Raw genomic sequence first — 41,810 nt, 5'->3', positions numbered from 1 at the left:
AGCGGGACAACCGATCGGCATCGATACCGGTGCCTATTATAGCGGTCAGCTACCGCGCTGGGGCTGGAAGGAACACAACGCTGGACGCTTCAAAACCACGGAATAGATGGCCCGTCGAAGCTCCCATGCTGGCGGAAATACCGAGCGCCTATGAGGATGGCCGTCACGAAAATGGCCGATAATCGGGATGATCACGGCCATTCTAGTTATGATGAAGTATGAAGAAACGTCAGGCGACCTTGGCCTGCTCCTCCAGCACTTCATCCGGGTCGCGCAGCRCATAGTCACGGCCCCCAGACCGTCTCGATATAAWTGTCGCCGCTGCACGCCAGCGCCAGCTTCTTGCGCAGCTTGCAGATGAACACGTCGATGATCTTGAGTTCCGGCTCGTCCATCCCGCCATAGAGATGGTTCAGGAACATTTCCTTGGTGAGCGTGGTCCCCTTGCGGAGCGATAGCAGCTCCAGCATCGCATATTCCTTGCCCGTCAGATGGACGCGGTTGCCGTCCACTTCCACGGTCTTCGCGTCGAGATTGACCGACAGCTTGCCGGTGCGAATGACCGACTGCGAATGCCCCTTGGAGCGACGCACCACGGCATGAATGCGGGCGATGAGCTCTTCGCGATGGAAAGGCTTGGTCACATAATCATCGGCCCCAAAACCGAAGGAGCGAACCTTGCTGTCCATTTCGGCAACACCCGACAAGATCAGGACCGGAGTCTGAACCTTGGCAGCGCGCAACTTCTTCAGCACGTCGTAACCGTGCATGTCGGGCAGGTTCAGATCCAGACAGATGATGTCGTAATCATAGAGCTTGCCCAGATCGAGGCCTTCTTCGCCCAGATCCGTGGTATAGACGTTGAAGCCTTCGGTGGTGAGCATCAGCTCGATCGCCTTGGCCGTCGTCGGTTCGTCCTCAATCAGCAGCACGCGCATATGAAGCCCCTTTGCGTCGCAGGTCCGTTCACCCCACCAGAACGGCTTCTGTCCAAATTCATTAACCAAAAAACTTCTGAACGACAAAGGTTAATTTAGTGCTAACCCGCAGGAAAGCGCGAGTCGTATAAAAACGAATCCATTTACAAAGTGTTGAGGCCGTAACGATTCATTCGCCGTCAATATGCATCATATGCGTAACGGGCGTCAGCAGGCATGATGTTGCGTGATGAAATCCAGTAGGGCGTCGACCCGCGCAGGACGCAGCCGGGATGGCGGCGTGACGAGATGGAGCCCGAAGGGTGCTGGACGCCAGTCCACCAATATCTCTTCCAATTCTCCCGCTGCGATCGCTTCACCGACGATGAAGTCAGGCAGACGCGAAATGCCCACGCCAAGGCGCAGTGCGGGCAGCATCGCTTCACCGCTATTTACCGTGATACGCGAGCGCACCTGTACTACGACATTCTGCTGTCCAGGCCCGGCAAAGCGCCAGACGTCGGGCGTCGCTTCATTGGCGTAGCAAAGGCAGTCATGCGCGCCGAGGTCCGACGGGTGTTGGGGCGTGCCACGCTCCGCCAGATAAGCGGGGGATGCGACCAGATGCAATGTCACGTCCGCAAGCCGCCGGGCACGCAGTGAGCTGTCGGGCATGTCCGCAATGCGGATGGTGGCGTCCAGGCCCATTTCCACAATGTCGATATGGGCGTCCGACAAATGAAGATCGACATCGACCTGCGGGTTGATCTTCGTAAATTCGGCAATCAACGGCGCGATGCGGAGCAAGCCGAAGGTCATCGGCGCGCCCAGTCGCACGACCCCGGACAATTTCGACGTTTCGTCGCGCGCCGCTTCCTCGGCGGCATAGCCCTCCGCCATCAAGCGCTGGGCATGGTCCGCGAGCCGCTTGCCGCTCTCGGTCAGCGCCAGGCGACGGCTGGTGCGGTTGAACAAGCTGGTATCGAGATGCTCCTCCAGCCGCGTCACGGCCTTCGACACAGTAGCCTTGGAGACGCTCAGAGCTTTGGCGGCATCCGTGAAGCTGCGATGTTCGACCACGGCGGCAAACATCGCCCAAGCCTCAAAATCAGGTAGTCGCATAGGGAAACAATCCGTTTCGATGCTGCTTGTTTCAGAAACGATCCTGATGACTAGATTGGCGGAAAGCAAGTCGGAACGTCCGGCTATCAGTCGAAAGGCCCCGAACCTTCGGGTTCGAAAACCGAGAGGCAGAGCATATGAACACCACCACAGCGAGCCGCATCGAGCGCCGCCCCTTCGCATCGCTCGGTCATGCCAATCATGGCTGGTTGAACGCGCGCCATCATTTTTCCTTTGCCGATTATCATGACGAAGACCGCATGCACTGGGGTGCGATCCGGGTGTGGAACGACGATGAGATCGGGCCGCGTTCGGGCTTTCCGCCGCACCCCCATGCCGACATGGAAATCATTACCTATGTCCGCACCGGCGCGATTACCCATCAGGACAGCCTGGGCAACAAAGGCCGCACGGAAGCGGGCGATGTCCAGGTGATGTCGGCGGGCACCGGCATTCGTCACGCCGAATATAATCTGGAGGATGAGACGACCACCCTCTTCCAGATCTGGGTCATCCCCCGCGCTCGTGGTGGCAGCCCAAGCTGGGGTGCGAAGCCTTTCCCGCGCGGCGATCGGTCGGGCAAGCTGGTCGTCCTCGCGAGTGGCTATGACGAGGACAAGGAAGCCCTGCGCATCCGCGCCAATGCCCGCCTGCTCGGCGGGACGATCAAGGCCGGGACGAGTGTTACCTATGACAGCGCGGAAGGCCGTCACCTCTATCTCGTCCCGGCTACCGGTCGGATCGAGATCGATGGACAGACGTTCGAAGCACGGGACGGCGCGGCCATTATCGGCGGCCAGCCCATCACCATCACGGCCCATGAGGACGCGGAAATCGTCCTGGTGGACAGCCAATAGCTTAGTCGATCCGTCCGCTCCCTTCTGGACGGATCGGCTCGCCGCCCGCGCACTTCCCCTCCCCCCTCGCGCGGGCGGCACCCCTTTCAATCCCCTCATTAAGGAGACGCATCATGGCTAAGGTTCTGGTTCTTTATTATTCTTCCTATGGTCATATTGAAACAATGGCGAAGGCCATGGCCGAAGGTGCCGCCGCGGCCGGCGCGCAGGTCGATATCAAGCGCGTGCCCGAAACGGTGCCGCTGGAAGTTGCCAAAAGCGCGCATTTCAAGCTGGATCAGGACGCCCCCATCGCGACCGTTGCAGAACTGGCCGATTATGACGCGATCGTCATCGGCACCGGCACGCGCTTTGGCCGTATCTCCAGCCAGATGGCGGCGTTCCTGGACCAAGCAGGCGGCCTGTGGGCGCGCGGCGCGCTCAATGGCAAGGTCGGCGGTGCCTTCACCTCGACCGCCAGCCAGCATGGCGGGCAGGAAACGACGCTCTTTTCGATCATCACCAACCTGCTGCATTTCGGCATGACCATCGTCGGCCTCGACTATGGGTTCCAGGGTCAGATGGGCGTGGACAAGGTGCGCGGTGGATCCCCCTATGGCGCGACGACGCTGGCCGATGGCGACGGCAGCCGCCAGCCCAGCGAGGAAGAATTGGACGGCGCACGCTATCAGGGTCGCCGCATCGCGGAAACCGCGATCAAGCTGCACGGGTAATCGTTCGGCACGCCGTCTTACGGGCTCAGCCTGCCAAGCCTTCACGCCGCATGAAGGCAGAGGCAGGCCGCTGGGGTCGATGCGCAGGGACTGCGCGTCGACCTCTTTTGCGTCCCGCTACAGCAGCCAGCGGGTCGCGCGGGGGGACAGGCGGACAAGCCGGTCGAGCGCGAAGGGAGCGAGCAATGCCAGGACGAGCAATGCCCCTTTGCCCAGATAAGGCGACAGATAATGGATGATGGCGACGTGCAGATACATGATCGTCAGCGATGCTCGTCCGATGGTCGCCAGTGGCCCGGCGGCGGACGCGACATGCGCGCAGAGGCGAAACAGAAGCAGCGATGTGGCGATCGCCGCCCCGATCGACAGCAACGGCCAGCCATAATCGGCCGCCTTCATATTGAGTGTGGGGAACCGGCCAGCAAGGCCCGCCGCCGCCAGCAGCCCCAATGGCAGAACCATCCAGGGTCGCCAGCCGATGTGGGACCAGATCGATCCAACCCACAGCAAAATAAAGGCCATCGGCACGGTGAGCAGGCCGAGCGGCGAAGCCTGCGTCCATTGGCCTAAACCGTAGGCCAGCAACAGCACCGGGAGCAGCATTAACGCCCAGCGCCGATCGAACGGATCAGGCCAGAGCTGCAGCATGGCATTGAAGGCGATCCGCGCCACCATCAGGCAGGGCACGAACCAGAAGATGGTATAAGGCCCGCGCAACCAGCCGCCGCCAAGCAGGATCACGCCGATATCCTGCGGCCATTGGTGAAAGATCGGCCGGTTGCCCTTGAGCGGCTCGATGATCTGGTCAGCGAGGATCAGGAACAGCAGAAACAGGGCATAAGGCCGCATTTGACCGACGATCTGGCGCATCGTGAAGCGTCCGACCGGCTGCGGGCGCGATAGCAGGCCCGACAGCAGGAAGAAGAGCGGCATGTGAAAGCTGTACATAGCGTCGCGCACCGGCCCGCGCGTCCACACATGGCCGGTTACAACAGCGATAATGCCGATGCCGCGTGCGACATCGACCCAGTCCAGCCGCGCGGGCGTGGCACTGCCATACCGCCGCGATTTTCCCCTCTATGTTCCATTGGCTCCACCGCCTATAGGAAGCGACGCGCGCGCAATTCCATACCCCTTGCTGCCCCGATCGGATTCCCCTTTTGTCCCTGCTTACCGACCATGTATTGTTCATCGATGGCGAAGCCCTCATTCTCGACAAGCCCGCCGGGCTGCCGGTCGACGCACCGCGCGACGGGTCGATCGCGCTGGAAAATCACCTGCAGTCGCTGACCTTCGGCTTTCAGCGCTGGCCGCTGCCGGTCCACCGGCTCGACCGCGACACCAGCGGTTGCCTGCTGCTGGCGCGCAATCCCAAGGCGCACAAGCGCTTCGCCCAGGCGTTCGAGGCAGGCACCGTCGCCAAACGCTATGTCGCGGTGATCGAAGGTGTGCCAGTGGACGACACCGGCCTCATCGAATTGTCACTCAAGAAGGTCAGCACAGCAGAGGAAGGCTGGCGGATGGTGCCGGCCGATACCGGGAAGGTGGCCATCACCGAATGGCGCAAAATCGCGGAGAAGGACGGCCGTTGGTTGATCGCCTTCATGCCCCGCACGGGGCGCACCCACCAGATCCGCGTCCATGCGCTCCACGGGCTGGGCTTTCCCATCGTCGGCGACCCGGTCTATGGCGAGGGCGGCGTGCCGATGCTGCTGCACAGCCAGTTCCTCAGCATTGCGCGCGGCGAAAAGCCTGCGGCTGAGGCGACGGCGCCTCTGCCCGCGACCTTCGCTGCCGCCGGTTTCGGGCCGGAGTTACTGGACGATGCCGGGATTTGAGGTTCCCGATGATGCGCTGGAAGAGCGCTTCATCACCGGGGGCGGCCCTGGCGGGCAGAATGTCAACAAGGTCGCAACGACAGTGCAGTTGCGCGTCGACCTGTTCCGGCTCGGCCTGCCACCCCATGCCTATCGCAAGATCAGGGAACTGGCCGGGTCACGGCTGACATCGGCCAATGAGATCATCATTCAGGCCTCGCGCTTCCGCACCCAGGAGGCCAACCGCCAGGATGCGCGCGAACGGCTCGCCGAGATGATCGCCAAAGCGCACCATCGCGACGCCCGCCGCATCGCGACCAAGCCCGGTAAGGCCGCCAAGGCACGCCGGGTGGATTCGAAGAAGGCGCGCAGCACGGTAAAGCAGGGGCGTGGCAAGGTGTCGATGGATTGAGCCTGTCCTGCACACAGCGGCTCGCCCTTAACCAATTAACCATATTCGCCTGCCATCTAGCAGCGTGAGCGCAGCCGCGCTTTGCACGCAAATTGAGGATGCCATGCGCGAACCTGTGCCGACAACGCTGACCAATCCGCTCAAATGGTTGCTATGGATTGGCGCAATTACCGTTGGCGGCTTACTATTCTATTATGATTTCACGCAGCTCGACGGCATCCGACTTGCCGATGCGCGCCTGATCGTCGGTCGCGACTTTTTTCAACGTGTGGAGCGGCGGTAATCTGGCGATTTCCAGCCAGTTGGATACGCTTTATAACTACAAAGCCTATATGCAATGGCAGGAGAATCTGTTCGGCCCGCTGGACCCCTATAATTATAGCTATCCACCCCAGAGCCTTTTTCTTGCGATCCCCTTTGCGTCGCTGCCCTACATCATGGCGCTGACCGCCTGGACGTTCGCGGGCGCGGCCTTCTTCATATGGGCGGCCCGCCCCTATATGCCGGAAAACCTGTCGCCGCTGTTGGCCGCGGCCACGCCCGCCGCCATCGTAAATATCTGGGCGGGTCATTATGGGTTCGTGGTTGGCGGGCTATGGTTGTTATTTTTCAACGCGACGGTCCAAGCGCCCAAGCGGAGCGGCATTTTCGCTGGTTTGCTGACGATCAAACCGCATCTCGGGTTGCTCATCGCGCTCACCCTCCTCCACCGCAGGATGTTCGGTGCCATCCTGGTAGCTCTTGCGGTTACCGCTACATGTATCGTCCTGAGCGGATGGGTTTTTGGCTTCGACCTCTGGCATCAATGGATATTCGATACCTCCGCGCTGCAAACCCGCATCATGACCGCACCCGGCAAAAAATTCTATTATCTGATGATGCCATCGACCTTCATCACACTGCGCGATGCTCCCCAACTGGTGGCGATCGCCGGGCAAATATGCGTAGCGGGTCTCGCTTTGTTTCTGGTCTGGAAGGCGCGAAATGTCGATAATCGAAGCCTTGCCTTCATTACCGCAACCGCGACCGCAGTCATTTCGCCTTACATCTTCAACTATGATCTGACGGTAGCCAGCCTTGGTTTTGCCGTGTTGCTGTATGGACGTTGGGATGCGTTGGAAGGATGGGAGCGAATCATGGTGTGGGTTGCTTTCGCGTCACCTTTGCTTGTCATGATTTCCGCGCCCCTGGCGCCGCTATCCCTCCTGGTCGGATTGTTCGTGCAGGTGCGTCATGCCATTCAGGCAAAGGACTATTCTGTCTTAGGTCTTTCGCCCGCAGCCTGGGGTGGCGCGAAACGGGTGTTTTCCTGACGGATCGACTGGCGTTCGTCGTCAACCGCCCTATATCCGTGCCATGTACGATTTCGCCCCCACTGACACCGCCGACAAGGCAACCCTTTATGCCGACCTGATTTCCGCCGCCGATGCGTTGACTGGCGGCGAGCCGGACCCTGTGGCCAATATGGCCAATGTGGCGGCGCTGCTGTGGCAGTTTTTGCCCGACCTCAACTGGGCGGGTTTCTATCGGCTGGTTGGCGATGAACTGGTATTGGGACCATTTCAGGGCAAACCCGCCTGCATCCGCATCCCGTTAGGCCGGGGGGTGTGTGGAACGGCTGCGGCAACGCGTGAAACGCAGCTGGTCGAAGATGTCCACGCCTTTCCCGGACATATCGCCTGCGACGCGGCCAGCGCATCGGAGATCGTCTTGCCTGTCGTACAGGATGGCCGCTTGATAGGCGTGTTGGACCTCGACAGTCCCCGCGTCGCTCGGTTCGACTCGGACGATGCCGCAGGACTGGAAGCGCTTATCGCTGTGATCGGCCCTCGGATCAGTTGAAGAGGTAACCCTCTTTCCCTGAGGAGCGGCGCGTTCCGACCCGTTTCGGGACAGGATTTTGCCGTCCGGCACGTGGCTAGGCGCGGATCATCATGCTAAACAAGGCGTTAGCATTTTGACCTGCGCGTGTCCCTTCGCGTGCCGGAAAACAGGGAGCGTTAACCATGCGGATATCCCGCCTATTTCTTGTGGCCACGACCATCGCGCTGACGGGCGCAAGCAGCGCAGCGCTGGCCGGGACTGCACGCCAGCCTGGCACGCACACGGTTCGTACCGGCGGCACCCACTGGAATGGCGGTCAGCGCTGGGGTCAGCGCCACAATGGCCGCTGGCATGCGGGCTGGCGCGCGCCCGGCGGCTGGAACGGCTATCAACGGCCGGTCTATGGCTATGTCCTGCCCCGCTATTGGGTCAGCCCCAACTATTATATCGCCAATTACGGTGCCTATGGCCTGCCCGCCCCTGCCTATGGCTATGGCTGGTCGCGTTACTATGATGATGCGGTGATGACCGATCGCTATGGTCGTGTGTATGACAGCCGCAGTAATATCGACTGGGATCGGTATGAGGGGGGCTATGGTCCCGACGATGGCTATTATGACGATCGCCGCCGCGACAATGGCTTGGGTGGTGCCGCGATCGGCGCTGTGGTCGGCGGGGTCGCGGGCAACCGCATCGCTGGACGGGGCAATCGCACGGCTGGCACGTTGATCGGTGCTGGCGTCGGGGCCGTCGCAGGCATGGCGATCGACAAGGCAGAGGACACCCCCCGCCGCAACGTCCCGCCGCCGCGTCGTCCGGGCGCAAGCTATGACACTGGTTATGGCTATGCCGACGACAGCGTTACCGGTGGTAATGCCTATGAGGGCCGCTGGACCGGCACATGGACCACCGAGGATGGGCGACGCACAACTGGCACCTATGAAGGCCGCTTCGAAGGGGATGTTCGCGGTGCAGGCGTCGATTATGACGCGCCAGCCTATGCTGGCGCGCCGCATTGGTCGCAGGATCCGCCCCCGATGGGCGGACAGGGTGGCTATGTGTCCGGCGGCTATTATTATCCCGCGCCGGTCGTCACCACGGTGACGGTGCAGCCCGCGATGACCACCACAACGACGACCACCTACGTCACGGAAACGGTGCCTGTCCGCAAGTCAGCGCGGCGCACGCGCCGGACCTGCGCCTGCTGATGGGGTATGTCGGGGCGGTAGAGGCCGCCCGACCTATTCGGCGCGTAATGGCCGAATGTCCGCAAAGGGTTGCGGTCGACCGAGCAGAAACCCCTGGCCGATGAAGCAGCCATGGCCAAGCAGCAACTCGGCCTGTTCGGCAGTCTCGACCCCCTCGGCCACGACTTCCATGCCAAGGCTGCTGCCGAGTTTCACGACCGCATCGACAATGGCGGCGTCGCCTGCATCCTGCGTGATATTGCTGATGAAGCTACGGTCAATCTTGAGCACATCGACCGGATAATGTTTCAGGTGACTGAGCGAGGCATAGCCGGTGCCGAAATCATCAAGCGCGATCCGTACCCCCGCCTGCGCAAAACCGCGCAGAGCGCATGCCACATGATCCGCACCCCGGCCTAGAAATACCGTTTCCACGACCTCAATTTCGACATGGCATGGCGGTATGTCATAGCGGGAAAGTTGTTCGAGCACGCTATCGACGAAATCATCCTGCATGAAGTCGGCCGCCGACGCGTTAAGCGCAATCCGACCGGGATCAAAGCCGGTATCCAGCCAGCGGCGCATGTCACGCAACACGGCATCGAGCATCCGCCGGGTCAAGGCCGCCGCGAGTTCGCCATGATCGAAGGCGGCGACGATGCTGCCGGGCAATTGCACCCCCAATCGCGGATGCCGCCATCGCAGCAGCGCTTCGTGGCCCAACACCCGGCCGGACCGCATGTCGATCTTGGGCTGATAATAGGGAATGATCAGATTTTCCGCGACCACCTGTCGCGCCATCCGGATCATCGAACTGCGCTGTTGCGCTTCGGCGCGCAGTTCCGAATGAAACAGGGTCAAGCGTCCGCGTCCCACCGCCTTCGACGAATAGAGGGCGAGGTCGGCCGCCTTGAGCAATTCGGCGGCGACCTCACCATGGTCGCCGGATAGGGCCGCGCCCATGCTGACGCCGCAATCGAGCGAACGACCGCGGTGGACATGACGCTGCCGCAGGTTGGCCGTCAGTTTCGCGCTCCATGCTTCCATCGCCGCGCTATCGGCAAGCGACGGTGCGATCAGCCCGAATTCATCCCCACCCAGTCGACCCAGTAGCGCGTCAGGCGGCGCCATCGCAGCGAGGCGCTTGGCAAAGTCGCAGAGCAGCGCATCGCCAGCATCATGACCCAGGCTGTCATTGATCCGCTTGAGATCGTCGATATCCAGCAACATCAGGCCGAAATGCGCGCCCTGTTCCTTTGCGTCGCGCGCCATGTCTTCAAGCCGCGCCTGCCACAAGGCACGGTTGGGAAGCCGCGTCATGGGATCATGAGTCGCCGCCCAGCGGATCCGCTGTTCGACATCATGTTCCTCGGTTATATCCAGGAACGTTACGACGATGCGCAGCGGTCGTCCCTGTTCGGACAGCATCGTCCACCCCCTGCTCTTGATAACGCGCAATGCACCGTCGTCGGCGCGTTCAATGCGTAGCGTTGCCTCAAAATGGAGCGGCGCGGTGCCACTGGCGACGGCGGCCAGCATGCCACCTAATATATGCCGGTCTTCGGGATGAACGAGTGACAGCGCCAACTCGCTGGTCGCTGGTTGATCCTCGGCGAGGCCCAGCATCGCCCGCAACTCCGCCGACCAGGTCCGTGCGCCGGTAGCGACGTCGAAATCCCAGATTCCCAGTTTTGCCGATTGCACGGCTAGCCGCAAGCGCTCTTCACTGTTGTACAGGGCTTGCTGCGCCAGCTTTTGGGCATGGACATCCTCCAATGTTCCATACCAGCGAATGATCTTGCCCCCAATGCCAAGCCGAGCAGCGGCGCGGGACCGCATCCAACGGTAGCTGCCATCGCGCAAGCGGGCGCGATAATCGACATCGACGGGGTCGCCCGAAGTCAGATTGACTTCCCACACGGAAACCACGTGCGCCAAGTCATCGGGATGGACGGCGGTCGTCCATCCGCTGCCAAGTGTCTGTTCAAGGGTCAGGCCTGTGAGCGTCTCCCACAATGGTCCAACTTCCTCGATATTGCCGTCGGGCGATGCCGTCCACGGCACTTGCGGGCTAAGCTCGACCGACCAGCGATAATGTTCCCGGCTTTCCGCGAGCGCTGTCTCAAGCGCGCGCGCGTGGCGGTCGTGGCAGTCGTGGACATCCTCCACCATGCCATAATAGCGTGCCGCGCCATCCGTCGCTGCGGATTTCGTGATGCGGACGAGGCACCAGCGCCGTTGCCCGTCAACGCCCCGCAGGCGGATGGTCAAAGGGTCCGGCCGATCCTGCCTCGCCATAGCGATCAGTGCGCGCCGGTCCGCTGCGTTGAGCAATTTTCGCCATCCTCGGCCGACCGGATCGACCGCCATATCGATGGGAAACGGCACTGCGTCCTGTCCAACGGCGATGATATGGCCGCGACCATCGGCTACCCATCGGACTCTCGCGGGCAGGAGATCATTAAAAACAGGCGATACAAGAATATCATTACGGTTCGCGAACAAGTTGTTCGAAGCGGAGCTTTCATCCAGCAATTGCCGAAAGCCGTCAAATCGGCGATCAGCAAAGCGGTCCATTGCACGCTCCCCTTATTTTTATTCTTTTCCTACCCATGGGGAGCAGATTAGGGCGGAAAAGTTAAACAACTCTGCCATCACCCTCACTAAGCCGCCGTGTAAAGACGTCGATCATGGTCTGGGGCAGATTGCTCAGACATTCTTCGCCGTTATTTTCGGAAGATGGCCGCCAGTTCAACCGGCAGCGGCGGTTCGTCGCGAGCGACCACACCGCGAATCGCCTGCACCTGCTCTTCAGGATCGAAGCGGACCCAGCCGTTGCGGCTGAGCTTTTCTAGCGGGCGATAGCGGATCTTATATTGCATCCGCTGCGACCCTTCGACCCAATAGCCAAGATACACATAGGGCAAGCCTGCGGTGCCCGCCCGCAGGATATGATCGAGGATGATGAAATTGCCGAGGCCGGGTCGATAGTCGATTTCAGTATCGAAGAAGCTGTAGATCATCGACAGGCCGTCCCCCTGACGGTCCGTGAGACAAGCGCCGACCAACTTGCCAACGCGGCCGTCGATGCCTGGTTCGCGATATTCGATGATATGGCTGTCGACCGGAGTCTGTTCGACCATGTCGGCAAAGTCCATCTCGTCCATCTCGGTCATACCGCCGCCGGGGTGACGGGCGCTCAGATACCGTTGAAGCAGCGCATATTGTTCTTCAGTGGACCATGGCTTGCAGGCGGTGACGACCAGATCGCTGTTACGGCGAATGAGCTTGCGCTGGGTCGCATTGGGTTTGAATTCACTGGCGACCACCCGCACCGATACGCAGGCGGTACAATCCGCACAACTGGGGCGATAGGCGACATTCTGGCTGCGGCGAAAGCCGATGCGACCAAGCGCGTCGTTGAGTTCCGTGGCGTTATCACCGCTTAACTCCGTGAACACCTTCCGCTCGCTCCGCCCCGGAAGATAGGGACAGGGTGAGGGATTGGTCACGAAAAAGCGGGGAAAAACGGAAAGGGGCTGTCACGCGCCTGTCTCCGGTTGATCGCTATGGCATAAATAGGTCATGCGGAGACTATGCCGACCCCCCTGCCCCCGTGAAAAGGGCGTTTACCACGAAAGCTTAACAAAAGATTGCGGCGGGTCAGGCGACCTCGATCGGTGCGACTTCATAGCCCGCTTCGCCCAGCGCGGCGATCAGCCGCTGGAGGTGCGCACGATCGCGCGTCTCGCACTCGACGTCCAGGCTAAGCCCCTTGGCGGGCAGGTTGGTGAAGATGCGCTGATGCGCCAATTCCAGGATGTTGACCGCTTCCTGATCGAAGATCCGCGCGACGTGGAACAGGGCACCGGGCCGGTCCTGCAAGATGATACGCAGCCGTGCCAAACGGCCCGACCGGGCCAGGTCGCGCAACAGGACATTGGCGAGCAACCGCGTATCGATATTGCCGCCGGTCAGGACGAGCCCGACGTTACGACCGACAAATTGTTCTGGATAGGTCAGCAGCGCTGCGAGCCCTGCAGCCCCTGCCCCTTCGACCACGGTCTTTTCGATCTGCAGCAGCAGGCTAAGCGCTTCTTCCAGTCGTCGTTCGGTGACCAGCAACATGTCGTCCGCCAGCCGTTCGACCACAAGACGGGTGTTGTTGCCCGGCTGCTTGACCGCGATCCCCTCCGCCAGCGTGTCGCCGTCGCAGGGCAAATGCTCGCCCTTGATATAGTCATACATCGACGGATATAGTTCCGCCTGCACGCCGATGAGGCGGATGTCTGGCTTCATCGCACGCGCGGCGGTCGCCATGCCGGAAAACAGGCCACCGCCACCGATCGGGATGATCAGCGTGTCGATTTCCGGCGCATCCTCCAGCATTTCTAGCGCGACCGTCCCCTGCCCCGCCATGATGTCCGGTTCGTCGAACGGATGGATGAAGGTCAGCCCCTGCTCCACCTCCAGCAGACGGGCATGGGCATAGGCATCATCGAACTTCTCGCCATATTGCACGACCGTCGCGCCATGGCCGCGGGTCTGCGTCACCTTGATGATCGGAGTGGTCAGCGGCATGACGATGGTCACTGGCACACCCAGCCTCTTGGCATGATAGGCCAGCCCCTGCGCATGGTTGCCCGCCGACGCGGCGATCACGCCCTTGGCCTTGGATGCCTCGTCCAGTTGCAACAGGCGATTGAGCGCACCGCGTTCCTTATAGGCCGCGGTGAACTGGAGATTTTCGAATTTCAGATACACGTTGCAGCCCAGCATCTGCGAGAGCGTCTGGCTGATCAGCGTCGGCGTCTTGACGATCGCGCCGGCAATGCGGGTGCGCGCGGCAAGGACGTCATCGACGGTGATGGGCAGCGGCGGGGCGCTCTCGATCTTGGCAAGCGTGTTCATAGGGTCGCGCCCTAACGCAAAATTGCGGTGGAAGAAACTGGCACTGTCGGAAAACTGCCCCTATGGCTGGACGCCACGCACTTATCCTACGAGGCATATGGCTAACATCGCGTTTATCGGCCTGGGCGTCATGGGCGGCCCGGTTGCAGGACATCTGGCCAAGGCCGGACACGACCTGACCGTTTACAACCGCTCCATTGGCAAAGCCAAAAGCTGGGCCGAAGCCTATGGCGGGACCGTCGCGACCAGCCCTGCCAAAGCGGCGGAGGAGGCAGAGATCGTAATCAGTTGCGTTGGCACTGATGATGACCTGAGTCAGGTGACGCTGGGCCGCGAAGGCGCGTTCCGCACGATGAAGCCGGGATGTCTGTTCATCGATCATACCACCGTTTCCGCGCGGATCGCCCGGCAGTTGTTCGTGGAAGGCGAAAGCCGGGGCATCCATAGCGTGGATGCGCCGGTGTCCGGCGGACAGGCGGGGGCCGAGAATGGCAGATTATCGATCATGTGCGGTGGTACAGAGCCGGCCGTGGCCGCAGCGAAGATCGTGATGCAGGCCTATGCCGCGCGCATCGTCCATGTCGGCGGCGCGGGCGCGGGGCAAACGACCAAGATGGTGAACCAAATCTGCATCGCAGGCGTATTGCAGGGCCTGGCGGAAGCGATGCGCTTTGCACAGGCGGCCGAACTCGACCTCGACACCGTGTTCGATGCGATTTCGGGCGGCGCGGCGCAAAGCTGGCAGATGGATAATCGATGGAAGACGATGGCGCAGGACAGTTTCGATTTCGGCTTCGCGGTGGATTGGATGCGCAAGGATCTGGGCCTCGCGCTGGAGGAAGCGCGGGTGAATGGCGCGACGCTGCCGGTCACCGCGATGGTCGATCAATTCTATGCCGACGTGCAGGCGATGGGTGGCCATCGGCAGGATACGAGTGCGCTGGTGCGCCGGATCACCAAGGCGTGAATATTGCTCCAACACCCGTTCGGGCTAAGCTTGTCGAAGCCTCTTTTCTGTCTGCACCTAGCTCTAAGAAAGGAAGACCCTTCGACAGGCTCAAGGCGAACGGATTTGGGGTGTTGGGTTTGGGGCTGGTTGCCGCCCTGCCCTTCCCCGCTTTCGCATCCGGGGTGATCGACAATGTCAACGGCATCGCGGTCGATCCGAGTGGCAGGGTCGTGCGCTTTGGCGCGCTACTGATCAATGATGAGGGCAAGGTCGAGAAGCTGATTCCGGGCCGCTATCAGGAACCGGAATATAAAAAGCCCAAGAAGCCGAAGCGCGGCCAACCCTGGCCGCAACCGCCCAAGGGGCTGTCGTTCAAGTTGGATGCGGGCGGCAAGACGCTGATCCCCGGCCTGATCGACGCGCATGGCCATGTCATGAGCCTTGGCCTGTCGCTCATCACGCTGGACCTGTCGGACACACGATCGCTGGCAGAGGCGCAGGCGAAGATTCGCGCCTATGCGCAGGCCAGTCCGGGGCGCAAATGGATCATCGGGACAGGCTGGAACCAGGAACAATGGGGCTTGGGCCGCTTTCCGACGGCCGCCGAACTGGACGCAGCGGTCGGTGACATTCCGGTGTGGCTCTCGCGCGTCGATGGCCATGCGGGCTGGGCCAATAGCGCCGCGATCCGCGCGGCGGGCGTGACCGCCACGACCAAATCGCCCACAGGTGGCCGGATCGAGATGGCTGCGGGCAAGCCTGCGGGCGTGTTCGTGGATCAGGCGATGGCGCTGATCGAGAAGGTCGTACCTGCGCCTGCGCCCAAGGATCGCGATATTGCGCTGGAAAAGGCACAGCGCGCTTTGCTGGCTGTGGGCGTTACCGGCATTGCCGATATGGGCACCAGCATCGAGGATTGGCAGGCGTTCCGCCGTTCGGCCGATCGCGGCGCGTTGCGCGTGCGGATCATGGCCTATGCGGCGGGCCTCGACAATATGACGCTGATCGCCGGGCCGGAACCGACCCAATGGCTCTATGATGACCGGCTGCGGCTGGGCGGGATCAAGCTGGTGCTGGATGGTGCATTGGGGTCGCGCGGCGCGTGGCTGAAGGTTGACTATGCCGATGCGTCGGGCCAGCGTGGCTTGCCCATGATCTCGGCAACGCAATTGCGCAATGTGATGAGCCGCGCGGCGATGGACAATTTCCAAATCGCCACCCATGCGATCGGCGACGCGGCCAATAGCGAAGTTCTCGATGCAATCCAGGAATTGTCGGAAACCTACAAGGGCGACCGGCGGTGGCGGATCGAACATGCGCAGATCGTCAGTCCGGCCGATTTGCCGCGCTTTGGCCAGTTCGGCATCATTGCATCGATGCAGCCGGTGCATGAAGCATCCGACTGGCGCATGGCGACGACCCGCCTGGGCGAGGCGCGACTGGGCGGTGCCTATGCGTGGAAGGCGATGTTGGACAATCGGGTGCCTTTGGCGTTCGGATCGGACGTGCCGGTGGAAAGCCCCAATCCCTTTGCAGGGATCGCCGTCGCCATGAGCCGCGAGGATGCCAAGGGCGAACCTTTTGGCGGCTGGATGCCGACGCAGCGGGTTAGCTTTGACGCGGCGCTCGACGGCTTTACGCGCCAGGCCGCCTTTGCCGGTTTTGCCGAAAAGCGTTTCGGCAGTCTGGTGCCGGGACAGCGCGCCGACTTCCTGTTGATCGACCGGGATATCTCTACGGCGCGGCCTGCCGACATCCGCGCGACGCAGGTGCTGGAAACCTGGATTGGCGGCAAGCGGGTGCATGTGAAGGGGCAGTAAGCCCTTTCACATCGCATTATCGGCGGCGTTCAGCGCGTCCTCGAAGGTTTCGGGGAGCGGCGGCTGGACCGGCTTGTCGCAACCCTCTTCCTTCATATGCGCGCGCAGCGTGTCCATGCGGCTAAGGTTCCAGCGCGCGAGCGGGACGCCTAGCGGCCGGAATTCGGCACGGTCGAACAGTTCGACGACATAGGATTTGCAAAGTTCGTCCACTTGATCGAGCGTCAACAGCCCCAAGTTCATGACCATCGGTTTGCCGGGTACGCCGTCGCGGCCCCGGACCAAATCGGTGACATATAGCCCACCGCGCGGATCGACCAGCACGACGTCGGCCTGGCTCGAGTCGATCAGCCGATGGCTCGCCGCATAGGGGGCGACGAACGCATGGGTGCGCCAGACAAGGAAGACGCTGCCCAATGCGGTGATGCACAGCCCAATGACCAGCGGGCGCAGCGCATCTTGCGGGCGGAACCGCGCCCAGCCGAGGCCAGCGAGCAGGCAGAAAGGGCCGATGAAGCCATGGGCGTAGCGGAAGCCCCAGCCATAGCCCTGCGCCAGCGCCAGCATGCATCCCGCGAGGCAACCAAGCGCCAGCGGTAGCGCAATCTCCTGCCCCCGGATCATCGCACGCCAGCGCATCGCGGCTATACCCAGCACGGCGAGCGGCACCATCAATAGGTCGTTCCAGGCGATGTAGCGGCTAATATTCACCAATGGCTGCCAGCGGTCGCCCAGGCGCTGGAACAGGCTGCCGACCTTGTCGGCGACCCCCGCAGACGGGCGGATATCGGCTGGGGCACCCAGTGCGTGCTGCAGAAATTCGGGCCAGAGCTTGGCCCAGACAATGACGATCGCCACCAGCGTCAGCGCGTGGAAAGCCGCGACGGTCCAGCGCCGCGCGAGCAGCATCCAAAGGATGAAAGGCGCGATGAACAGCGGCGGGAAATGCCATTGGTGCAGTCCGGCGGCGACCAGCGCAACCACGCCCGCGCTGCCATGGCCGATCACCCCGCCGCGCAGTACCAGCGCCAGCCAGATCATGTTGAGCGCGAAATGCCCGGTCATGGCGTAGGGCGTCATCGCCGTGATCCAGAGCTGGCTGGACGAACAACCGAGCAACACGGTCACCCATACCGCGTCCGGGCGATCGGGCATCAGGCGCAGAGCCACGCGCCAGAGCGCAAGCAGCCCGGCCATCAGCAGCACTGGTCCTGCCAGATTGGGATCGCCCAATTGCCAGAACAAGGCCTGGATCGCGCTGTTCACCGGCAGATAGGCCGCCGTCCAATAATCCGCCGCGCCGAAGGGGGAGAAGAATTCGGGCATGATCGCCCGGCGATAGGGTTCCCATTCGACTGGGATCGGCCGGGCGAACAGCCCCTCGCGCATATAGGCGGCGGCGAAGCGTGCGACTTCTTCGTCACGGGAAATGGAATAGTTCTGGAACAGGGCATAGTGGCCAGCCCAGGCCGCCAGCCCCATGAGCAGGATCAAGGGCACGATGATCTGCGCGGTCGGGCGCGGCAGGCGGAAGCCCTTCCCTTCGGCAAAGGGCGCGGCCAGCGCGAGCAGCACCAGCGAGCCGAGCAGCAGCGGAAAATCCTGATCCAGGAACAGGATGACCGGCAGGCTGATCCCCTGCCGCCAGGTGACATGCCAGACGAAGGTCGCGCCGAGCCAGAGCGTCAAGCCGATCGCGCCGGCCAGGAACAGGCGGCGCGCGCTGACGAAACTGGACGCCCCGCCCCCGGTCACGCCGCGACCAGCGTCCGGTTGACGAAGATGCCGTCCATTTCGACCAGCAGCGGGAAATGGCCTTTATTATTGGCGAAGAAAGCAGACGGCACGAAGGCGCGGGCTTCGAGCCAATCGATCATCGCGCGATAGCCGGTGCCGCCTTCATAAATGGGGCGAACGCCGAGTTCGGTCTGGATGCCCAGCATCTGCGCCAGCGCGTCCCCCGCGCCTTCGCACACCGACAGGTCGTGGCCCTGGGTGTCCATTTTCAGGAACGGGCGGGCAAATCCATGCTGCGTCTGCAGATCAGGCAGCACAGAGTCGAGGCGGCAACATTGCATCTCGACCGTCTTGGTTACCTTATTGCGGTCGGCGAAGATCGCATCCTGCTCGCCCGATGGAGCCTTGAGCGACGAGAATTGATCGGCGGCCATGATGTTGAAACTGGCCGTGCCGTCAAAATCGGAGAGCGCCATGTTGAAGACGTGCCAGCGGCGGTCGGACGCGGCGTGGCGCTGCAGTTCGGCGAACACATCGGGGTTCGGCTCGAAGGACAGGATCAGTCCCTTATAGCCCGCATCCTTGCGCAGCATCGTCGCATATTGGCCGCGATTGGCACCGACGTCGAACAGGCAATCGACTGCGAAGGTCGCCAGGAAGCGCTTGAGCGCCTGGATTTCGGGATATTGATGCACCCGCCCGGCGAGTGCCAGGCGCGCGGCCAGCCTGCGGTCGGACAATTCGCGCCAATAGCGGTTCATGCGCTCGCGGCCAGCACGGTTTTATAGATATCCATCGTTGCCACCGCCATGTCCTTCCAGCTTCCCATATCGTCCCCATAAGCGCGCGACGCCTCGCCCTGTGCCTGCCTGATGGCGGCGCTTTGCAACAACGGCAAGAGCGCTGCGGCCAAAGCGGGGGCATTGCCCGCAGGTGCCTTGACTGCCACGCCGTCGGGCAATTGCCCGAACATGCCCGCGTCCGACGTCACCATCGCCTTGCCATGATGGAGCGCCGAGAGGAAGGCACCGCTTGAATCGATATCGCGATAGGGGAAGACCATGATGTCGGCGCGGGCCATATGCGCGTCGAGACGGCCTTCGGTCAGGAAGCCGAAATCGGTCAGCAACTGGTCGGCAAAACCCGCCTGCGCGACCTGCGCCGGGAGCGGCGCGACGTCCATGAAGGGCTTGCCCGCGAGCATGAGGTCGAAATCATGGCCGTCGCGCCAGAGCGAGAGGCAGGCCTCTATCGCGAGATCGACGCCCTTATAGGGGCGGATCGTGCCGAAGAAGAGCAGGCGGGGTTTCGTGGAGGCGGGGACGGCGGCGAGGTCGGTGGCGCTGGCAACTGCCAGTCGCATCGGCGGGTGCGGAGTGAGGTGGATGCGGGTGGCGTCGACGCCTTGTGCGATCAGGGCCGCGCGGGTCGTGTCGCCATGGACGATCAGCGCATCCATTTCGTCGAGCAAGGCGCGATAGCCCCGCCCCTGCAGTCCGGCATCGGCATGATAGGCGTCGGCATTGTGGACGGTGTGGACCAAGGCGGTGCGCCCTTTGAGGCGTTTCAGCATGAGGCGGTCTGCGGGGGCAAGTGGGAGCCATTGAATATGGACGACATCCGCGGCGATGAATGGTGTGAGGTCGCCCAATGCGCAGGCCAGCCCATATTCAGCCGCCTTGGCCAGACGAAAGGCACGCCCCTCGCCCAGGCGATCGCGCAATGTTTCGCTGCCGCGGAAGAAATGCGGGCTATAGGCATAGCCATGCGGCACGATGGCATCGGTGGTACGCATGGGGCGACCATAGAGCGTGACGTCCGCACCCTGCCCCGCCAGCGCCGCGCACAGGCTATCGTCATAGCGCCCGGTGAAGAGCGAAGGATCAAGCATCGCGACCTTCATGCGCGCGCCAGCCTTTGGAGCGAAAGCAGGTGCAGAATGGCCGCGCCTGTAAGGGTCAGCGTGTAGAGACCGAGGAAGGCGAGGTCGAAGCGTTGGGGTGCCAGGGACAGGGCCAAGGGGGCGCTGGCGAGCGATCCGGCGAGGAAGGGCAAGGAGCGATGCAGCAGGATTGAGAAACGGCCGAGCGCGCCCTGCACGTAGACGGATACGCAGATGATCGTGAGTGCGGCCAAGGCGGCGACGATGAGCGCCAGTTCCGTCCGGTCGATCGTGGCGCGACCGTCGAACAGCTTGGTGAAGAGCCAGTCGCCGACGCTCAGCAACAGGGCGGACAGCAGGAGCGCGAAGACCAGTCCCGCGCCGAGCGAGCGGGCGAGCAACTGACGCAGCCTTGCGCGGTCGCCGGCATGATAGGCGCGGGTTATGCGGGGCAAGGCAGCTTCCACGACGGCGCGGACCAGCATTGAGAGGGCGCGCGACATTTTGAAGAAGAAGTCGAAGATCAGCATCGGGCGGGCGTCGGACGTCGCCATCGCGATGGTGAAATAGGGCGCATTATAGGCGATGATGTCGGACGCGGTGAAAGCCGCCGATGCGCCGATATCGCGCAGATAATGGGCGCGGACATGCCCCCCGCCAACCCGGAAGGCGAGCCAGTGCCGGGCGGTCATCCCCAGCCGCCGGTGGACATGGGTGATGGCCCAGCCGATGACGAGGAGGCTGACCGCCAGTTGCAACGCGATCGACAGGCGCGGGTCCATGCCCAAGAGGATCGCCAACAGCAGCGCGATCGTCAGCACTCGCCGTCCGCAATCGAGCGCTTCCCACAGGAAGTTGCCATCTACGGCGGCCAAGGCGCGCTTGGCCAGCAAGGCGGGCAGGTTGACGCAGGCCGACAGGAAGAAGAGCAGGAACAGCAGCGGCATCGCGGTGTCGAACCAGCCCAGCGCCAGCGCCGCGATCAGGATCACCGTTCCGCCAAGAACGATGAGGCCAAGGAACAGGAAGAGTACCCCCATTTCCTCCAGCCGGAAGCCGCTATCCGCCTGATCGCCACCCAGCCAGTGCCGCCGCAGCCGGGCGTAAATGATGGAGGTCAGGCCGAATTCAGCGGAAATGGTGAAGTTGCCGAACGCGACCAGCAGCAGGAACGCCTGAAACTCGGCCAGCGGCAATATGCGGACAAAGACGAAGGTGACGGCAAAGCCCCAGATCAGCACGAGGCCGACATTGGCGAGCTTGACCAGCGCGAGGATGCGGGCGGATGCCTCCATCCGCGCGAGGATGGTCACTGCTGCGCGACTCCGCCGGGCTTGCGGGCACGGAAGAGCCGGTCGTCCAGGGCGTAGAAATGGCGCGCCGCATTATCGATTCCGCTGGCGTCAATCTCTTCCAAGTCGAAGCCCGCGGCGCGGATGCGGTCAGCGAAATCCGGGCCATATTGGCGCACATGATCCCATTGGCCAAAGCGGCGTTCGCGTTCGCGCGGGGGGATGTCGAAACTGCCATCCTCGGTCGGCTTGGTCCAGAGCGGCACGATCAGCCAGGCTTCGCCGCCCGGCTTCAAGGCGCGGTAGATATTACGCAGCACGGCCATGTCGTCGGGCACATGCTCCATCACATGGCTGGCGTAGAACAGGTCGTAGCGGTCAGTGACGGCCAGTTCCATGAGATCCACCCGCGCCATGTTGGGGACGGTGTAGCGCGACGGATCAAGATCGGCGGGCATATAGTAAGCGGCGGCGGCGAAGCGCCGGACGAGGCTGGCTTCATTGGGGGCCATATGCAGAATTGCGCCATCGGTCGGCACGGTCAGGCGGCCATTGGCGATCAGCCAGTTCATCAGACGCTCGCGCGGCGATGCGCCGCATTCCGGGCAGCCCCATTCGCCATTATCGCCATAGCGGAAAAATCCCACGACGGTCGCGCCACAGGCCGGACAGCCCCGTTTGCGCCGCGCTCCCAGCGCCTTGCGCGCCTGGAGCGAGGTTCGGGTCAGATGCTTGCCGACAGCCTTGGCCACCCGCTGGACAGTAATCACGTCATTCTCCGCTTGGGAACAGGGGATGGGCTATACAATATCGTGACGCTTTGACGAGGGGGTCAGCGCGACTTGGCCGGATTCCAGATGGTGACGGTGCGGCCAGTCATGGCCTTGATCACGCCCTGCAGGGTTGCGGCATAAGCGATGAATATATCGACCAGCGCCGCGAACGGCCCGCTTTTCGCGCGCACCCCGGCCCAGATCGTCAGAGCAACGGAGAGCGCGCCGACCATATAGAGCATGGGTGAAATCCGCATCGCCAGCGTCCCCGCCGCAATCGCGCCGGTCAGGATGAAGACGCCGCCGAACCAGCGCACGATCTTGCGCGAGGCATATTTGAACCGGTCGATCGCGGCCATCCGGCGCAACTGCGGGCGCAGATGGACATGGGTGTGCCAGGCGCGGGCAGCGATCCGCACTTTGCGGCGATATTCGTCCTTGCGCCCGGTCACCAGCCGTTCGCGGGCGATGACATCCTTGGCCTTCACCAGGCGCTTGCCCGCGAACACCACCGCCATTGAGACGGTCAGGTCATCGAGCACGCTGTCAGGGAAATCGGGATAGAGGCTGCGGCGGATGGAGAAGATGGAACCGTCTGCGCCCAGCACATTGCCGGTGCGCGACTCCTCGTCCTTCAACCCTTCCTCGATCCGCCAGTAGAGCGAGCCGACCGAGGCGGTCGCGCTTTCATCCGCGCCGATATAGTGGAGCGACCCTAGCACGCCGCCAATCGCGGGGTCGGCATAGCGGGCGAGCAGATTGTCGATGGCTTGCGGGTCGAGGAGGACATTGGCGTCAGTGAAGATCAGCACGTCACCTGTGGCACGGGCGGCGAGTTGCTTCATGCCATGCGCCTTGCCCGTGCGGCCGGGGCCACGGATCAGGGTGACGAGATCGCCCTGGGCGGCGATCAGGTCGCCGGTGCCGTCGGACGAGCCATCGTCGAAGGCCAGGCATTCCAGCCCCGGATGGCGGACCTTGAGCATGGCGATATTGGCCAGCTTTTCCGGCATCGCATGGGCTTCATTATAGGCGCAGAAGAGCAGCGAGGCGCTGGGTGGTGTGTTCGCTGTCGGGGCTTCGGGACGCGTCGGTAAAGCGCGCAGAATCAAGGGGTAGAAGAGGAAGGGCCACAGCAAAGCGAACAGCGAAGCGGACAGTAGAACGCCTATTAGCAAATCGGTCATGCTCAATAGGCCTTGTGGTGGACGAGGACGCCCAAGGTCGCGACGATGATGCGCAGGTCGCGCCAGACCGACCAGTCGCTGACATATTCCAGGTCGGATTGGAGCCGGTCGATCAGATCCTGATGATGGTCGGTCGAGCCGCGATGGCCGCGCACCTGGGCGAGGCCGGTCATGCCGGGCTTGATGCAATGGCGCGCCCAATAGCGGGGGTCGACTTCCCAATAGAGGCTGTCCCCGGCCCGCGCGGCGGCGGCATGGGGGCGTGGGCGACGATACTCATATAACCTTCTAATACATTGAAAAGTTGAGGTAATTCGTCAATGCTAGTCCGGCGCAAGAAGGCACCGATCGGGGTCACGCGACCATCGTCGCGCTTGGTCAGGGTCACGGCGTGCGTGTCGCTGGCCTCTGTCCGCATCGAACGGAATTTGTAAATGGAGAAGGAACGGCCATCCTTGCCGATGCGCGGCTGGCGGAAGAGGATGGGACCGGGACTGGTCAGTTTCACCGCCAGCGCCGCGCCAATCAGGATCGGCGAGAAGAGGATGGTGGCGACGGTGGCAACGATCAGGTCGAACAGCCGCTTGATCAGCCGGTCGCGGAACTGCAGCGGGCCGCCTGCGACGATGATGGTCGGCTGGCCGTCAAATTCGGCGACCCGTGCAGGCGCGAAGCGAAGCAGTTCGGGCACGACGATCTCGCCCCGGGCCGACAGTGATTTGAGCGCCGCCGACCAGTCGGCCATCCGGTTGAGCGGACAGGCGACGATTACGCGTTCCGCCATGCCCACCGCGCTCGCCAGCCGCGCGGCCATGTCGGCATCGTGGCGTTCGGGGCGCAGGTCGATGGCGGCGGCTTCGATGACGGTCATATGCGGCCCGGTCGCGATCATCACGCCATCCATGATGACGACGGTGAGGTCAGGCACGTCGCCCAGCACCTGCCCAGCCAGCCGCGCGATCGCCAGCCGCACCAGCGCGACGCAAGGCCGCCCAAGCCAAGGCCGGTCACGAAGGTCAGGCGCGACAATTGTTCGGCCATCTTGCCGAGATAGACGATCAACAGCATCAGCAGCGCCGCCTGCACCAACGCCAGCAGCGCACGCACGATGCCACGCCGGACATTGTTGAGGCTTTGAATGCCATAGCCGCCACCCTGCACCGCCAGCAGCGCATAGAGCGGCGCGATCATCGCGAACATGACGAGGCCGTGCGGCTTGCCCGGCTCGCCCCACAGCGCGCCCAGCACGAACCAGTTGGCGGCGAGGAAGGCGCAGAACAGCCCGGCCATGTCCCCGCCCAGGCACAGCGCGTAGAGGCGGAACCGCACGATTTCCTTGGAAACTGTCACTGCTTAGCCCTGATCATCGCCATGCGCTGCGTTGGCACCGGGCGGCGCGGGTTGCAAGGGGGTAGGATGAGAGTCGGCTTATGCTGATCCTCCCCTGGCAGGGGCGGACCGGCATATGGGGAACACGCCTCATTTAACTGCGTCATTCCCGCGAAGGCGGGAATCCATCTCCCCCCCTTATCCCCTTGGTTTTAGGTTGGGAGATGGGTCCCCGCCTTCGCGGGGATGACGAAATCTGAGAACTCCGCTTCAAGGAAGGAAATGATTCTACGCCCCAAACAATCGCGTCAGCGATTTGTCGAGCATCAGCAATTGCCACAGCAGGCGGCCATGGTCGGCGACGCCGAAGCGGTGGTCGGTGGCGATGCGGGCGAGCATGGCGCTGTCGAACCATTCGGTCCTGGCCAGCGCCGATCCGCCTGCGATGGCGGTGGCTTCGCCCGCCAGCGCGCCGCGGAACCAGGCGCTGATGGGGGTGACGAAGCCCATTTTCTGGCGATAGAGTATGTCCTGTGGCAGATAAGGCTCCATCGCCTTTTTCAGCAGATATTTGCCGCTATTGCCGCGAATGCGCTGGCTGACAGGCAGGCGCGCGGCAAATTCGACGAGGCGATGGTCGAGCAGCGGCTCGCGCGCTTCTAAACTGACGGCCATGCTCATCCGGTCGGTCTTGGTCAGGATGTCGCCGGGCAGCCAATATTTGATGTCGGCATATTGCGCCCGGTCGAGCGCATCGCGCGCGGGCGCGTTGGCCATCGCCTTCACATAGCGATCTTCGGCGCGATAGCCGCCGAGCCGTCCCTTGACCTCCTGCGTAAAGAGGCGCTGGCGCAGGGCATGGGGGGTAACGCCGACCGACGCGGCATAGGCTTCGCCGCCGCCGCCCGCCAGTTCCAGGAAGGTGGATTTGGCCCGCAGCGCGCGCGGTGCCCAGTCGGCCTTAGGGTAATATTTGCCGAGCGTCCCGAACAAGGGTTCGCGGATCGACGCGGGGATGAGGCCGCGAATACGTTCGCCCTGCATCTGGAAACGGTGGCGGCGATAGCCGGCAAAGGCCTCGTCCGCGCCGTCGCCCGATAGCGCGACCGTCACCTGCTCGCGCGCCAGTTCGCACACGCGGAAGGTCGGCAGGGCCGACGCATCGGCAAAGGGTTCGTCGAAATGAAAGGCGAGCCGGTCGATCAGGCCATAATCGTCGGGCGACACGATGCGGCTGCGATGATCGGTGGCGAAGCGCCGCGCGATCCGATCGGCATAGGCTGTCTCGTCGAGCGCGGCGACATCGAAGCCGATGGTGCAGGTCTTGACGGCTTGGGAAGATGCCTCCGCCATCAGCGCGACGACGCTGCTGCTGTCCACCCCGCCCGACAGGAACGCACCCAGCGGCACGTCGGCGACCATGCGCGAGCGGACGGCCTGCCGCATCAGGGCAACCAGTTCCTCTTCGGATTCCTGGGGTGAGGATTTGGTGCGGTCGGCGAAGCTGACGTCCCAATAGCGGTGCGGCTGGGGCAAGGGGCGGCCGCGCACCAGGCGGAGCGTTTCGCCCGCGCCGAGTTTGCGCACGCCCGCGACCAGGCAGGCATCGTCGGGGACATAGCCATAGGCCATATAATCTTCGAGTGCGGACAGGTCCGGCGCGCGGCGCAGGAGCGGATGGGCGAGCAGGCTTTTGAGTTCCGATCCGAAGATCAGGCTGCCATCCGACAGCAAGGCATAATGGAGCGGTTTGACCCCCAGCCGGTCGCGCACCAGCCAGAGCGACTGGGCGCGCGCGTCGAACAGGGCGAAGGCGAACATCCCGTTGAAGCGATGGACGCATTCCTCGCCCCATTGGCGATAGCCGTGGAGGATGACTTCGGTGTCGCTATGGGTGCGAAAGACATGGCCCTTCGCCTCCAGTTCGGCGCGGACTTCGGCGAAATTATAGATTTCGCCGTTGAACACGACCGCCAGCGCCTCGTCGTCGGTCAGCATCGGCTGTGCGCCCGATTCCAGGTCGATGATCGAGAGGCGCAGATGCCCAAGGCCTACGCCCGGCGCGGTCCAGATGCCGCTGCCGTCCGGTCCGCGATGCGGCATTGCGTCGAGCATGGCGCGGACCCGCGCAGGATCGACCGGCTTGGCCGTTTCCAGATGAAAGATACCCGCTATGCCGCACATGCGAACCCCTCTAGCGGATGCCCGCGCTGCGGTCAGCCAAAAGCTGTATGTCGCCGATATTGGTCAGGAAGGCGCGGATCGCCGCATCGGCGGGACGCCCCTGCCCTTCTTCGGCGGAGATGAGGATGGCGACGGCGCGCTGATCCTGGCCCAGCAGGCGGGCCTTCATCGTGGCGATCTTGACGCCCGGTCGGCTGCCGGTCGGCGCGTTGCCGCCCACGACATAATAGCTGACGACATGGCGCACGACCGGGCCGGGGGCGGTGATCTGCTCGCCCCGCCCGCCCGGTGGCGCGGGTGCGGGCGAGGACCAGACCCATTCACTGTCGGGATCAGCCGCGCCCTGGCCGAAGCCTACCAGTTCGCGGCCTTCCTCCTGCCGTTCATAGGCGATGATGGCGAGATCCACCAACTGGCCGTTGGCGTTGCTATAGCGCCCCAGGGTTGCATGATCGGCCCCATCGAAGCGCGGCTTCCAGGGATAAGCCATGGGCGTATCGCTGCGGGTCCAGCCCTGAATGACGGGCAAGTCGATGCGCGCGGGCAAGGGATCGGCATTGGCGGCGGTTGTGGCCAGCCAGAGCGGCGCGGCGACGATCAGCGCCAGTGCGATGCCCGCGACCCGGCCTGCCGATCCGTGGTTTGCCACTGCGCCCTGCAAGCGGCGCGGGTCGAACCAGGGATCGCCTGGCTTGCGGTCGAAGAAGGGCCAAGCCGTCGCCATTACGACAACCATGATGATGGCGAAGAAGACCCAGCCATAGACGACATGGTCGAACCCCACCGCCGCGTCGATGGTGGTGAGATGCGCGACCAGGATGGTGGCGAAGGCGCGCACGCCGTTGGCAAGGATGGAGAGCGACAGCGCACCGACCATGAAGATGATGCGGCGCGGCCAGCTGCGGAAGCAGACATTGCAGACCAACACGCCATAGGCGGTCATGGCGATCAGGAATTTCGCGCCCGAACAGGCCTCCGCCACTTCGAAATAGCCGGTCGGCGTGGTGATGAAGATGCCCTCCATATGGGCGGGCACCCCGGACAGGTCGAGGAACATCATGGTGAGCTGTGCCGTCAGCAATTGCAGCGGCGGGACGAGTTCCTCGCCAAAGGGCACCATGAAGAAGGCGTAGAAAAGCGGGAAGATGAGCGCGCGCGTTACCGCGGGGCCGAGCAGCGCGATGGTCGCGCCCTGCAACAGGATGATGATCGCGCCATGGCGAACCATTGCCACGCCCGCCGCTGCGCCCAGTAACCAGGCGAGCGCGCCCAGGCCCAGCCAAATGAGCCCCGGTGCCCAGGCGACTGGCTCCAACTGGCGCAGGCCGGGCAGGCGTTGCTGGACCAGCCAGGCGATGAGCGGCGGGATGAAGAGGCAATGGCCGAAGGTGGAGGAATTCCACCAGATCGAGACCATCGACTGCACATCGTCGAAGAAAAGGGTCAGGATCGCGAAGGCAACGACGCCGAGCGCGGTCAGATGGCCGCGCCATCCGGTCAGATCGACGAGCGGGGTGCGCGCCATGGACAAGGTCTGGCCGGTCATGCGGCGCGGGTGCCCGCTTGAGGTCCGAACAGCAGGTCGGGCAGATGGGCGAGCGTTGCCGACCAGCGGTAGCGTGCCTCCATCCGGGCGCGGGCGGCGAGGCCGGCTTGGGCGGCGCGGGCCGGGTCGGCGAGCAAGGCGTTGATCTTGGCGGCTTCTTCGGCCGGGTTGGCGGCGATCAGGAAGTGCAGGTCATCCTGCGCGTCGATCCCTTCGGCGGCTTGGGGCGAAGCGACGACCGGGCGGGCCATCGCCATGGCTTCCAGCACCTTGTTCTGGATACCGCGCGCAATGCGCAAGGGGGCGACGACGATGTCGGCCGCTGCCAGCCAGCCGCGCACGTCGGGCACACCGCCGGTGACGATCACGCCGGGCTGGGCGGCGAGCGCTTCGACCGCCTTGGACGGGTTGCGCCCGACGATGGCGAAGCGGGCGGTCGGATGGACGGCGCGGATGGCGGGTAAAGTCTGGCGCGCAAAACTGTCAACTGCCTCGACATTGGGGCGATAGTCCATTTGGCCCGTGAAGACGAGCATGGGGCCATCGCCATGATCCACCTGGGGAAAGGCAGCGGCGGGATCGAAATAGTCGAGCGCGACACCATTTTCGAGCGGCACGATCCGGTCGGGGCCAAGGCCGCTGGCGGCGCGGAACAGGGCCGCTTCCGCTTCGCTGACGAAGGTGCAGATATCGGCGCGGGCGGCGACGCGACGTTCGAAGTCGAGCAGCACGCGGCCCTCGCGCCGGTTGACCCAGCCCATTGGGCCGGAGCCTTGTGCGCCATAGGCGGCATATTTGGCCGAATCGAAATCGACGAAATCCATGAGGAAGCGGACGCCGGACGGCAGCGCGGGGACGAAATGCGCCATCTGCGCCGAATAGGCGACGACGGCGCGGATCGGCCGGTCGGCCAGCGTTTGCGCGACCCACTGGTGCAGGCCGGGATGGTCGAACAGCGAAACCAGCAACGGTTCGCGCTTAGCGAGGCCGGTCAGGCCCGCCACGACCTTGGACTTGTCGCGCCGTAGCAGGCAATGGCTCTGCGCAATGGCGGCCAGTTCCCCGGCGAAGCCCATGTCGCGATCATCATCGGCGAAGCAGCCGACATGGACGGGGGCGACCTGCGCCAAGCGCTTAAGCAGGTTGCACGAGCGGATCTTGTCGCCCCGATCGGGCGGAAAGGGGATGCGATGGCAGAGGAAGAGAATATCGCCCGTCATCCAAGGCCCCGCGCGATATGCGGGCCGATCAGCGTCGCGAGGCTTTCGGGGAGCTTTTTCCAATATTCGACCTTGCGCCGATATTGGAGCGAGAGCGGATTGACGTCGCGCGTCTCCTTGCCCGGCGCGGTGCGCAGATGATAGCCGAGCGGTTCGCCTTCGAAGCCCCAGCTTTTTTCCAGGCGGCGGGGCCAGTGCCGACCTTCGACCGGCCGAAATCGAAGGTCGTGCAGCCGCGCTCGCGCGCCTGGCGCATCAGCAGGAAATAGAGCGCTTCGTTCGAGCGCATCGTCCGCGCGCCGTCTGCCGCGCCATGCCAATAGGGCATGCATGCGCCGCCATGATAGAGGCTGATGACCGCCGACAAGGGCTTGCCGTCCTTCGACACGACGGCGATGTCGGCATCCGCGCCAAGCCGGTCCAGCACGCCGTCGAATAGCGCGCGAGGAAAGACCGGGGTGCCCAGATGGTGGACGCTATGGGCGTAGAGACGGTAATGAATGTCGCGCAGCCGCTTGTCGCGGCCGCTTTCGAACGTCAGATCGTTCGCGAGGCCCTTACGGATTTCGGCACGGTGGCGCTTGGGTACCGCCTTGAGTTCCGTGTCATCGTCCGCAGCGAGTGGGCGGGCGAAGCCGAGATAGGCGTCGGCCTTGGCCTGCCAGGCGAGACCGGCAGGCGCTTCGCCACCGCGCAGTTCGAGCGTGGCGCAGCCCAACTTCTCCGCCAGAGTCCAGGCGGCGTCGGCAAGCGCGGCTCCAGCCTTGCGTTGGGTCGTCAGGATGCCGCCGTCGACGGCGAACCCACTACCCACCAGGCGCGGCCAAACAGCATCGACCGGATATAGGTGAGCGGGAGAATGCCGACGATCTGACTGCCGAGCCACGCGACGAGCATCCGGCCTTTCTGCCCCGTGCCGTCCTGAACCCCCATGATCCAGCCGGGACGATGAAAGGGCGTCGACGCGGGATGGGCGCAGACCCAAGCGTCGATCGCGGCGACCTCCGTCGCATCCGAAAGATGCGCCTCTTCGACGATGAGGCCCAACTCCGTTATCCCTTGCATGAACGCCATGTCCCACTCACCCCCCGGCCCCCGTCCGACCCGATGGTCGGCATAGCATATATGACGTGTTTCACCCCAGGCCGCGCGCGATGAACGGGCCGACAAGATTGGCCACCGGCAGGGGCAGTTTTTTCCACAGCGCGATGCGCCGCTGATATTTCTTGCTCTGGGGGTTAACGTCCCGCTTAAGGCCATCGGGCGACCATTCATAATAGGTCAGCGCGCGGGGCGCGAAGCCGAAACTTTTTTTCCAGGCGGCCTGCCCGCTATCCACTTTGGAACGGCCGAAATCAAATTCCGTCATGCCGCGTGCGCGGCCATGGCCCATCAAGCGGTAATATAGGAGTTCGTTGGAGCGCAGCCGCCGGGCATCGGCGAGGCCACCACCCCAATAGGGCATCACCCGACCGCGATGATAGAGCGTCAGCACGGCCGAGACGGGTCGGTCGCCTTCGCGCACGATCAAGATGTCGGCGTCATCGCCGAACCGGTCCAGCACCGCGCGGAACAGCCGCGCGGGGAATACCGGGGTGCCAAGGTTGCGGACGCTGGTGGCATAGACGCGATAATGGTCGCGCAGATGCTGGCGACTGCGGCCGATGTCGACCGTCAAGGCGGGGTTCGCCAGTGCCTTGCGGAGTTCTGCACGATGCTTGCGCGGGATGGCGAGCAGTTCTGCGTCATCGTCGGCGGCGATTGGTCGCACGAAGCCGACATGCTGGTCCGCGCGCTGCTCCCATGCAGTGCCGGGGGCGGGTCCGCCGCGCAGTTCCAGCGACAGGCCGCCGCGACTGCGCGCCAGATCTTCGGCTGCGCTGACCAAGGCCGCCACGGCGCGATCATTGTCCGCCAATATACCGCCATCGACGGCAAAGGCGGTCGAAACAAGCGCCTGTCCGAACAGACGGCTTTGCACATGATGCAGCGGCAACAGGCCGCTGATGCCGCCCGAATGGCCGACCGCCGCGAGCAGCAGCGCGGGATTACCTGTTCCCTCCTCCACCGCCAATAGCCAGGCAGGCCGGTGAAAGGGCGTACCGTCGGCATGGCGCATGACATAGGCATCGACCGCCTGCACCTGCGCCGGATCGGTCAGGTCCATCATCGTGACGAAAGGTGTGGCCGCCTGCCCCATGGTCAAGCGGCCCGCGCCGCTTCGGCATCGGCCAATGCATCGACGCGTGTCCAGGCGAAGTCGCGGGTCAGGCGGCGCAGCTTGGCGGCCATGACCGACAGGTTGCTGTAATGGCGTAAGCGCGAGCGGAGCGGTGCGTCCGCGACGCGCGGCTGGTCCGGGTCGATTTCCCAAGGGTGGAAATAGATGATCGCGGGTCGCCCGGCCTGATCATTGACCTGCCGGATGGCCCAGCGGGAGAAGCCATAGGGCAGCAGCCGGAAAAAGCCGCCACCGCCCGCGGCCAGCGTGCGCTGCCCCAGTTTCGCGGTCGTCACCGGTAGTTCGACCAGATCGGAGCCCGCCACCGGCTTCCAGGCGAAGCGCGGCGATTGCGGCCAGCCATAATGGTCGTGCCGGATCGGCGCGACGCTGGAGGAATAGCGATAGCCCTCCTCCGCCAAGATGGGATGCGCCCAGGGCGTGCGCGTGTCGATCGAGAAGCTGGGCGCGCGATAGCCGGTGACCGCCTGCCCGCTGGTATCCTCCAGGATCGCGCGAGCCTTGCGCAGGTCGGCACGGAAGGCTTCGGGGGTGAAGGTAAAAACGCGTTCATGGTCATAGCCATGGCTGGCGACCTCATGCCCGGCGTCGGCAATGCGCCGCATCAAAGCGGGGTAACGTTCGGCGACCCAGCCCAGGGTGAAGAAGGTCGCCTTGACGTCCGCCTGCGCGAACAGGTCGAGCACCGCGTCGGTATTGCGCTCGACCCGGTGAGTCAGCCCATCCCAATCGGCGCGACGGATCGTGCGCTCGAACGCGCCGACCTGGAACCAGTCCTCGACATCGACCGACAGGGCGTTCTGCATCATTCACCTATTCCAGCGCATCGAGCCGTCAGGCAGCGACGCTGTTCTGCGTCGCCCCCGTCATGCGATCTTCGCGCTCGACCCAGTCGACCAACAGGGTCAGCACCCGGCGGAGCGCCGTATCCTGCTCCTCGGCGCGAAATTCCAGCGATGACAGCCGTTCCTCGATCAGGGTGAAGCAATCCTTGAGCGCTTCGGGATCGATAGCCTGGGCAGGCACGAAGGGAACATGCGCCTGTACCGAGCGCAACGAGGCGATTTCGGCGCGCAGCGCTTCGATTTCGGCCAGCATGTCATGGCGCAGCATCTCGACGGCTTGCGGATCGATGGTTTTGGCCAGGGCCGCGTCGGCTTCGTCCATGTCGGCGATCTTGGCCTGCAGCTCATCGGACAGGGCGACCTCGGGCTGGTCGTCTTCCGCGTCGATGACCGCGTCCACGGGCGGCGCGAAGGGGGGACGCTGCGATGACCAGTCGGACTGGTCATAGGGCGAGGCGAAGCCGACATCGGTATCGTCATCCTGTGCCGGGTTGTCCTCCAGTGCGACCGGTTCGTCCGCGACCTCAGCATCCGATCGGGCGGACGCAGCGGGCCAGCGATCGTCAATCAGGTCCGCTTCCGGCATTGCTTCCAATGGCGTGTCGTGGGCTTCCGCAACCGGATGCCATTCAGCCGCTTCCACTTCCGGCTCAGCTTCGACCGCAGGTTCCGGGGCGATGGCGACGGGATCTTCCTCGACATCGTCCAGCATGGACGGCGTCATCGCGGCTGGCGCGACGTCGATATCCAGCCCCATATCGGCCACGACCGCCTGCACCACGTCGCGTCGATCGTCTCCAACTGCTCGATCGCGCCCATCAGCAGGACGCGGCTGACCAACGCGTTCAGCCGACGGGGCACACCGCCGGTTGCGGCGTAAAGCGCGGCAAAGGCCTCCCGCGTGAAGATCGGGCGACCGTCCCAGCCCGCGATCGTCAGCCGATGGATGACATAGGGTTCGACCTCCTTGGCCATCATCGGTTCAAGATGATGGGTGGCGATGACGCGTTGGCGCAATTGTTCGAGTTGCGGGGATTTCAGCAGATCGCGAAATTCGGGCTGGCCGAGCAGGAAAATCTGCAGCAGCGACTGGCCGCCGAGCTGAAAATTGGAGAGCATCCGCAGCTCCTCGATCGCCGAGACCGCCAGATTTTGCGCCTCGTCCACGATTAGCAGGGTGCGCCGTCCGGCGCGCGCCTGCATGTGCAGATAGGCTTCCACCTGCTGCAGCGTCGCCGCCTTCGTCATGCCATCGGTGGCCAGGCCAAAGCTTTGCGCGGCCAGACGCAGCATGTCGTCGCCCTGCACCTGGGTCGAGACGATCTTGACCGCGGTGAGCCGCGAAGGGTCGATCGTCTGCATCAGGTGACCGACCAGCGTCGTCTTGCCCGCGCCGATGTCGCCGGTGATGACGATGAAGCCTTCACCCTGCGCGAGGCCATAGCCGAGGTATGACAGCGCCTTGCGGTGGGTGGCGCTTTCAAAATAATAATGCGGGTCCGGCGTCAGCTGGAACGGGCGACCCTGCAAGCCGTAAAATTGGTCATACATATCTTCGTCTCCCCAGGCCGACCCGTTAGAAGCTGTAGCGCAGGCCGACCTGGCCCAACGCGCTGATGATGGTTTCGAAATCGTCCGCCTGAACGCCGTCCAGGCCGACGGATGCCGACGCGGACAAGCGCCGGGTCAGAGTCTTGTAATAGCTGGTGAACGCACCGAAGTTCAGCACATCCGGCCGATCGCCACTGGCATCGAAATAATTGATGTAGGTGACGAGGTCCATGCTGTCGCTTTGGCTGAACGTATAGCTGACCGAGCCGTTGCCGTACCAGTTTTCGTCACGCGATCCGCTGATCAACACGCTCTGCCCCTGCGGCGTTATGAATTTGCGCTGCGAATAGCCAGCACCAAGGCCCCAGCCCCATGGCCCCCGCCGCAGCGCATATTGCGCCGCGACGCCGCGATAGCGGAAGTTGGCATCGGTGATGCCCGATAGCGAATCGTTGAAACATTGGCCGCCGCCGGTGGTCGAGAAGGCGCAGCCGGTGAGATCACCGGTGAACGGGTTGCGCACGACATTGAGGCTGCTGCCCGACACGGCCGCGACATCGGCCATGATCATGCGGCCGAAACTGTCGATGCCGTCGAAGACCATGACACCAAAGCTGCTGTCCTGACCCTGCCACGTGAAGCTGCCCTGATAGGTCATGCCGCCATAGCGTTCGCCCACCCGCGCGCTGAGCGATGTGCGACGGCTGGGCCGCCACAGGACGCCCGCATCCCAGATGATGTCGTCGAAATTATAGATGAGCGCGCGCGGCGTGCTTTTGTCGGTGACGTAACGGCCGTTGCGGATGAGCGGCGTGCCGTCGGCCGCGCGTTGTGGCGGACGCTGGCTGATCTCGATCTTTTCATAGCCGATGCCGCCGATCAGCGCGACGGTGCGCGAAACCGGCAGGGTGGCATCGAGCCGACCCCAGGCATTTTCGAACCGCTGGTCAAGCTGGCTGGCGTCTTCGCGATTATAGCCTGCGCTGGCGGTCAGCCCAACCGGCAACAGCGTGCCGGGCGCAAAACCGACCGAGCCCAGCAAGCTGTGCGTCCAACTGTCGGCAAAGGCACCGCCCTGCGCGCCGGAAAGGTCGGCGTTGACGCTGTCTTCGACCCGCGCATAGCCCAATTGGTAGGAGCCATTGACGGTGAAGTCGCCAAGCTGCGTCGTGTAGGACGGGCCGACATAGCCGGCAAAGACCTGGCTGGTGAAGCTATTGTCGTTGAACGACGTCGCGCCCGACAGACCATCGGTCCGCACCCGCGTCGCCAAGCCGCCTGCGTTGAGCGAAAGGCCGCGCGCCAGGTTGACGCGCGCACTCGCGATGCCGCTTAGGACATCCTGATCCGGCGTCTGGCGGCTCCAGCCGAAGCTGTGATTATACTGAACATCGATCACCGCTTCGACCCGGCGATTCTGGACTTCGGCCGTCACGCCAGCCGTGACATTGGTGTAGGTCAGCACGTCGCCGCCGCCCTTGAGCGGGCCGGTGACGACCTGATCGATGCCGATATAGGGCGTGACGTTTGCGCGACGCTGCGTGTCCTGCGCCAGTGCGGGCGTGGCGGCGGTGGCCAGCGCGACAAGCGATGCGCCGCAAATCCAGTTGCGGGTCATGAGCGGGTTTCCCCCTTGGCATAATAGCTGCCGAAACGGCGACCGCCGCCAGCGAAGCGGACGGCGTTAAGCAGAAGCTGGACCTGCGCCCCGCCCTTGAGCAGGCCGATCGCATCGCGCACGGCGGCTTCGCTGGTCTTGTCGGCCCGCACCACCAGCAGGGCGATGGCGACATGACTGGCCAGCACGGCGGCGGGCGAGGCCGCCAGCAGCGGTGGCGAATCGAACACGAGGATGCGGTCGGGCCGTCCCTCGGTCAGGCGCGCGAGCAGTTGTTCGGTGCGGGCGGAGGAGAGAAATTCGGTGTCGGCATTGCTGCGCTGTCCGGCGGGCAGGATCGAGAGCGAGGGCATGTCGGTACGGATCACGCAATCCTCGATCGCCACCGTCGGATCGGCGAGCGCATCCATCAGGCCAGGGCCAGCCTCCAGCCCGAGCGCGGCAGGGATGCCGGGCTTGCCGAAATCGGCGTCGATCAGCAGGATTTCGCGATCCTTTTCGGCCGCGAGGCTGAGCGCCAGATTGATCGCGCAGAAGCTCTTGCCATCGCCGCTATGGGGCGAGCAGACAAGGATGCGGTTACCGCGCTTATTGTCCTGCAACTGGGCGAGCAGGTCGCGCTTGAGCAGGCGAAATTCCTCGCTCATCGCGGTGACCGCGCCGTCGGGCTGCAGGAAGCCTGCTTCCGCCAGCGCGATCCGGTCGATCGGCTGCACCGGGCCGGTCCAGGGCAAGGCGCGGAAGGCCGGAGCCTCCGCCAGGGCAGCGGGCGGTACGATGACTGGCTCGGCTAGCGGCGGCGCATCGGCGGGCATTTCGACCACAGGGGCGGCACGACCGCGCAGGGCGGCGCTGAAATCATAGATTTCGGTGGCGCGCTCGATCAGCGACCCGCCTTTGATGGGGCTATGCTGGTTCATATGTCCTGGTTCCTTCACGCCCACATCTCAAGCCATGCCACGCTGGACGAATTCGACGACGATCAGCAGCAGACAGACCGCGGCCAAGCCGCCGCTGGCACCCGCAAACCACTTCATCCGCTGCTTTTCGACGGCGACCTGCGTCGCACTGACCGCCTGGCTGATCGAACCGGCGACCGGCAGGCCGATCGCTCGCTCCAGCCGGGCGGCGGTGGGGAATGTTCCCTTGAGCTGGCCCATGGCGAAGGCGACGCCGACGCCAGCGCCGATGCCGACGATCAGCACACCGAGCAACAGCAGCGGCCGGTTGGGTGCGGTCGGGGCGGTAGGAACGCTGGGCGGGTTGATAACGCGGAACTGGACCGATCCGGTTTCTGACTTCACCTCGCCGCGCAAGCGGATTTCCTCGCGGTCAGCGAGCAGCTTGTCATATTGGGTCTTGAGCACTTCATAATCGCGGTCGAGCTTTTCCTGCTCCGACGCGATGCCCGGCTCATCGACCTGCCTGGCCATCATGGCGTTGAGGTCGCCTTGCAACTGTGCCTTGCGCGCGGAGAGCGCCTGTACAGTGGCAGCGCGTTCGGCCTGCATCGATTTGATCGACAGATAGGCGGGATTGGGCGTGCCACCGCCGCCGCCTGCGCTGCCGCCGCCCTGACGGCGCAAGGCATCGACTTCACGCTGCGCCGCGATCACGTCGGGATGGTTGGCGGTCCAGCCGCGCGCGCGCATGCCCGCAAGGTTCGACTGGGCCTGGCCCAGGGCCGAAGGGCCGCCAGACGCGCCGACACCCGGCAGGCTTTGCGGAGTGCCCGCCAATTGACCGTTCATGGCGCTCAGGGCGCTTTGCGCCTGCACCAGCTGCGAATCGATCTGGTTGATCTCCATTCGCGCGGCGTCCATCCGCTGGCTGATGGACCCCGCCCCCGGCAACAGGCCGACGTAGCGCTGCGCAAATTCGACGCGGCGCTGGTCTGCGGCCTCCATCTGCTTGGCGCGCTCGGCAACCTGTTCGTCGAGGAAGGCGATGCTCTGCTTGGTCTGGGTCCGGTCGCCAGAAAGATTTTCTTCCTGGAAAATGTCGATCAGCTTCTGCGCCACCTGCTGCGCGATCCGCGCATTCGCGCCATCCGACAGGCTCGAATCGGCCGATACGGCGCTGATGTCGATCATGCTGGGATCGGCCTGCGACATGACGGTGATATTTTCACGCAGGGTCGAGATCTTCGCGGCAACGTCGCGCGGGCCGGAGATGCCCTGCGACAGATCGGTCTCACGCACGACCTTTTCCAGATTCTTCGCGCTGGCGAGCGTGCTGCGGACGCGCTCCAATTCCTGCTGCGACTGGACCTGGGTAATGCCGACCTTATCCTCCAGCAGCGACTGGGTGCTGACATAGACCCGCGCCTTGGACTCATAGCTGTTAGGGATCAGTGCGACGCCCAGCCAGCCGAGCATGGCCACGCCCCAGGCGACGCCCAGCGCGATCCAGCGGCGGCTCCAAATGCCATGGAGCAGGACCAGCAATTCGTCGTAGAGACCGGCCATATCAGAACATGCTTTCGGGGATGATGATGACGTCGCCGGGGGCGAGCATGACGTTGGCGCGCGTATCGCCCTTCTTGAGAAGGTCGTTTAGGCGGACCTGATATTCCTTTTGCTTGCCGCTCTTCTTGTCGAAACGAACGAGGCGCGCACGGTTGCCCGCGGCAAATTCCGACAGGCCGCCGACCGAGATCATCGCATCGAGCAAGGTCATGTTGGCGCGATAGGGGATGGAGGCGGGCTTGTCCGTCGCGCCGACGATCCGAACCTGCTGACTGAAGGTGCCGCTGAAATTATTGACGATGACCGAGACGAGGGGATTTTCGATATATTTGGTCAGCGCCAATTTGATGTCGTCCGACAGCATCCGAGGCGTCTTTCCCACGGCCGGCATGTCGGTGATCAGCGGCGTGGTGATGCGCCCGTCTGGTCGCACCTGGACCTTGGCCCCCAATTCGGGGTTGCGCCACACGAAGATGGTGAGATCATCGAGCGGGCCGATGATATATTCTTCGCCCGGGCCTTCCTGCGTCGACACGAAGGACGCCGGGGGCAGTTGCGGGCCTGAAGGCACCGACGCGCAGCCCGACAGGGCAAGGGCGGGCAAGGATGCACCGATCAGAAGCCTGGACACGGACAGGAAACGCATATTCTCACCTCTTTGTGCGGCTATGCGTGACCGGCTGCCTAAGAGGGTAAGGCATGGCGTTCAGCATAGGGCTTTGGACCTCTTCATGCCGTCAAAGGGTAAAGATACCGTTAGGAGTTTAGTACACAGTAATCAGCCAAGTAATAGTTCGCGAGGACTTGGGTGACCAAGAAAAGCGGTTGGGCTGGCCGATGCGCCATAGGCTCCGGCGAGGAAGATGGCAATGAGGTCGCCTTCCTGCACGGGCGGCAATGCCACCTTGTCGCCGAGCCGATCGATCGGGGTGCAGAGACAGCAACGACCGTCACAGGATCGTCAGCCGGGTCCGCGCCGAAGCGGTTGGCGACAGCGATGGGATAGTTGCGGCGGATCACGGTGCCGAAATTGCCGCTGGCGGCGAGTTGATGATGCAGGCCGCCATCGACGACGACGAAGGTTTCGCCCTGGCTGACCTTCACATCCACGACACGGGTCAAATAGACGCCGCACTCACCGACCAGCCAACGTCCGAGTTCGATCGCGAAATGGGTGGGTTTGAGGATGTCGGGCAATGTGTCGAGCGCGCTGTCCAGGGCAACGCCGATGGGGCGGATATCGAGCGGGACGTCGCCGGGGAAATAAGCGAGGCCAAAGCCGCCGCCCAGATTGACGAGCGGCGGCGTTGCCCCGACCGCGTCCGACAGCCGGGCCGCCAACGCCAACGTAGCGGCCTGCGTCTCGATGATCGCCATGGTGTCGAGATTTTGCGAGCCGGCAAAGATGTGCCAGCCGCGCCAGTCGGCCCCGCCGTCCATCAGCGTGCGCGCGAGCGCCGCAGCGCGATCGGCGTCCACGCCGAAGGGCTTGGCCCCGCCCCCCATCCGCATGCCCGAGCCCTTGAGATCGAAGTCCGGGTTGACCCGCACGGCCAGGCGCGGCGCCTTGCCAACCTTATCGGCCATGGCGAGCGCGCGACGCCCCTCCCCTTCGGACTCCAGGTTGATCGTCACCCCGGCGAAGATGGCAGCGGTCAGTTCATCGTCGCGCTTGCCGGGACCAGCGAAGCTGATCCGATCCGGGTCCATGCCCGCCGCCAATGCCATGGCGAGTTCTCCGCCCGACGCGATGTCGAAGCCGTCGACCTGGTCTGTCATCCGGGCGAGCAAGGGCGCATAGGGGTTGGCCTTGATCGCATAATGGAGGTGCAAGGTCGCAGGCATCGCGGCCCGAAAGCGCCGGACCTGCGCCTCGATAATTGCCATGTCATAGGCGAAGAGCGGGGTATCGCCTGCTTCATCCACCAGACTGGCCGCCCCGCAGCCGCCGACCAGCAACATGCCCTCCTCGCCTGCGAACCAGGCCGGGATCGGTCCCATCGGCTTCATCTGTAAAACCCTCTCAGCTTCATAACAACGTGCTCCTGCCAAAGCAGGAGTCCAGGACGATATGTCACGCCCCTCACCCTAGGCTCCTGCCTTCGCAGGAGCACCATGTTGGTGCGCGAGGGCGACTCGGTCGGTTTTGCCGTTGGGATTGCTGGGAAATTCTTTCAGCACAAGGATGTCCCTTGGCTGCATATAATTGGGCAGTTCGTTTTTGAGGTGGGCGGCGACCGTTTGCGCGACCGCCGGATCGTCGGCGCGCAGCAGCAGCCGGACCACCTGCCCCAGCCAATCATCCTTGATCCCCAGCGCCACCGCTTCGGCAACACCAGCGACAGCGACGGCGGCTTCCTCTATCTCGGTCGGACTGATGCGATTGCCCGCCGACTTGATCATGGCATCATCGCGGCCGACGAAATAAAGCAGCCCCTGCGCATCGCGCCGCACCGTGTCGCCCGACCAGACCGCCATCCCGCCATAGCGGGAGGCCGTCGGCGCGGGCTTGAAGCGTTCGGCGGTGCGGGCGGCGTCGCGCCAATAGCCCTGCGCCACCAATGGCCCGCAATGGACGAGTTCGCCCGGCTCGTCATCGTCCGTGACGCTGCCGTCAGGGCGCAGCACGAGTATCTCGGCAAAGGGGATGGCGCTGCCCATCGAATCGGGGTGGCTGTCCACCAGGGCAGGCGGGAGATAGGTGGAGCGGAAGGCTTCGGTCAGGCCGTACATGGGATAGAGGTCGGCGCGGGGGAACAGGGCGCGCAGTTTCGCCACCAGGGGCCGGGTCAGCGCGCCGCCGCTGTTTGTCAGGCGCTTGAGCTTGGCCGCGACTTCGGTTGGCCAGTCCAACTCTGTCAGTTGCACCCAGAGCGGCGGCACCCCAGCCAGGGTCGTGATGTCGCGCCGGTCAACCAGCTTCATCACGTCGCGCGGGGTCAGATAGTCGAGCGGATAGACGCAGCCACCGGAGATCCAGGTGGAGAAGAGCTGGTTCTGGCCATAGTCGAAACTGAACGGCAGGACGCAAGCGGTGCGATCGTCCGCGCCCATGCCAAGATAGTCGGCCACCGCCACGGCGCCCAGCCAGAGATTGGCGTGGCTGAGCATCACGCCCTTGGGCCGTCCGGTCGATCCGCTGGTGTAGAGGATGGCGGCCAGCGCATTGGGCCCCGCATCGGACGGGCCGATCGCTTCGCCGCCGCTCATGGCGCAGGCGGCGTCATCTTCGCGGTGCAGATGGCAGGTGGGCGGCACGTCGCCGGGCTGCAGGCTGTCGAGTCGCGCGGCCGTGCCGATCAGCATCGCCGCCCCGCTGTCGGACAGGATATGGGCGACCTGGGCATGTTTGAGCAGCGGGTTGACCGGCACATGGACGAGGCCCGCGCGCGGCGCGGCCAGCGGCA

Annotated in this window: 31 protein-coding genes and 6 pseudogenes; 11 read left to right on the top strand and 26 right to left on the bottom strand. The window is 63.8% G+C overall.

Annotated elements, in window-relative coordinates:
• Window positions 1–229: 229 nt before the first annotated feature.
• A pseudogene (ctrA, locus tag BF95_RS16255) lies at window positions 230–938 on the bottom strand (response regulator transcription factor CtrA).
• A gap of 207 nt (window positions 939–1,145) precedes the next feature.
• Window positions 1,146–2,039: a LysR family transcriptional regulator gene (locus BF95_RS16250; protein ID WP_043152576.1), complete on the bottom strand. Its 894-nt coding sequence runs from the start codon at window positions 2,037–2,039 to the stop codon at window positions 1,146–1,148.
• Window positions 2,040–2,176: 137 nt separating this feature from the next.
• On the opposite strand from BF95_RS16250, the gene BF95_RS16245 reads away from it, so the two are divergent.
• Together BF95_RS16245 and wrbA are read left to right on the top strand one after the other, a co-directional pair.
• Complete coding sequence (locus BF95_RS16245; protein WP_043152574.1) at window positions 2,177–2,896, top strand: pirin family protein; 720 nt, start codon at window positions 2,177–2,179, stop codon at window positions 2,894–2,896.
• Between the two features lie 113 nt (window positions 2,897–3,009).
• Entirely contained in the window at window positions 3,010–3,609 is a 600-nt protein-coding gene (wrbA, locus tag BF95_RS16240) for an NAD(P)H:quinone oxidoreductase (protein WP_043152572.1), read from the top strand.
• A 117-nt stretch (window positions 3,610–3,726) separates the two neighbouring features.
• Here the strand turns inward: wrbA and BF95_RS16235 are convergent, their stop codons facing one another.
• Window positions 3,727–4,644: an acyltransferase family protein gene (locus BF95_RS16235; protein WP_051520076.1), complete on the bottom strand. Its 918-nt coding sequence runs from the start codon at window positions 4,642–4,644 to the stop codon at window positions 3,727–3,729.
• Between the two features lie 125 nt (window positions 4,645–4,769).
• Here BF95_RS16235 and BF95_RS16230 point away from each other — a divergent pair, with 125 nt between their 5' ends.
• From BF95_RS16230 to BF95_RS16210, 6 genes are all read left to right on the top strand, one after another.
• The gene (locus tag BF95_RS16230) at window positions 4,770–5,447 is read left to right on the top strand and encodes an RluA family pseudouridine synthase (RefSeq protein WP_043152570.1); all 678 of its coding nucleotides are present in this window, start codon (window positions 4,770–4,772) and stop codon (window positions 5,445–5,447) included.
• On the top strand, window positions 5,434–5,838 hold the full coding sequence (arfB, locus tag BF95_RS16225) for an alternative ribosome rescue aminoacyl-tRNA hydrolase ArfB (RefSeq protein ID WP_043152569.1): 405 nt from the start codon (window positions 5,434–5,436) through the stop codon (window positions 5,836–5,838). Before BF95_RS16230 ends, arfB begins: the two co-directional genes overlap by 14 nt.
• Window positions 5,839–5,941: 103 nt before the next feature.
• On the top strand, window positions 5,942–6,121 hold the full coding sequence (locus tag BF95_RS29395; RefSeq protein WP_235209806.1) for a hypothetical protein: 180 nt from the start codon (window positions 5,942–5,944) through the stop codon (window positions 6,119–6,121).
• Between the two features lie 154 nt (window positions 6,122–6,275).
• Entirely contained in the window at window positions 6,276–7,151 is an 876-nt protein-coding gene (locus BF95_RS16220) for a glycosyltransferase 87 family protein (RefSeq protein ID WP_235209805.1), read from the top strand.
• Window positions 7,152–7,194: 43 nt separating this feature from the next.
• Entirely contained in the window at window positions 7,195–7,680 is a 486-nt protein-coding gene (locus BF95_RS16215; RefSeq protein WP_043152566.1) for a GAF domain-containing protein, read from the top strand.
• 164 nt (window positions 7,681–7,844) lie between these two features.
• Window positions 7,845–8,870: an RcnB family protein gene (locus BF95_RS16210; RefSeq protein ID WP_043152565.1), complete on the top strand. Its 1,026-nt coding sequence runs from the start codon at window positions 7,845–7,847 to the stop codon at window positions 8,868–8,870.
• Between the two features lie 33 nt (window positions 8,871–8,903).
• On the opposite strand, the gene BF95_RS16205 is transcribed toward BF95_RS16210, so the two are convergent.
• Window positions 8,904–11,237, bottom strand: a complete 2,334-nt coding sequence (locus tag BF95_RS16205) for a sensor domain-containing protein (RefSeq protein ID WP_443018382.1) — start codon at window positions 11,235–11,237, stop codon at window positions 8,904–8,906.
• Between the two features lie 24 nt (window positions 11,238–11,261).
• Here BF95_RS16205 and BF95_RS29390 point away from each other — a divergent pair, with 24 nt between their 5' ends.
• Window positions 11,262–11,477: a hypothetical protein gene (locus tag BF95_RS29390; RefSeq protein ID WP_235209804.1), complete on the top strand. Its 216-nt coding sequence runs from the start codon at window positions 11,262–11,264 to the stop codon at window positions 11,475–11,477.
• 98 nt (window positions 11,478–11,575) lie between these two features.
• On the opposite strand, the pseudogene BF95_RS16200 reads toward BF95_RS29390, so the two are convergent.
• Both BF95_RS16200 and BF95_RS16195 read right to left on the bottom strand, forming a co-directional pair.
• Window positions 11,576–12,395, bottom strand: a pseudogene (locus tag BF95_RS16200) (arginyltransferase).
• Window positions 12,396–12,512: 117 nt separating this feature from the next.
• A complete protein-coding gene (locus tag BF95_RS16195) occupies window positions 12,513–13,760 on the bottom strand; it encodes a threonine ammonia-lyase (protein ID WP_043152559.1) in 1,248 nt (415 codons plus the stop codon).
• A gap of 97 nt (window positions 13,761–13,857) precedes the next feature.
• Between BF95_RS16195 and BF95_RS16190 the strand changes: the two genes are divergently transcribed.
• Both BF95_RS16190 and BF95_RS16185 read left to right on the top strand, forming a co-directional pair.
• Window positions 13,858–14,727, top strand: a complete 870-nt coding sequence (locus BF95_RS16190; RefSeq protein ID WP_043152558.1) for an NAD(P)-dependent oxidoreductase — start codon at window positions 13,858–13,860, stop codon at window positions 14,725–14,727.
• A gap of 110 nt (window positions 14,728–14,837) precedes the next feature.
• A complete protein-coding gene (locus BF95_RS16185) occupies window positions 14,838–16,529 on the top strand; it encodes an amidohydrolase (protein ID WP_443018381.1) in 1,692 nt (563 codons plus the stop codon).
• 6 nt (window positions 16,530–16,535) lie between these two features.
• Here BF95_RS16185 and BF95_RS16180 read toward each other — a convergent pair whose 3' ends face one another.
• The 20 genes and pseudogenes from BF95_RS16180 to BF95_RS16085 all read right to left on the bottom strand — a co-directional run.
• On the bottom strand, window positions 16,536–18,284 hold the full coding sequence (locus BF95_RS16180) for a hypothetical protein (protein WP_043152556.1): 1,749 nt from the start codon (window positions 18,282–18,284) through the stop codon (window positions 16,536–16,538).
• Window positions 18,281–19,027: an FkbM family methyltransferase gene (locus BF95_RS16175; protein WP_043152554.1), complete on the bottom strand. Its 747-nt coding sequence runs from the start codon at window positions 19,025–19,027 to the stop codon at window positions 18,281–18,283. Before BF95_RS16175 ends, BF95_RS16180 begins: the two co-directional genes overlap by 4 nt.
• Window positions 19,024–20,169, bottom strand: a complete 1,146-nt coding sequence (locus tag BF95_RS16170; RefSeq protein WP_043152553.1) for a glycosyltransferase family 4 protein — start codon at window positions 20,167–20,169, stop codon at window positions 19,024–19,026. Before BF95_RS16170 ends, BF95_RS16175 begins: the two co-directional genes overlap by 4 nt.
• Window positions 20,166–21,443, bottom strand: a complete 1,278-nt coding sequence (locus BF95_RS16165) for a hypothetical protein (protein WP_043152578.1) — start codon at window positions 21,441–21,443, stop codon at window positions 20,166–20,168. The genes BF95_RS16170 and BF95_RS16165 overlap by 4 nt, the downstream gene beginning before the upstream one ends.
• Window positions 21,444–21,457: 14 nt before the next feature.
• On the bottom strand, window positions 21,458–22,210 hold the full coding sequence (locus BF95_RS16160; RefSeq protein ID WP_043152551.1) for a class I SAM-dependent methyltransferase: 753 nt from the start codon (window positions 22,208–22,210) through the stop codon (window positions 21,458–21,460).
• A gap of 62 nt (window positions 22,211–22,272) precedes the next feature.
• Window positions 22,273–23,400 (bottom strand): glycosyltransferase family 2 protein, encoded by a 1,128-nt coding sequence (locus tag BF95_RS16155; protein ID WP_043152550.1) that lies wholly within the window; start codon window positions 23,398–23,400, stop codon window positions 22,273–22,275.
• Between the two features lie 2 nt (window positions 23,401–23,402).
• Window positions 23,403–24,750: pseudogene (locus tag BF95_RS30750) on the bottom strand (exopolysaccharide biosynthesis polyprenyl glycosylphosphotransferase).
• A 267-nt stretch (window positions 24,751–25,017) separates the two neighbouring features.
• On the bottom strand, window positions 25,018–26,913 hold the full coding sequence (locus tag BF95_RS16145; protein ID WP_043152549.1) for an XrtA/PEP-CTERM system amidotransferase: 1,896 nt from the start codon (window positions 26,911–26,913) through the stop codon (window positions 25,018–25,020).
• A 10-nt stretch (window positions 26,914–26,923) separates the two neighbouring features.
• Window positions 26,924–28,459, bottom strand: coding sequence for an exosortase A (xrtA, locus tag BF95_RS16140; RefSeq protein WP_043152547.1), 1,536 nt, complete (start codon window positions 28,457–28,459; stop codon window positions 26,924–26,926).
• Complete coding sequence (locus BF95_RS16135) at window positions 28,456–29,679, bottom strand: TIGR03087 family PEP-CTERM/XrtA system glycosyltransferase (RefSeq protein WP_043152544.1); 1,224 nt, start codon at window positions 29,677–29,679, stop codon at window positions 28,456–28,458. Before BF95_RS16135 ends, xrtA begins: the two co-directional genes overlap by 4 nt.
• A pseudogene (locus tag BF95_RS16130) lies at window positions 29,676–30,753 on the bottom strand (FemAB family XrtA/PEP-CTERM system-associated protein). The gene BF95_RS16135 and the pseudogene BF95_RS16130 overlap by 4 nt, the downstream one beginning before the upstream one ends.
• Before the next feature lie 61 nt (window positions 30,754–30,814).
• Window positions 30,815–31,879, bottom strand: a complete 1,065-nt coding sequence (locus BF95_RS16125; protein ID WP_043152542.1) for a FemAB family XrtA/PEP-CTERM system-associated protein — start codon at window positions 31,877–31,879, stop codon at window positions 30,815–30,817.
• A gap of 2 nt (window positions 31,880–31,881) precedes the next feature.
• Window positions 31,882–32,730 carry an XrtA system polysaccharide deacetylase gene (locus tag BF95_RS16120; protein ID WP_043152539.1) on the bottom strand — a complete coding sequence of 283 codons (849 nt, stop codon included), beginning with the start codon at window positions 32,728–32,730 and terminating at the stop codon, window positions 31,882–31,884.
• 663 nt (window positions 32,731–33,393) lie between these two features.
• Window positions 33,394–34,317 (bottom strand): annotated as a pseudogene (locus tag BF95_RS29370) (XrtA/PEP-CTERM system-associated ATPase); the annotation flags it as partial.
• 25 nt (window positions 34,318–34,342) lie between these two features.
• The gene (locus tag BF95_RS16110; protein WP_043152537.1) at window positions 34,343–35,935 is read right to left on the bottom strand and encodes a hypothetical protein; all 1,593 of its coding nucleotides are present in this window, start codon (window positions 35,933–35,935) and stop codon (window positions 34,343–34,345) included.
• Window positions 35,932–36,855 (bottom strand): AAA family ATPase, encoded by a 924-nt coding sequence (locus BF95_RS16105; protein WP_043152535.1) that lies wholly within the window; start codon window positions 36,853–36,855, stop codon window positions 35,932–35,934. Before BF95_RS16105 ends, BF95_RS16110 begins: the two co-directional genes overlap by 4 nt.
• Window positions 36,856–36,882: 27 nt before the next feature.
• A complete protein-coding gene (locus tag BF95_RS16100) occupies window positions 36,883–38,403 on the bottom strand; it encodes an XrtA system polysaccharide chain length determinant (RefSeq protein WP_043152533.1) in 1,521 nt (506 codons plus the stop codon).
• Window position 38,404: 1 nt separating this feature from the next.
• Entirely contained in the window at window positions 38,405–39,049 is a 645-nt protein-coding gene (locus tag BF95_RS16095; protein ID WP_043152531.1) for an XrtA/PEP-CTERM system exopolysaccharide export protein, read from the bottom strand.
• A gap of 132 nt (window positions 39,050–39,181) precedes the next feature.
• Window positions 39,182–40,413, bottom strand: a pseudogene (locus tag BF95_RS16090) (pyridoxal-dependent decarboxylase, exosortase A system-associated).
• Window positions 40,414–40,491: 78 nt separating this feature from the next.
• Window positions 40,492–41,810 (bottom strand): AMP-binding protein (locus tag BF95_RS16085; protein ID WP_043152529.1); only part of this gene is annotated, 1,319 nt, incomplete at its 5' end.

Source organism: Sphingobium sp. Ant17 (genome assembly GCF_000588875.1).
In the GTDB taxonomy this organism is placed as follows: Bacteria; Pseudomonadota; Alphaproteobacteria; order Sphingomonadales; family Sphingomonadaceae; genus Sphingobium.
This window is presented reverse-complemented; position numbering and strand designations above follow the sequence as displayed.

Coding starts and splice junctions, on each gene's coding strand:
- BF95_RS16250 (WP_043152576.1), bottom strand. CDS start 2,039: ATGCGACTACCTGATTTTGAGGCTTGGGCGATGTTTGCCGCCGTGGTC.
- BF95_RS16245 (WP_043152574.1), top strand. CDS start 2,177: ATGAACACCACCACAGCGAGCCGCATCGAGCGCCGCCCCTTCGCATCG.
- wrbA (WP_043152572.1), top strand. CDS start 3,010: ATGGCTAAGGTTCTGGTTCTTTATTATTCTTCCTATGGTCATATTGAA.
- arfB (WP_043152569.1), top strand. CDS start 5,434: ATGCCGGGATTTGAGGTTCCCGATGATGCGCTGGAAGAGCGCTTCATC.
- BF95_RS29395 (WP_235209806.1), top strand. CDS start 5,942: ATGCGCGAACCTGTGCCGACAACGCTGACCAATCCGCTCAAATGGTTG.
- BF95_RS16220 (WP_235209805.1), top strand. CDS start 6,276: ATGGCGCTGACCGCCTGGACGTTCGCGGGCGCGGCCTTCTTCATATGG.
- BF95_RS16215 (WP_043152566.1), top strand. CDS start 7,195: ATGTACGATTTCGCCCCCACTGACACCGCCGACAAGGCAACCCTTTAT.
- BF95_RS16210 (WP_043152565.1), top strand. CDS start 7,845: ATGCGGATATCCCGCCTATTTCTTGTGGCCACGACCATCGCGCTGACG.
- BF95_RS29390 (WP_235209804.1), top strand. CDS start 11,262: ATGGCCGCGACCATCGGCTACCCATCGGACTCTCGCGGGCAGGAGATC.
- BF95_RS16195 (WP_043152559.1), bottom strand. CDS start 13,760: ATGAACACGCTTGCCAAGATCGAGAGCGCCCCGCCGCTGCCCATCACC.
- BF95_RS16190 (WP_043152558.1), top strand. CDS start 13,858: ATGGCTAACATCGCGTTTATCGGCCTGGGCGTCATGGGCGGCCCGGTT.
- BF95_RS16175 (WP_043152554.1), bottom strand. CDS start 19,027: ATGAACCGCTATTGGCGCGAATTGTCCGACCGCAGGCTGGCCGCGCGC.
- BF95_RS16170 (WP_043152553.1), bottom strand. CDS start 20,169: ATGAAGGTCGCGATGCTTGATCCTTCGCTCTTCACCGGGCGCTATGAC.
- BF95_RS16165 (WP_043152578.1), bottom strand. CDS start 21,443: ATGGAGGCATCCGCCCGCATCCTCGCGCTGGTCAAGCTCGCCAATGTC.
- BF95_RS16155 (WP_043152550.1), bottom strand. CDS start 23,400: ATGACCGATTTGCTAATAGGCGTTCTACTGTCCGCTTCGCTGTTCGCT.
- BF95_RS16145 (WP_043152549.1), bottom strand. CDS start 26,913: ATGTGCGGCATAGCGGGTATCTTTCATCTGGAAACGGCCAAGCCGGTC.
- xrtA (WP_043152547.1), bottom strand. CDS start 28,459: ATGACCGGCCAGACCTTGTCCATGGCGCGCACCCCGCTCGTCGATCTG.
- BF95_RS16135 (WP_043152544.1), bottom strand. CDS start 29,679: ATGACGGGCGATATTCTCTTCCTCTGCCATCGCATCCCCTTTCCGCCC.
- BF95_RS16125 (WP_043152542.1), bottom strand. CDS start 31,879: ATGGGGCAGGCGGCCACACCTTTCGTCACGATGATGGACCTGACCGAT.
- BF95_RS16120 (WP_043152539.1), bottom strand. CDS start 32,730: ATGATGCAGAACGCCCTGTCGGTCGATGTCGAGGACTGGTTCCAGGTC.
- BF95_RS16110 (WP_043152537.1), bottom strand. CDS start 35,935: ATGACCCGCAACTGGATTTGCGGCGCATCGCTTGTCGCGCTGGCCACC.
- BF95_RS16105 (WP_043152535.1), bottom strand. CDS start 36,855: ATGAACCAGCATAGCCCCATCAAAGGCGGGTCGCTGATCGAGCGCGCC.
- BF95_RS16100 (WP_043152533.1), bottom strand. CDS start 38,403: ATGGCCGGTCTCTACGACGAATTGCTGGTCCTGCTCCATGGCATTTGG.
- BF95_RS16095 (WP_043152531.1), bottom strand. CDS start 39,049: ATGCGTTTCCTGTCCGTGTCCAGGCTTCTGATCGGTGCATCCTTGCCC.